At 60.7% G+C, this 54533-nt stretch carries 61 protein-coding genes and 2 tRNA genes (2 of these 63 only partly in view); 30 read left to right on the top strand and 33 right to left on the bottom strand.

Translation table 11 applies throughout. The features are described 5' to 3' along the window. The 3 genes from ASC97_RS00600 to ASC97_RS00590 all read left to right on the top strand — a co-directional run. Positions 1-160, top strand: the 3' portion of a protein-coding gene (locus tag ASC97_RS00600) for a hypothetical protein (protein ID WP_057466422.1). The gene continues 224 nt to the left of window position 1, outside the view; the window shows 160 of its 384 coding nt (coding positions 225-384); its start codon lies off the left edge, out of view; its stop codon occupies positions 158-160. Between the two features lie 94 nt (positions 161-254). Then, on the top strand, positions 255-2801 hold the full coding sequence (secD, locus tag ASC97_RS00595; RefSeq protein WP_057466421.1) for a protein translocase subunit SecD: 2547 nt from the start codon (positions 255-257) through the stop codon (positions 2799-2801). Between the two features lie 95 nt (positions 2802-2896). Next, on the top strand, positions 2897-3601 hold the full coding sequence (locus ASC97_RS00590) for a sensor histidine kinase (protein ID WP_057466420.1): 705 nt from the start codon (positions 2897-2899) through the stop codon (positions 3599-3601). 4 nt (positions 3602-3605) lie between these two features. On the opposite strand, the gene ASC97_RS00585 is transcribed toward ASC97_RS00590, so the two are convergent. The 3 genes from ASC97_RS00585 to ASC97_RS00575 all read right to left on the bottom strand — a co-directional run bounded on the left by ASC97_RS00585 (position 3606) and on the right by ASC97_RS00575 (position 5541). Beyond that, entirely contained in the window at positions 3606-4043 is a 438-nt protein-coding gene (locus ASC97_RS00585) for a response regulator (RefSeq protein WP_057466419.1), read from the bottom strand. A 14-nt stretch (positions 4044-4057) separates the two neighbouring features. Next, positions 4058-4762 (bottom strand): response regulator transcription factor, encoded by a 705-nt coding sequence (locus ASC97_RS00580; protein WP_057466418.1) that lies wholly within the window; start codon positions 4760-4762, stop codon positions 4058-4060. 404 nt (positions 4763-5166) lie between these two features. Further along, positions 5167-5541 carry a response regulator gene (locus ASC97_RS00575; protein WP_057466417.1) on the bottom strand — a complete coding sequence of 125 codons (375 nt, stop codon included), beginning with the start codon at positions 5539-5541 and terminating at the stop codon, positions 5167-5169. A gap of 242 nt (positions 5542-5783) precedes the next feature. Here ASC97_RS00575 and ASC97_RS00570 point away from each other — a divergent pair, with 242 nt between their 5' ends. The 7 genes from ASC97_RS00570 to ASC97_RS00535 all read left to right on the top strand — a co-directional run bounded on the left by ASC97_RS00570 (position 5784) and on the right by ASC97_RS00535 (position 15699). Further along, the gene (locus ASC97_RS00570; RefSeq protein WP_082529845.1) at positions 5784-7871 is read left to right on the top strand and encodes a sensor histidine kinase; all 2088 of its coding nucleotides are present in this window, start codon (positions 5784-5786) and stop codon (positions 7869-7871) included. After that, positions 7858-8283 (top strand): response regulator, encoded by a 426-nt coding sequence (locus tag ASC97_RS00565; protein WP_057466415.1) that lies wholly within the window; start codon positions 7858-7860, stop codon positions 8281-8283. The genes ASC97_RS00570 and ASC97_RS00565 overlap by 14 nt, the downstream gene beginning before the upstream one ends. Before the next feature lie 5 nt (positions 8284-8288). Further along, on the top strand, positions 8289-9896 hold the full coding sequence (locus ASC97_RS00560; RefSeq protein WP_057466955.1) for a response regulator: 1608 nt from the start codon (positions 8289-8291) through the stop codon (positions 9894-9896). A gap of 62 nt (positions 9897-9958) precedes the next feature. Then, positions 9959-11512 carry a VOC family protein gene (locus ASC97_RS00555; protein ID WP_113001232.1) on the top strand — a complete coding sequence of 518 codons (1554 nt, stop codon included), beginning with the start codon at positions 9959-9961 and terminating at the stop codon, positions 11510-11512. Between the two features lie 629 nt (positions 11513-12141). Next, the gene (locus ASC97_RS00545) at positions 12142-13059 is read left to right on the top strand and encodes a glycosyltransferase family 2 protein (RefSeq protein ID WP_057466412.1); all 918 of its coding nucleotides are present in this window, start codon (positions 12142-12144) and stop codon (positions 13057-13059) included. 75 nt (positions 13060-13134) lie between these two features. After that, positions 13135-14634: a lipopolysaccharide biosynthesis protein gene (locus tag ASC97_RS00540; RefSeq protein ID WP_057466411.1), complete on the top strand. Its 1500-nt coding sequence runs from the start codon at positions 13135-13137 to the stop codon at positions 14632-14634. Between the two features lie 42 nt (positions 14635-14676). Then, a complete protein-coding gene (locus ASC97_RS00535; protein ID WP_057466410.1) occupies positions 14677-15699 on the top strand; it encodes a polysaccharide pyruvyl transferase family protein in 1023 nt (340 codons plus the stop codon). A 6-nt stretch (positions 15700-15705) separates the two neighbouring features. Here ASC97_RS00535 and ASC97_RS00530 read toward each other — a convergent pair whose 3' ends face one another. Continuing rightward, a complete protein-coding gene (locus ASC97_RS00530; protein ID WP_057466409.1) occupies positions 15706-16602 on the bottom strand; it encodes a DMT family transporter in 897 nt (298 codons plus the stop codon). Between the two features lie 156 nt (positions 16603-16758). Further along, positions 16759-17187: an OsmC family protein gene (locus tag ASC97_RS00525; RefSeq protein ID WP_057466408.1), complete on the bottom strand. Its 429-nt coding sequence runs from the start codon at positions 17185-17187 to the stop codon at positions 16759-16761. A 271-nt stretch (positions 17188-17458) separates the two neighbouring features. Between ASC97_RS00525 and ASC97_RS00520 the strand changes: the two genes are divergently transcribed. Further along, positions 17459-17665 (top strand): hypothetical protein, encoded by a 207-nt coding sequence (locus tag ASC97_RS00520; protein ID WP_057466407.1) that lies wholly within the window; start codon positions 17459-17461, stop codon positions 17663-17665. A 71-nt stretch (positions 17666-17736) separates the two neighbouring features. On the opposite strand, the gene ASC97_RS00515 is transcribed toward ASC97_RS00520, so the two are convergent. Next, positions 17737-18141 carry a hypothetical protein gene (locus tag ASC97_RS00515; protein ID WP_057466406.1) on the bottom strand — a complete coding sequence of 135 codons (405 nt, stop codon included), beginning with the start codon at positions 18139-18141 and terminating at the stop codon, positions 17737-17739. A gap of 199 nt (positions 18142-18340) precedes the next feature. On the opposite strand from ASC97_RS00515, the gene ASC97_RS00510 reads away from it, so the two are divergent. Continuing rightward, positions 18341-18586 carry a hypothetical protein gene (locus tag ASC97_RS00510; protein WP_057466954.1) on the top strand — a complete coding sequence of 82 codons (246 nt, stop codon included), beginning with the start codon at positions 18341-18343 and terminating at the stop codon, positions 18584-18586. A 3-nt stretch (positions 18587-18589) separates the two neighbouring features. Here the strand turns inward: ASC97_RS00510 and ASC97_RS00505 are convergent, their stop codons facing one another. The 12 genes from ASC97_RS00505 to ASC97_RS00450 form a co-directional block, all read right to left on the bottom strand. Further along, on the bottom strand, positions 18590-18823 hold the full coding sequence (locus ASC97_RS00505) for a hypothetical protein (RefSeq protein WP_057466405.1): 234 nt from the start codon (positions 18821-18823) through the stop codon (positions 18590-18592). A 133-nt stretch (positions 18824-18956) separates the two neighbouring features. Continuing rightward, positions 18957-19217, bottom strand: a complete 261-nt coding sequence (locus ASC97_RS00500) for a hypothetical protein (protein WP_057466404.1) — start codon at positions 19215-19217, stop codon at positions 18957-18959. A gap of 118 nt (positions 19218-19335) precedes the next feature. Continuing rightward, positions 19336-19411, bottom strand: a tRNA-Phe gene (locus ASC97_RS00495). Between the two features lie 181 nt (positions 19412-19592). Beyond that, a complete protein-coding gene (gene yacG / locus ASC97_RS00490) occupies positions 19593-19802 on the bottom strand; it encodes a DNA gyrase inhibitor YacG (protein WP_057466403.1) in 210 nt (69 codons plus the stop codon). Between the two features lie 33 nt (positions 19803-19835). Further along, complete coding sequence (locus ASC97_RS00485) at positions 19836-20456, bottom strand: Maf-like protein (RefSeq protein WP_057466402.1); 621 nt, start codon at positions 20454-20456, stop codon at positions 19836-19838. Positions 20457-20510: 54 nt separating this feature from the next. After that, entirely contained in the window at positions 20511-20729 is a 219-nt protein-coding gene (infA, locus tag ASC97_RS00480) for a translation initiation factor IF-1 (protein ID WP_003545338.1), read from the bottom strand. A gap of 118 nt (positions 20730-20847) precedes the next feature. After that, positions 20848-21333: an arsenate-mycothiol transferase ArsC gene (locus ASC97_RS00475; RefSeq protein ID WP_443216721.1), complete on the bottom strand. Its 486-nt coding sequence runs from the start codon at positions 21331-21333 to the stop codon at positions 20848-20850. After that, positions 21330-21803, bottom strand: a complete 474-nt coding sequence (locus tag ASC97_RS00470) for a UPF0262 family protein (protein WP_057466400.1) — start codon at positions 21801-21803, stop codon at positions 21330-21332. The genes ASC97_RS00475 and ASC97_RS00470 overlap by 4 nt, the downstream gene beginning before the upstream one ends. A 3-nt stretch (positions 21804-21806) precedes the next feature. Then, complete coding sequence (hisD, locus tag ASC97_RS00465) at positions 21807-23105, bottom strand: histidinol dehydrogenase (protein ID WP_057466399.1); 1299 nt, start codon at positions 23103-23105, stop codon at positions 21807-21809. 36 nt (positions 23106-23141) lie between these two features. Next, on the bottom strand, positions 23142-23579 hold the full coding sequence (locus ASC97_RS00460; protein WP_057466398.1) for a DUF2948 family protein: 438 nt from the start codon (positions 23577-23579) through the stop codon (positions 23142-23144). Positions 23580-23706: 127 nt separating this feature from the next. Further along, on the bottom strand, positions 23707-24999 hold the full coding sequence (gene murA / locus ASC97_RS00455) for a UDP-N-acetylglucosamine 1-carboxyvinyltransferase (protein ID WP_057466397.1): 1293 nt from the start codon (positions 24997-24999) through the stop codon (positions 23707-23709). Between the two features lie 104 nt (positions 25000-25103). Continuing rightward, on the bottom strand, positions 25104-25298 hold the full coding sequence (locus tag ASC97_RS00450; RefSeq protein ID WP_057466396.1) for a hypothetical protein: 195 nt from the start codon (positions 25296-25298) through the stop codon (positions 25104-25106). A 152-nt stretch (positions 25299-25450) separates the two neighbouring features. Here ASC97_RS00450 and ASC97_RS00445 point away from each other — a divergent pair. The 7 genes from ASC97_RS00445 to ASC97_RS00415 all read left to right on the top strand — a co-directional run bounded on the left by ASC97_RS00445 (position 25451) and on the right by ASC97_RS00415 (position 28249). Beyond that, positions 25451-25525 (top strand) — tRNA-Thr (locus tag ASC97_RS00445). Positions 25526-25752: 227 nt separating this feature from the next. Continuing rightward, positions 25753-26130 (top strand): glyoxalase superfamily protein, encoded by a 378-nt coding sequence (locus ASC97_RS00440; protein ID WP_057466395.1) that lies wholly within the window; start codon positions 25753-25755, stop codon positions 26128-26130. 107 nt (positions 26131-26237) lie between these two features. Continuing rightward, complete coding sequence (locus ASC97_RS00435) at positions 26238-26735, top strand: GNAT family N-acetyltransferase (RefSeq protein ID WP_057466394.1); 498 nt, start codon at positions 26238-26240, stop codon at positions 26733-26735. An 89-nt stretch (positions 26736-26824) separates the two neighbouring features. Continuing rightward, complete coding sequence (locus ASC97_RS00430; RefSeq protein WP_057466953.1) at positions 26825-27064, top strand: hypothetical protein; 240 nt, start codon at positions 26825-26827, stop codon at positions 27062-27064. A gap of 33 nt (positions 27065-27097) precedes the next feature. Then, positions 27098-27394, top strand: coding sequence for a hypothetical protein (locus ASC97_RS00425; protein ID WP_113001227.1), 297 nt, complete (start codon positions 27098-27100; stop codon positions 27392-27394). Between the two features lie 119 nt (positions 27395-27513). Then, entirely contained in the window at positions 27514-27789 is a 276-nt protein-coding gene (locus tag ASC97_RS00420) for a hypothetical protein (RefSeq protein ID WP_057466393.1), read from the top strand. Between the two features lie 217 nt (positions 27790-28006). Next, positions 28007-28249: a DUF982 domain-containing protein gene (locus ASC97_RS00415; protein WP_057466392.1), complete on the top strand. Its 243-nt coding sequence runs from the start codon at positions 28007-28009 to the stop codon at positions 28247-28249. A 375-nt stretch (positions 28250-28624) separates the two neighbouring features. Here the strand turns inward: ASC97_RS00415 and ASC97_RS00410 are convergent, their stop codons facing one another. Both ASC97_RS00410 and ASC97_RS00405 read right to left on the bottom strand, forming a co-directional pair. Next, entirely contained in the window at positions 28625-28885 is a 261-nt protein-coding gene (locus tag ASC97_RS00410) for a hypothetical protein (RefSeq protein ID WP_057466391.1), read from the bottom strand. Positions 28886-29061: 176 nt separating this feature from the next. After that, positions 29062-29325, bottom strand: a complete 264-nt coding sequence (locus tag ASC97_RS00405) for a BON domain-containing protein (protein WP_057466390.1) — start codon at positions 29323-29325, stop codon at positions 29062-29064. 155 nt (positions 29326-29480) lie between these two features. Here ASC97_RS00405 and ASC97_RS00400 point away from each other — a divergent pair, with 155 nt between their 5' ends. Continuing rightward, positions 29481-29753, top strand: coding sequence for a hypothetical protein (locus tag ASC97_RS00400; protein WP_443216720.1), 273 nt, complete (start codon positions 29481-29483; stop codon positions 29751-29753). Between the two features lie 133 nt (positions 29754-29886). On the opposite strand, the gene ASC97_RS00395 is transcribed toward ASC97_RS00400, so the two are convergent. From ASC97_RS00395 to mscL, 5 genes are all read right to left on the bottom strand, one after another. After that, positions 29887-30945, bottom strand: a complete 1059-nt coding sequence (locus ASC97_RS00395) for an enoyl-CoA hydratase/isomerase family protein (protein WP_057466388.1) — start codon at positions 30943-30945, stop codon at positions 29887-29889. Between the two features lie 153 nt (positions 30946-31098). After that, complete coding sequence (gene galE, locus ASC97_RS00390) at positions 31099-32133, bottom strand: UDP-glucose 4-epimerase GalE (protein ID WP_057466387.1); 1035 nt, start codon at positions 32131-32133, stop codon at positions 31099-31101. Positions 32134-32380: 247 nt separating this feature from the next. Next, a complete protein-coding gene (locus ASC97_RS00385; protein WP_057466386.1) occupies positions 32381-33043 on the bottom strand; it encodes a ZinT family metal-binding protein in 663 nt (220 codons plus the stop codon). Positions 33044-33471: 428 nt separating this feature from the next. Beyond that, on the bottom strand, positions 33472-34638 hold the full coding sequence (locus ASC97_RS00380; protein ID WP_057466385.1) for a pyridoxal phosphate-dependent aminotransferase: 1167 nt from the start codon (positions 34636-34638) through the stop codon (positions 33472-33474). A 123-nt stretch (positions 34639-34761) separates the two neighbouring features. Continuing rightward, the gene (gene mscL / locus ASC97_RS00375) at positions 34762-35196 is read right to left on the bottom strand and encodes a large conductance mechanosensitive channel protein MscL (protein ID WP_057466384.1); all 435 of its coding nucleotides are present in this window, start codon (positions 35194-35196) and stop codon (positions 34762-34764) included. A 215-nt stretch (positions 35197-35411) separates the two neighbouring features. Here mscL and ASC97_RS00370 point away from each other — a divergent pair, with 215 nt between their 5' ends. Next, the gene (locus tag ASC97_RS00370) at positions 35412-38915 is read left to right on the top strand and encodes a PAS domain-containing hybrid sensor histidine kinase/response regulator (protein WP_057466383.1); all 3504 of its coding nucleotides are present in this window, start codon (positions 35412-35414) and stop codon (positions 38913-38915) included. Here the strand turns inward: ASC97_RS00370 and ASC97_RS00365 are convergent. Further along, on the bottom strand, positions 38875-39474 hold the full coding sequence (locus ASC97_RS00365) for a TetR/AcrR family transcriptional regulator (RefSeq protein WP_057466382.1): 600 nt from the start codon (positions 39472-39474) through the stop codon (positions 38875-38877). The two genes, ASC97_RS00370 and ASC97_RS00365, sit on opposite strands and share 41 nt — an antisense overlap. Before the next feature lie 138 nt (positions 39475-39612). Between ASC97_RS00365 and ASC97_RS00360 the strand changes: the two genes are divergently transcribed. Next, on the top strand, positions 39613-40812 hold the full coding sequence (locus ASC97_RS00360; protein ID WP_057466381.1) for an MFS transporter: 1200 nt from the start codon (positions 39613-39615) through the stop codon (positions 40810-40812). 3 nt (positions 40813-40815) lie between these two features. Here the strand turns inward: ASC97_RS00360 and ASC97_RS00355 are convergent, their stop codons facing one another. Beyond that, complete coding sequence (locus ASC97_RS00355; RefSeq protein WP_057466380.1) at positions 40816-41220, bottom strand: GFA family protein; 405 nt, start codon at positions 41218-41220, stop codon at positions 40816-40818. Between the two features lie 46 nt (positions 41221-41266). Between ASC97_RS00355 and ASC97_RS00350 the strand changes: the two genes are divergently transcribed. Then, positions 41267-41764, top strand: a complete 498-nt coding sequence (locus ASC97_RS00350) for a MarR family winged helix-turn-helix transcriptional regulator (protein WP_057466379.1) — start codon at positions 41267-41269, stop codon at positions 41762-41764. 158 nt (positions 41765-41922) lie between these two features. Here the strand turns inward: ASC97_RS00350 and ASC97_RS00345 are convergent, their stop codons facing one another. From ASC97_RS00345 to ASC97_RS00325, 5 genes are all read right to left on the bottom strand, one after another. Continuing rightward, entirely contained in the window at positions 41923-42132 is a 210-nt protein-coding gene (locus ASC97_RS00345; RefSeq protein WP_037060969.1) for a cold-shock protein, read from the bottom strand. A gap of 345 nt (positions 42133-42477) precedes the next feature. Continuing rightward, positions 42478-44694 carry a 3-hydroxyacyl-CoA dehydrogenase NAD-binding domain-containing protein gene (locus ASC97_RS00340; protein WP_057466378.1) on the bottom strand — a complete coding sequence of 739 codons (2217 nt, stop codon included), beginning with the start codon at positions 44692-44694 and terminating at the stop codon, positions 42478-42480. A gap of 34 nt (positions 44695-44728) precedes the next feature. After that, a complete protein-coding gene (locus tag ASC97_RS00335; RefSeq protein ID WP_057466377.1) occupies positions 44729-44920 on the bottom strand; it encodes a hypothetical protein in 192 nt (63 codons plus the stop codon). A gap of 25 nt (positions 44921-44945) precedes the next feature. After that, complete coding sequence (locus tag ASC97_RS00330) at positions 44946-46154, bottom strand: acetyl-CoA C-acetyltransferase (RefSeq protein ID WP_057466952.1); 1209 nt, start codon at positions 46152-46154, stop codon at positions 44946-44948. A gap of 200 nt (positions 46155-46354) precedes the next feature. Beyond that, positions 46355-48151, bottom strand: a complete 1797-nt coding sequence (locus ASC97_RS00325; RefSeq protein WP_057466376.1) for an acyl-CoA dehydrogenase C-terminal domain-containing protein — start codon at positions 48149-48151, stop codon at positions 46355-46357. Positions 48152-48353: 202 nt separating this feature from the next. Between ASC97_RS00325 and ASC97_RS00320 the strand changes: the two genes are divergently transcribed. The 5 genes from ASC97_RS00320 to ASC97_RS00300 all read left to right on the top strand — a co-directional run bounded on the left by ASC97_RS00320 (position 48354) and on the right by ASC97_RS00300 (position 52530). Next, positions 48354-48827 carry a VOC family protein gene (locus ASC97_RS00320; protein ID WP_057466375.1) on the top strand — a complete coding sequence of 158 codons (474 nt, stop codon included), beginning with the start codon at positions 48354-48356 and terminating at the stop codon, positions 48825-48827. Positions 48828-48937: 110 nt separating this feature from the next. Then, a complete protein-coding gene (locus ASC97_RS00315) occupies positions 48938-50431 on the top strand; it encodes a sensor histidine kinase (RefSeq protein ID WP_113001231.1) in 1494 nt (497 codons plus the stop codon). Beyond that, entirely contained in the window at positions 50428-50865 is a 438-nt protein-coding gene (locus tag ASC97_RS00310) for a response regulator (RefSeq protein ID WP_057466374.1), read from the top strand. Before ASC97_RS00315 ends, ASC97_RS00310 begins: the two co-directional genes overlap by 4 nt. Positions 50866-50881: 16 nt before the next feature. Beyond that, the gene (locus ASC97_RS00305; RefSeq protein WP_057466373.1) at positions 50882-51904 is read left to right on the top strand and encodes a sensor histidine kinase; all 1023 of its coding nucleotides are present in this window, start codon (positions 50882-50884) and stop codon (positions 51902-51904) included. A gap of 254 nt (positions 51905-52158) precedes the next feature. Next, on the top strand, positions 52159-52530 hold the full coding sequence (locus tag ASC97_RS00300) for a hypothetical protein (protein WP_057466372.1): 372 nt from the start codon (positions 52159-52161) through the stop codon (positions 52528-52530). A 16-nt stretch (positions 52531-52546) separates the two neighbouring features. Here the strand turns inward: ASC97_RS00300 and ASC97_RS00295 are convergent, their stop codons facing one another. Beyond that, positions 52547-53830 carry a cystathionine gamma-synthase family protein gene (locus ASC97_RS00295; RefSeq protein ID WP_057466371.1) on the bottom strand — a complete coding sequence of 428 codons (1284 nt, stop codon included), beginning with the start codon at positions 53828-53830 and terminating at the stop codon, positions 52547-52549. Positions 53831-53955: 125 nt separating this feature from the next. Here ASC97_RS00295 and ASC97_RS00290 point away from each other — a divergent pair, with 125 nt between their 5' ends. Both ASC97_RS00290 and ASC97_RS00285 read left to right on the top strand, forming a co-directional pair. Next, complete coding sequence (locus tag ASC97_RS00290) at positions 53956-54414, top strand: Lrp/AsnC family transcriptional regulator (RefSeq protein ID WP_057466370.1); 459 nt, start codon at positions 53956-53958, stop codon at positions 54412-54414. 89 nt (positions 54415-54503) lie between these two features. Then, positions 54504-54533, top strand: partial view of an SDR family NAD(P)-dependent oxidoreductase gene (locus ASC97_RS00285; RefSeq protein ID WP_057466950.1) — the beginning only. It continues 672 nt past the right edge of the window; 30 of the gene's 702 nt are visible here — the first part of the coding sequence; the start codon lies at positions 54504-54506; the stop codon falls past the right edge of the window.

Raw genomic sequence — 54533 nt, 5'->3', positions numbered from 1 at the left:
CGTCGCCTACGCTTCGGGCGCGGCGATCCCTGCGAACCCGCCTGCCATCGAATTTGCCTTTCGTCGCGACGCGACGCTTTCGTCGCCCGTCGACCTGCCCCTCCATGCGACCAGCGCGAAAGCCTACGATTCGCGCGGCCCGCCGACGGCAACGGCCTGATCTGCGCGCCTGACCGGCGCTTCCTATCTGCATTTACGACACGCTGCCCGCGCGACACGCGCAGGGTCAAGCGTTATCAAGGATAAACAACCATATGCGCACTTCACCATGGCTGGTGATCACCTATACGGTGGTCATTCTCCTCGGCATTCTGATCGCCCTGCCGAACGCCCTGCCGCAATCCGTCCTGCAGCGCATGCCTTCCTGGCTGCCGCATAGCCAGGTTTCCCTGGGCCTCGACCTTCGCGGCGGCTCGCACCTCGTTCTCGAAGTCGATGAAGCGGACCTGACCCGCGAGCGGCTGCAGTCGCTGCTGCAGGATGCCCGCCGCGTGCTTCGCGAAAAGAACATCGCCACGAAGTCGGTCGTTCGCAACCAGAACCAGATCGTCGTCGTGCTGACCGATCCTGCGCAAAGCGACGAGGCCGTCACTCAGCTGAAGACGCTCGGCAACACGATCGGCACCGGCATCAGCGCCGGCCAGTCGGATTTGTCGGTCAATGCAAGCGGTGGCAATATCACGGTCGGCTTCTCGCCTGCCGGCATCGCCAGCAACGTCGATTCGGCGGTCCAGCAGAGTCTCGAGGTCATCCGCCAGCGCGTCGACCAGGTGGGCGTCGCCGAACCGACGATCCAGCGCATCGGCGCAAACCGCGTCCTCGTTCAGCTCCCGGGCGCCCAGGATCCCACACGCCTTCGCCAGCTTCTCGGCTCGACCGCGAAGATGTCCTTCCACATGCTGTCCCCGACCAACGCACCGGGACCCGGTGTGACGATGCTGAAGGACGAGAAGGGCCAGGCCTATCCCGTTCTCGACCGCGTCGAGATTTCGGGTGACCGCCTGTCGGATGCTCGTGTCAGCTTCGATCCGAACACCCATGAGCCGGTCGTCAGCTTCCGCTTCGACAGTGCAGGCGCCACTCGCTTTGCCGACATCACCCGCCAGAACGTCGGCAATCCCTTCGCCATCGTTCTCGACGACAAGGTGCTGAGCGCGCCTGTCATCCGCGAACCGATCACCGGCGGCTCCGGGCAGATATCCGGCAGCTTCTCCGCCGACAGCGCAACGACGCTTGCCGCCATGCTGCGCGCCGGTGCCCTGCCCGCCAAGCTCACCGTCATCGAAGAACGCACCGTCGGTGCCGATCTCGGGGCCGACGCCATCAAGAAGGGCGTCTACTCCGGCCTGATCGGCTTCGCCTTCGTCGCCGCCTTCATCTTCTTCCTCTACGGCGCCTGGGGCCTTCTGGCCAACGCCGCCCTGGCACTCAACGTCATCCTGACCTTCGCCGGCCTGACGCTGATCGGCTCGACCCTGACGCTGCCCGGCATCGCGGGTGTCGTCCTCGGCATCGGCCTTGCGGTCGACGCGAACGTTCTCATCAACGAGCGCATCCGTGAAGAAACCCGCAAGGGAAAGAGCGCGTTTGCGGCCATCGATGCCGGCTTCAGCCGCGCCTACTCGACCATCGTCGACGGTAACATGACGGCGCTGATCGCCGCCGCAATCCTCTTCTGGTTCGGTTCCGGCCCGGTCCGCGGCTTCGCGGTGACCATGGGCCTCGGCATCATGATCTCGATGTTCACGGCTGTGGCGATCGTCCGTGTCGTGATGATCGCGATTGCCCGCCGCCGCAAGATGAAGGTCATTCACATCAAGCCGCTTCTGCCGCTGCACCTGATCCCGGATGGCACGAACATTCACTTCATGAAGGCACGATTTATCGGCGTGACGGTTTCGGCCATCCTGTCGGTTGCATCGATCGTGCTCTTCATCACGCCGGGACTGAATTACGGCGTCGACTTCAAGGGCGGCATCCAGATGTCGGTCAAGACGAGCGGCACGGTAGACCTTTCAGCTTTCCGCACGGGGCTTAACGAGCTCGGCCTCGGCGAGGTTTCGCTGCAATCCTTCGGCGACAACAATACCATGGCTGTGCGCGCGCAGCGCCAGGAAGGCGGCGAAGAGGCTCAGACGGCCGCAGTCACCAAGCTGAAGGATGAAATCGTCAAGCTCGATCCGCAGGCGACCGTCACCGGCACCGACGTCATCGGCCCGAAGGTCAGCGGCGAACTCGCATGGGCCGGCATCATGTCGGTGGTGCTCGCCAGCCTCGCGATGCTGTTCTACATCTGGTGGCGCTTCGAATGGCCGTTCGCGGTCGGCGCCATCGCAACGCTCATCCTCGACGTGACGAAGGTGGTCGGCTTCTTTGCGCTGACCGGCCTCGATTTCAACCTGACGGCCATCGCGGCCCTCCTGACGCTCGTCGGCTACTCGGTGAACGACAAGGTGGTCGTGTATGACCGCATGCGTGAAAACATGCGCCTCTACAAGTCGATGCCGCTTCGCGAAATCATCGACAAGTCGATCAACGAGACGCTGGCACGAAGCCTCTACACCGGCGCCACCGCCTTCCTCGCCATGCTTCCGATGGCGATCTGGGGCGGCAGCGCTGTGGAGAGCTTCGCGGTGCCGATGGTATTCGGCATCCTCGTGGCAGCCGCTTCGTCGGTCTTCATCGCGGCACCGATCCTGCTCTTCCTCGGCGACTGGCGCCGCCGCCATCGCGCGGCCGTGACGGCCAACGAGGCAAAGGCGGAGATCCTTCCACCGGAGCCGCGCAAGTCTGCCGGCTAAGAAGAGTTGCCGATGCGAAATTAATGCGGGCGCCGGTTGCAGAACCGGCGCCCGCTTTCTATTCTCCGGCCGCCTTGGGGTTGGAGATTTGCAGCATGTCATCGGAGCGGTCAGACGTGTCAGCCGGCGACGATGAACGCACGAAGCGTTTCCTCGCGATCGCATCCCATGACCTGCAGTCTCCGTTGCGGCATATCGCAATGTACGCGGAGATCCTGCTCGACGACCTCGGCGACGCTGCCATCGACAACGAGCACCTGCAATATCTCAGGACAATCCTCGACAAGGCGCAGACTGCCCAAAGGCTGACGAAGGTGCTGATGAGCTTTGCAGCCGGTACACCACAGGTGAAACTGGCCGATGTCGATACCGATGTGCTTGTCAGGCAGATCTGGGCGGAACTTCTGGCGGAGGTCGACGCGCCCGGCGCGACGCTCGATGTCAGGCCTCTGCCAACCGTGAAGACCGATGCCGCCATCCTTCGAATGGTCCTGAAGATCATCCTCGGAAACGCGCTGGTCCATCGCCGCGATGCCGCTCCTCACGTGATGATCGCGGCTGTAGCGGGCGCTTCTGAATTAACGATCTATGCAACCGACGACGGCCCCGGGATCGACCCGGCCTATCACGGCAGCATTTTCGACGCGTTCTGGTCGCTGCCTCAGGCTGGCGCCGAGAAACGGCCCGGACTGGGGCTCACATCCGCACGCGATCTGCTCGCAGCCCTTGGCGGCAGCATTCGGCTCGACAGCTCAAACGAAAACGGCAGCCGTTTTGCGATCAGCCTTCCCGCTGGGTAGCACCTCAGCGGTTATAGTCGTCCTTCCAGAACATCGGCAGGTCATAGTCGACGTATTCGCGAATGATATGCTGTAGCGTCTCGACATCGATCTCCTCCTTGCCGATGCGAAAATCCACGCCGTAATCTGGAAACTGCTGGAAATAGCCGGCAGAGACATTCATCGACACCACGCCGATCGCCCCGGTGTAGCCGCTGCCACGAAGCTTCGGCACGGTCTCGCGGAAATCCGCGTTCGGCAGCAGCCTGTTGTCGAGCAGAATGAGATCGAACTTGCGGTCCCTGAGCTGCATCAGCGCATCGTCCACCGACTGGGCGTACTCCATTGCCACAGGCGGCTCGGTCAGCTCCGCAACTTTTTTCCTCAACGACCGGAACTCGATGAACTCGTCATCGACGAAGAGAACCCTGACGGCATCCCGTCGATCGGCTACGGCCGCCATACCGTCTTCTCCCATTACGAAACCAGCCCCATCCGCAGCGCAATCGCCACCATATGCACGCGATTGACCGCGTCCAGCTTTCTAGCGGCGGCGGTAATATGAGAGTTGACGGTATGCTCGGACAGTCCAAGAATGATCGCGATTTCGGCCGACGTCTTTCCCTCGCTCGTCCAGCGCACCACTTCGCTCTCCCGCTGGGTCAACCGGCCGGACATTTCCTGGGCAAGGATCTCTTCATAGAACTTGTCGAAAATACGCATCGTGTCGAGAAGGATCTCCGCGATCTCGCCTTGTGCCGGCTCCGGACGTTTGCCGCTGAGCGTAACGCAATAGCGACGCCCCTCGGGCGTAAACAAGGGAATCAGGAGAAAGGCGTTGGTGTCGTATTCGTTCAAGACGAGGTCGGCAGGATAGCCTTCCATCGACCCACCCCTCCCGCTCAGAGGGGTTGCAAGGAACTGCGAGGCCCCCGCCTTGATCTGCCCGAGCGCCCGACCCAGGGCATAGATGAACAAGGCCGCGCGGCGTTCCGGAACGTTGGTGATGACGATGCCGCGGGCATCGAACGGCGGCGAGGATTCTGAAATGCGGGCAAGCGCGAAAGACTCAAACTCATAGTGATGTGCGGCAGCCTTCAGCAAGCGGAAGAAATCCGTCCGATTGATCGCTCGACCCAGCTCGGGGCCGGCGTGAAAAGGAACTGCCGCTGCGCTGCTCATCCCGCATTCCTTGGCTCTTGGCTGGGGCATCCTATCCCGAAATCTTGGGATACACGTTCTAAATCGGTACGGTTAATAACATCCGCGAGACTGACGAGGGAAGAGATCGAATGGGGATGGACGGCGCGCATGCCGAAGTCCTAGGTCTTTCCGCATGCAATACCCCTTGCGTGCGGAGAGTGGTGCCAAAGCAGGCATCGGGGAGAGCCGACGCGCCTTTCAGTCAAGGGGTTGACTGAGTTTGTGGTGGCAAACATGGGTGTGTCGGCGCTCCCAGCACTCGATCCGTTTTCGGCATCGTTTTTCGGTTTGGCGACCATCTTCGGATAGAGGCAGAGGTGAGTCAATCGATGCCGCGACCCCTGCGACATGCCACCCAAAAAAGGTCTCTCGTCCTGGGTGAACTAACCCCAGTGCAGAAAGAGCTCGTCCAGGTCGATCGGCTTCTCGATGTAGAAATCGGCCCCGGCGGCGAGCGCGCGACTGCGGTCTTCTTCCGCATCGGATCCGGAACACACGCCGAGCCGCATATGCGAGAAGCGACTGTCCCCGCGAAGCTTCCTGATCAGGCTCAGGCCTCCATGGAGGGGCATATAGAGATCGACGATCAGGAGTTGCGGCAATTCCTGCCCGGCCGCCTCCCGTTCCTCGAGGGCTTCGAGCGCGGCCTGCGTCGTCAAAAAGCAATCCATCTCGAGTGCCAACTTCCGTCTCCTGCGGATATAATCCACGTAAAACAGATCGTCCCGGCTGTCGTCGATGTAGAAAAGCGCCGGCATAGGACCCCACTGCAAGCCATCTTCGCCCGTCGCTTGTACCGACGTCGGCAGCGAAATATCAACCAGATCGCGCCCGATTATTTTCAGGGCAACGCGCGAACAATGGCCTATCTCCTGCGACGTATATTGAATAATTTCCGATTCCGGAAATAGATGTGACCGCGGGACGGGAGAATTGCGAATTGGCAGAGGCGGTCAGTGGTCGAGGTACAGGTGCCTCCTGGCACCGGGAGCGGCACCGTTTGACCGTCGTGCTCATCGGGCTCCTTATTCTTCTCGCTGGACTGGCGGTCGTCGCAGGCTGGATTCGGCAGATCGAACCGGTGGTTGCGATCATCCCCGGCTCACCTGTGATGGCGTTTAACACGGCCCTCTGCTTTGTCTTGTCCGGATTGGGCCTTGTCTGCTCGGTGCAGACGAACGAGCGAGGTCGCACCGCCTCGTTCCTTCTGTTTTCGCTGGCGACGGCCATGAGCGGCATGCGCCTGCTCGAACTCCTTTTCATCGGGCGCCATGCTCAAATCATCGAGCCCTTTCTGGCCGGCGCCTTCGTCGCGCCGGGCTTCGCCGCGAAGTTCAGCGCAGGCATGGCGCCAAATACCGCCGCCATTTTTTTCTTTTCGAACCTGTCGCTGGCATTGACCCCAGCCGAGCACAGGGGAAAGGCACGGGTCGTCGAGGAGCTGGTCGGATACGTCGTCATCGGTCTCGGCATGGCCGCCCTTGCCGGTTATGCGATGCATGCCGAGCACATCTATCGATGGGGTTCGAATATCGGCATGGCCGTCCATACGGCCGTCGGCATCGTGCTTCTGGGATCGGCGATGCTGGTGCGGTCTTGGTGGCTGCAGCCGGAAAGCCATGGCGGGATGCCTGTATGGCTGCCGGGTGCGATCTGTCTCGTGGGCCTGCTGGTCGATCTCTACACCCCGCTTGGCGTTGCAAACGGCATGCTCTACGTGCCGCTTGTTCTCACCTCGCTGTGGTTCGGCAGCCGGACGGCCCCGTTGTCCCTCGCCCTCGTTTGCTCGATCCTCATCCTTCTCGGTTTTTTTGCCCTCGATCGCCAGGGCGCCGGCTATCTCTATGAGGCGGCAAACCGTGCCATTACGGTCGTCACGCTCTGGCTGGTCGCCGTCTTCGTCTTCTACTTCCAACGCAAGAGCGCCAGCCTCGATGCCGAACGCATCCGCTTCGACAGCGTGACGCGGAACACCCCGAACGCCATCATCGCAATCGATACGAAGGGGATCGTCTCGATGTTCAATCCCGCAGCCGAGGCGATGTTCGGCTACAGGGCCAGGGAGGCAATCGGCCGGAACGTCAAAATGCTGATGCCGGAACCCTACCACTCCGCCCATGACGGATACCTGGAGCGCTATAGCCAGACGGGTAACGCGCGCATCATCGGGACAACGCGAACGGTATCCGGCCGGCGCAAGAACGGCGAGGCGTTTCCTCTCGACCTTTCCGTCAGTACGTTCACGACCGGGACAGCCGTTACCGTCGTCGCCATTCTCCGCGACATCAGCCTGCGCGTGGCGCAGGAGGAGCAGCTAAGGACGATGTACGGACAGCTGCAGGCCTACACCGCGGATCTGGAGCGCAGCAACACCGACCTCGACGAGTTCGCCTACATCGCGTCGCACGATCTGAAGGAACCCTTGCGCGGCATGCACAATCATGCGCGGTTTCTTCTGGAAGATTACGAAAAAATGCTCGATGACGATGGCGTAAGGCGCCTCAACCGCATCGTTCGCCTCAGCCAGCGAATGGAAAAGCTGGTCAACGACCTGCTTTACTTCTCGCGCATCGGGCGTCAACAGCTGGCAATCGGTGCCGCCGACGTCCATGCCATCGTCAAGGACGTCGTCTCGACGATGGATCTCTACCTGGAGGAACGGTGTGCAACTGTCGTCGTAGAGGAACCGCTGCCGGATGTCGTTTGCGACGCCCTGAGGCTGACCGAGGTCTATCGGAACCTGATCACCAATGCGGTCAAATACAACGACAAGCCGCAGCCCGTCGTAACGATCGGACACCGTGACCATCTCGTCGGCGCCGACGGGACGTCAGTGCGGGATGTCTATTTCGTCCGGGACAACGGCAAGGGCATTCCAAAAGAGTTTCACGAGGATGTTTTCCGTATTTTCAAGCGCCTCGAAAAGCCTCAAGACTCGGACGACGGAACGGGCGCGGGACTGACCTTCGTGCGAAAGATCATCGCACGTCACGAAGGCGACGTCTGGCTCGAGTCCGAGGTCGGTCATGGAACGACCTTCTATTTTACATTGGGCCATAAACGCGAGGACCAGCATGCCGCAGCGTGAAGCACAGCCGATCCTCATCGTCGAAGACAGCGAGGACGATTTCGAAGCGACGATCCGCGCCTTCAAGCGTGCAAATCTCAAGAACCCCGTGCAATGGGCATCCTCCGGCCACGAGGCGCTGGACATGCTCGGCAAGATGCCGACGCGGCCGGGTCTTATCCTGCTCGATCTCAACATGCCCGGCCTCGACGGGCGCAAGACGCTGGAGGCGATAAAGTCCAATCCCCACTGGCGCAAGATTCCAGTCGTGATCCTGACCACCTCCGGTGACGAGCGCGATATAGAAGGCTGCTACGCGCTCGGCGCCAATACGTATGTGCAAAAGCCGGTCGATCTCGACGGCCTGTTTGCCGCGATCCAGCGCCTGAAGGAATACTGGTTCGAGATAGCCATCCTTCCTTTGGAAGGTTGACCTTGGTGAGCGACGGCACCTCTGTCCTGATCATTGACGACAACATCGACGACCGGGAAGTTTATCGGCGAATGCTCGCGCGCGTGGCCGGCGCGAACTACACCGTCTTCGAGGCGGAGAACGGCGAGGAAGGCCTTGCACTGAATGCGCAGACGCGGCCGGACTGCATTCTTCTCGACTATTCCCTGCCCGGCCGCGATGGTGTCGGCGTTCTCGAGGAAATCGTCAAGCTCGATGCCGCCGCCAATGTGATCATGCTGACCGGCCAGGGCAGCGAGACGATCGCCGTCGAGGTGATGAAGGGCGGCGCCCGCGACTATCTGACGAAGGACACCCTCTCACCGGAGACGCTGCATCGGTGCATCCAGAATGCGATCATGCACGGCAGCCTGGAGACAAAGCTCGAGTTCAAGCGGCAATCGCTGGAGATCTTCACGCGCGCCATGGCGCACGATCTCAAAGAGCCGCTGAGGACCATCAAGTCCTTCGGAAAACTGCTGCATGGCTCGCCGGCCCTTGCCTCCGACGACCGCGAACTCCTGGATTACGTCCTCAGCGCTGCCGACCATATGGAGGATCTCATCGTCAAAGTTTCCGGCTTCACCAAGCTGGAAGCATCTGACGAGCTCGAGTTGAAATCCATGGCGCTGTCACCGGTCCTCGATCAGGTGGAACGCAATCTTCGCGAACAGGTCGGCAGCCGCCGGGCTACCGTCCTTCGAGCCGCGCTGCCCGAAGTGATGGGCGATGCCACGTTGTTGGTCCAACTTTTGCAGAACCTCGTCTCCAATGCTATCCGCTATTGCGATGCCGACAGTCCCGAGGTGCGGATTTCCGCTGAGAATGATGGATCGCACTGCCGGATTGTTGTCAGCGACAACGGCCCCGGTATCGACCCTGCGTATCGCGAGCTCGTCTTCCAGCCATTCAAGCGTCTTGTCGGACGCAGCGTCGAAGGGACCGGGCTGGGGCTCGCCATCTGCCGACGCATCGCTCAATTGCATGGCGGCGCAATCTGGTGCGAGGAAGGGCGCTCGCGCGGTGCGACGTTCATCGTGGAACTGCCGCTTGCGCGGCCTGCGGCGCCGAGCAGGCCATACGACGGCCTGCGTCAAGAGAGAGCCGACGCGGAGCGACCGCTGCGCCTGGCAGAGGTCCTTCTCGTCGAGGATAGCCCCGCCGACGTGCAGATCCTCAAGATCAAGCTGATGAAGCGCGAGAGGGTCAGCTTCAATCTTCATGTCGCAAGCAACGGGCGCGAAGCCATGCGGCTGCTGGAGGAGCGCGCAGCCGGCGGCCGCGATCCGTCGATCGACCTGATGCTGGTCGACATCAACATGCCGATCATGGACGGGTTCGAGGTGCTCAGCGCGCTTTCTGCCGACGGGCGGTTGAACAAGATCCCCGTCTGCATTCTCAGCACGTCGAGCGACGAGGACGACATGCAACGCGCCGAGGCGCTCGGCGCGCGCGCCTACATGATCAAGCCGCCAACCCTGCAGCAGCTGGAGCTTGCGCTCAAGACCGTCGACACTTTGGATTTGCAGCCCCGCGGAGATGCCCTAATTCTGTATGCAGATCCCTCACGACACACTCCATCTGCGACCGCATGACACTCATACTCGCTTTCATCTCCACGCTGCTTCTGTCTCCCATTCAATCCGGGCTGCTCTCCATGGTATCAGGCATTCATCACATCACGCTTATAGCCCGAAAGGTGCAGGCGAACGTCGATTTCTACGCGGGCTTCCTCGGCCTGCGGCTCGTCAAGCAGACGGCCGGCTTCGAGGATGCGACGCAGCTCCACCTCCTCTATGGCGACGCCGACGGCACACCCGGATCGCTCGTGACATTTCTCGTCTGGGAAGACGGCGCACCCGGGCGCGCGGGCTTCGGCCAGTTGAGCGAGCTTGCGTTGGCGATCGATCCGGCGAGCATCGGCTACTGGCTGACGCGCGCCATGAGTTTCGGACTTCGATCGGAGGGTCCTACGGACGAATTCGGCGAGCCGGTTCTGCGGCTGAAGGATCCCGACAATGTCATCGTCAAGCTCGTTGGCGCACCGAAGCTCACGTCACCGGCAGCCTGGGACGGTGCCGGCATTCCGCTGGAGCATACCGTCCAGCGCATACGCGGCGCCACCCTGCTCACGGAGAAGCCGGCGGAAAGCCGCAACTTCGTGGAAAGCCATTTCGGTTACCGTTTCCAGGACAACCGCGGCAACATCGACAGGCTCGTGTCCGAATCCGGCGATGTCATCGATATCCGCGATGCAAAGGGGTTCTGGTCGGGGGCGCCGGGAACGGGGACGTTCGATCACGTCGCCTTCCGGGCTGCCGACGACGAAGCGCTGCTCGCCGTCCACAACGTCCTCGAAGAGGAAGGTGCATCGGCCACCAACATGCACGATCGCAAATATTTCCGCTCGCTCTACGTTCGCGAGCCGGGAGGAACGCTGATCGAGCTGGCGACGGACAAGCCCGGCATGACGGTGGACGAACCGCAGGCGACGCTGGGTAGCAAACTTTTCGTCCCCAAGGATGCCATTACCGATCTCAAGGACCTTAAGGTCGTGCTGCCGCAATTTTCGATGCCTGGCGAACCGCGTATCAATTATCGCGAGCTGCCTTTCGTGCACCGGTTTTACACGCCGCCCGATCCGGACGGAAGCGTTCTGGTGTTGCTGCACGGTTCGGGCGGCAACGAAACGACGCTGATGCCGCTGCTGCATCAGGTCTCCCCCCGCGCTACGCTGCTCGGCGTGCGTGGACGCGCCACGGAAGAAGGTATCCCGCGCTGGTACAAGCGGATCACGCCCTTCTCCTTCGATCAGCAGGATATCAAGAGCGAGGCCGAAGCCTTCGCAGCCTTCATCGACGGCGCCGTCAAATCCTACGGGCTGGACCCGAAGAAGCTCGTCTACGTCGGCTATTCCAATGGCGCAAATCTCCTGAATTCACTGCTCTATCTCCATCCGAACCTCGTGCACAAGGCGGTGCTTCTGCGTTCCATGCCGGTTCTCAGCAACTTTCCACATGCCGACCTCAAGGGCACCGACCTTCTTGTCATCAGCGGCAAGACCGATGCCTACGGCAAATATGCAAGCGACCTCGAGGCCCGACTGAAGAGTTCGGGGGCCACTGTCGATTCGACTGTCATCCCCAGCGGCCACGACCTCGGGGACGCCGATGTCCCTGTTATTCGCAAATGGCTCAGTGGAGATCAGTAGTGATCCAGCGCGGCCGGCGGCGGGAAGCAACAACCACAGTCTTGGGTGGTCCTTGCCTCCGGCCGATCAAGCATTGCCGCCGATGAGGCGGTCAGGCGTGATGTTTTCGCACGCGGAAGGTCTGCGCGACGACAGCTTCTGCATGGCGTGTGACAGCGAGGGCCGCCCACCCGCGGGAGAAATGCAGGAGCCGGACCAGCAATTTTGCCGATAAGCCACGGACGGGTTGAAACACTATTCTTTTCCGCTCGGACTTTTCGCACGTGCGAAGAACGAGAAATGGAAAATCGGTCGCCTCGATACGAACCCGATGCAGCGTGAACATAGATATGCATATTTTTCAGGTATATCCAGAATTGAAGTCGTGAAAACAATTGGATTCACTAAACAATCTACCGATTTCAATATTTCGTGAACACGAATTATTACAATTACTATTCTTTAAATTCGTAATGTTTCAAATTTAAAACCCATATACCGCGATTTATAACAGGCAGGCAAGAAATCACCACATTCTTTTGGTTTTTCAACCTTCTGTACTGTTTTGCTGCAACGCAAAATGTTCCTTGTCGAGGCCGGATACGCGCCCTATCCTCGCCTTTAACATCGATCGCAGAAGGGGAAAACGAATGCCTCCTCAGCCCGTGGACATCAGCCTGATCATCTCGTCGAGGAATCGGGCATATGGACTGACGAACTGCCTGGATGCCGTTTCTGTCGCCGCCCGGCAGGCAAGCTATCTGAGACTGGAACTGGTGTTTGTCGACAACGGCTCCACCGACTCCACCTCCGACGTCGTGCGCGAATGGGCGAAAACCGCTCCGATCAGCACCAACCTCGTCTATGAGTCGACGGCGGGGCTCGCCGTTGCACGCAATGCCGGGATGGCAGCGGCGCGCGGTCGCCTCCTCGCCTTCACCGACGACGACTGCGAGATCTTTGCGGACTATTTCAGCCTGGTCGCGTCGCTCTTTGCAGGCGACAAGCAGCCGGTCATGCGGGGCGGCCGGATCGAGCTCGGAGACGCACGCGATCTGCCCGTAACGATCAAGACGGAACTCGAGCCCGCCGTCCTGACCAACGACCTGCATGCCGGTGGCTTCATTCACGGCGCCAACATGGCTTTTCCGCGGACGCTGATCGACACAGTGGGCCTGTTCGATACCCGGTTTGGGGCCGGCTCGCCGTTCCGCTCGGGCGAGGACACCGACTATGTACACCGAGCCTTCAACGCCGGCATCCGCGTGGAGTATCTGCCCGACTTTGCGGTGAAGCATTTTCACGGACGCCGCGAACTGGGCGACGTCAAGAAGCTCCAGAGCGGCTACGCCTTCGGCAACGGGGCACTCTACGCCAAGTACCTTTTTCACCGCCGTTCCAACATGCGCGGCATGCTGCGCTGGGACATCCGGCAGGCGGTTCTGGAAGCGATCGGGCGCCGCAAGCTGAGCGACGAGCTTGGTCTGACGTATCGCAGCCAGCTTCGCGACAATCTCACCGGCATGCTCGCCTATTGGCGGGGCCAGAGGTCGGGCCGTCCAGCTTAACCGGCCTCGGCGTGACCAGCCTCGGAATGAACACATAAATGCGCGAGTTCTCGCGCTTATTCGATTGGACAGTGAATGGCAGATACGGCAATTGCCCGCGCCGAGCTTAAGAAAAAGACCGCCCTCTCCGTCCTATGGTCGGTCATTCGCGTTGCCTGGAGCACTGTCGCGACTTTTGTGATCTTCGTCATCCTGGCGCGCATTCTCGGTCCCGGCGATTTCGGGACCTTTGCGCTGGCAAGCCTGTTCGTGGAAATCGGCCGCGTTCTCGCCTATGCGGGGCTGGGCGATGCCATCACCCGACAACTCGATCTTGACGAAGAACTCGCCGACACCGCCTTCTGGGCAACAATTGCGTTCAGCGGCATGGTGGGGGCCATTGTGTTCGTGTTTGCCCCGTATTACGGCGATCTGGTCAGGGATCCGTCCGTCGCGGGCATCTTGCGCTGGTTGGCGCCGTTGCTGCCGGTATCCTCACTCGCGGTCATTCACAACGCGCGCCTCGCCCGTGAATTCGGCCACAAGAATCTCGCGGCACAGGCGATCGCCGCCAGCCTTCTTTCCGGCATCACCGCCGTCGTCTGCGCCTACCTTGGGTGGGGCGTCTGGGCACTCGTCGCCCAGACCGCCGTCAACGCCGTGGTAACGGTGCTGCTCGGCTGGGTGGCCTATCCCTGGATGCCGAAATTCCGGTTCAACGTGCCCTTGTTTCGATCGGTATTCCTGTTCAGCATCAGCCTCGTCGTCACGCAGTTGATGTGGATGCTGCTTGCCCGCGTGCAGGACATCTTCATCTCGCGCTGGTACGGCCCTGTCGAGGTCGGGCGCTATCGCATCGCCTGGAGACTGATCGAACTGATTGGGCAAGCGGTGCTCGCGCCGATCGGCAGCGTGGCATTGGTGACGCTGTCGCGGCTGCAGAACGACCGGATTGCCTTCAAGAATGCCTATAACAAGATCGTCGGTGCGGCGGCGCTGGGGACCATCCCGTTGCTTCTAGGCTTCGGCGCACTCTCCAACGACATGATCGCACTACTCTTCGGCGACAAGTGGGGCAATGCGGGCGACATAGCTACCGTTCTGGTGTTGATGTCGGTGCCCTTCGTCATGAATTTCTTCGCGTCGTCGGCGCTCTCGGCCGTCAACCGGGCGGAATCGATCCTTTCGGTGGCTGCGCTTCAGCTTGCCGCGACGCTGGTGCTGACATGGCTGCTGGTTCCCTACGGCGTGGTCGCCGTTGCTGCGGGCTACACGCTGCGCGCCTGGCTGACCATGCCGTACCAGCAGTATGTGCTGAGCAAATACGCCGGTATCGACGCAAAGGGCACTTTTAAGGCCGTGGCAGTACCCTTCTGCGGCGCAGCACTCATGGCGGTCTGCGTATGGCTCGCCCATCCCGTCATCGTCGCACACGTCTCGAACCGGTGGCTTTCTCTCGGCCTCAGCGTCGGTCTCGGTGCCTTGATCTACGCTGCCTTCCTGCCCACCTTCGGCCGCTCGGCAATTCGCCCCTATATCGCGCTCGCTCTCTCCTTGCTGCCCTCGCGCAGACAGGCCGATACGCAGAGAACATGAGCTTCCATGCAGACCTCTTGTCAGTGACACAAGGAGCCTTCCATGCCTGAATCGAACAACATGACGATCAACCGCCTTCAGGGCCTGATCACCAATTGCCATGCGGATCTCTTCGATCCGTCCGAGCCTTTCGCGCTCCTGAACTTCCCCAACCACACCAACATCGGCGACAGCGCCATCTGGCTCGGCGCCCTTGCCTATTTCGAACGTCAACGCGCGCGGCCGTCCTATGTCAGCGAGATGTCGACATTCGACGGCGAGCGCATGGATGCGGCGATCGGCCATGGGCGCATCTTCATCAACGGCGGAGGGAACTTCGGGGACGTCTGGCCGCACTACAGCAATTTCCGTGAATACCTGCTTGGCCAGTATCCCGGCCGGCCCATCGTGCAGATGCCGCAGACGATCCAGTTCCGCGCACAGGAAAACATCGACAGCATGGCGCGCGCGATCGAAAAGCACGGCAACTTCACACTGCTCGTGCGCGACAAGAAGAGCTTCGAATTTGCCCGGCTGTGGTTCCAGTGCGAGGTGCGCATGTGCCCCGACATGGCCTTCTGCATCGGCCCCGTGAACCGCCCCGCGCCGCAGCACGAGCTTTTGCTCAACCTTCGCGACGATGTGGAGGTCGGCGCGGCACAGGATCTGACAGCGGCGACGATCCGTCCAGGTACGGTGAAGTCCGACTGGACGGACGACCCGGCAGACTTCCAGCGGCAGACGAAGCATGCCGCCATCCTCAAGGGTCTGATGACCGGCCGCATCGGCGGTCGTGCACGGATGACCGAGCTTGCCTATCGCGAACGGGCGCAGCAGCGCTTCGATCGCGGCGTGGCGCTCCTGAGTTCGGCACGCCAGGTCATCACCGACCGTATGCATGGACACATCATGTCCGTGCTCATCGGTGCCGATCATTGCGTGCTCGACAACAGCTACGGCAAGACCAGCAGCTTCATCGAGGCTTGGGGCACATGCAACAGCGACAGGGCGGCCCTTGCCCCGACTGTCGACGATGCGTTGGCTATTCTCGACGCACGCCGGGTCGGGCAGGCCGTGGTCGCCTGAACCCGATCAGCCTCGCCGGGCCACCAAAATTCCGGCGAGCACCACCATGCCGCCGACCGCCTGCATCGGCCCGATCGGCTCGCTCAGCAGAACCCAGGCGAGGATCGCAGCCACGACCGGCTGCAAAAGGAGCGTCAGTGACGAGAAGGCCGCCGGTAGATAGGCCAGCGCGTAGGTGATCGCCACCTGGCCACCTGCGTGGCTGACGAAAGCCAGCCCGAAAACCATGGCCCATCCGTGCGCCGTTGCCGGCAACATGTTGCCTTCGATGAAAAACGCCAGCGGCAACAGGCAGACGGCAGCCGATGCGGTGCTCCAGAGCATGATACGGATGGTATCGAATCGGCTGCGCAGTCTGCCGATTGCAAGAATATAGCCCGCGTAGAACAGCGCCGCGACGATGGCGATACCGTCGCCCCGCAGGTCGCCATTGCCGAGAGCGGCAGGCCCGCCCTTGAGGATGACCACACCCGCAAGCGCCAGCGCCAACCCGGCCAGGAAGACGCGCGTCACGGTGGCGTGGAAGAACAGAAGTCCGATCACCATGACGAAGACGGGTGCCAGATTTGCAAGCAGCGTCGCGTTGGCAACCGATGTCATCGTGATGGAGAGATGCCATGAAGCAAGGTCCATGGCGAGAATGACGCCCGGCAGGATCAGCATGCCGTAGTCAGACAGCTTCTGCGGCTTCGGGCCTGTGTCATTGCCCTTGACGAGAGAGAAGATGAAAATCGGGATCAGTGCCAATGCCACGCGCCAGAAGGCAGTGGCCATCGGCCCCACGTCCGAAAGGCGCACGAAGATCGGCGAACCGCCTATTGCCGCGCCGCCCAGAACGAGGGCAGCCAGGGCCAATCGATTGGCCGGAGCGGGCTGGGTAACGGCAGACGAGACCTGCGACATGTTCCGATGCTTCCTGCACCGCCTCTGTTGCATATGGCGGCTTCCGGCAGCCGATTAACAGATGCGACCTGCCGAGAATAGTCGCAGAACGACAGCAGCCGGCAAAATCCGCAAAGCACGGCTAAATTGCCGTGCCTTGCTGCAGGAAGGCACCAATCAGCCCGAAATGACGGTCGAAAATTCCGGATTTCCGCGGATGGTGTTGCTCACCGTGCAAATCTCGTCTTCTGCCGCATGCGCGATCTTCAGACGCGTTTCTTCATTGAGATCGCCCTTGATCGAAAAAACGATGCTGAACTTCTGCACCCGGGAAAGCCCTTCGGTTGCTTTCTCACCCGTCACGTCTGCAGTGATCTCGGTGATCCTGTCGAGTACGCCGAGCTGACTGGCGGCGATGCGGGCACTGAGGACGAGGCATGCGGACAGCGACGAATACAGCAGGTCCAGCGGGTTGAACCCAGGCTGCGACGGTCCCGTGACGATGTCGAGTTCGCCCTTGGTGGCTGACGTGACATGGGGGAAGCCGGTGCGGCCAAGAACGGCGGTTGCGCCAACGGGACGGGGACGAGCCTTCAAATCGGCCATGGGACAATCCTTCAACGATGAATTTCTGCCCTAGATAGGGACTTCGTCGGCTGCGCGCAACGCAGTCGATCACGCCTTCGCTGCGTCGTGGATTTCTGGCGATCCCCGCTGCCAACCACTGCCCCCCGCTTTCATCCAGCGATTCGCAAGCCGCAGGATCGCTGACCGTCAAGCTCAGTTTCCCCTCCCTATTTTTCGGGATAGCTCCGCGTCAGCTTCAGCAGGCAATATGCGCATGCACTAATACAGAAGTGACTCACCGGAGCTGTCCATGCGAGAACTTGAAACTGTTGCTGCTGCGCCCAACGTATGTTTCGAAGCCGAACCGTTCGGCTACGTCAGGAAAGTATACGTTGATGATGAACCCTGCTGGGGCCTCTTCGATTCCGACGGCGACGTGATATTCGTCGGCGACGCCGCCATCGACTGCCACTCCTATGCAGCGAAAGAGCAAATTCGCATTCAGGTCGTGCACTAGCAACGGCGGACGGTCCTCTGCCTCCGGGGAGAGCACCGCGCCATCGTTTGGATACGACTATTCGGAGGCGCTTATCGGTAGGACTGCGCCGACGGCGTCACGGCCACTTCCTCGCCCGAAAAGACGATGAAGGCAAACAGGAGCACGCCGATGAACGTGATGATCGACGAGATAGCAACGATCGGTTCCATCGCGGCATTGCCGAGCAGCATCAGGTACAGGCTCGGCACCATCAGCACGACACCGGCGGTGTAGACATAGTACTGGATCATGGCGAGGCGGCGCTCGGCCTTGCGCGGATTGAGCGCGTGATAGCCGCCGAAAATCGCCATCGTCACCCAGCCCAGGAGATTACAGTGCGCGTGAGCGCCGATGACGCTGTGGTCTTGCGAAATCGCCATGTTCAACCCCATTCCGATCCCGACGATCAGGAACAGGATTGCCGTCTTGAAGTATAGCTGCGCAATACGTGGCATTGGAATTCCCCTCCGTTTTTCTGATCGCCAGCATTATCATCGTCCCGCAATTTTGAGAACGGAAAACATGGTATTCTACCCTACCTATACTGGGGGCATCTCGCTCGCCATCCCCAGAATACCTGCACGAAACCTCATCAGCGTTTTCTTAAACTTTGACGGCCATTGTGGTTCCTATGCCGATATGCGGAGGAATGAGATGAGAGACATCTACAGACCGTTTGTCACCGGCGACGATCCGGACCGGGAGGTGCGCTGTCGGGACGCGATGCAGTTTGCGTTCCAGGACTTTGTCGCCGCCTCGACCACTGCGGGGTGGAGCGAGCAGGAAAGCATCCAGGCGATCCTTTGCCTCGCGGAAGACCGCTTGCAGATGCTGGCGGCCAACGACGACACAGGAAGCCTACGCGACATGCGGAAGATGGCGCAAACGGCTGCGGCCTAACCTTCAGGCGGACCTGGCGAAGCGCGTATCAACCCCGTCTGCAAGGATCTGGGCCTGGATGACCGACGTATTGTGCGAGGCCATCAGAAGCAGGCACAGCGCGACGGCGCGCGGCACATCCTGCTCACCAGAGGCCCATCGGCGGCTTGTCAACTGATCGACCCCAAACAGCTTCTCTACGGCAGACGCAGTCAGCCCTAGGACCGCAAGTGCGGCTCTGTATTCCGACGCCTTCATGTGTGCTGTTCCCGGCGCGATTTACGCGCACTATTCTTTCGGTGCGGCCCACTTTAGTTTCGGATTATTTTCGAGAGTTCTCATATACGACATATAGTTGCGCAATTGCGACATAGCCCGCCGACAGGCATGCTCAGTGGACGGATGGGTCCGCGTCATCGAGAAATGTCCTGATGCCGTCGCGCTCGACAGTCGCAAGAAATTCGTCGAAGGCTTCCCGGTCGGTCGCGAAGGGTTCTTCCCACTCGATCAGGTCCTCGTCCTGCGTGATGACCTGCATCGTCCAGTCGCCGTTGGTTCCCGAAGGTCGGAATATATCGACGAGAACAGTCACGTCGTCGTCGGTGAATTCACCGGCAAATTCGGAATGTTCGAGCTTTTCCTTCTTGGGCATGTCATCTCGCTCTTTGCTAGGCATCCGGAGGAGGAACGCTCGCGTGCGCTCCATTTCATCGACAACTCAATATTCGACAAAACAGCAAAACAACCGGACTGGATGAAGGCGTTAGGAGTGGTGCCCAGACGCGGATTTGAACCACGGACACGCGGATTTTCAATCCGCTGCTCTACCAACTGAGCTATCTGGGCTAACCGACTTCGTCACAGTTCTCGCTGGGAAGAACTGCAGGGGCTTGGTTCACCCCGGAAGCGAGCGGGGTTATAGCATCTTGTTCGGCCATGGCAAGCGTCAAATGAGAGTTTTTTGACAGCGCACGGAATTTTCCAGATTCACGAGCAAAATGAATGGCTTCCCTGTGGATAAGATTGCTCAGTCATCGTCCGGGTACTGTGCCTTCGTCTCATCGTCGGCGACGGGGATGGCGTAGGAGCCCGTCAACCAGCGCGAAAGATCGACCTCGCGGCAGCGATTGGAGCAGAAGGGATAATGCTCGCGGTGCGAGGGCTTGCTGCATTCCGGGCAAGGCCGCGTCTTGCGCAGCGGCTCGACTTTGGCGCCGGTCTTCTTTTCGTCAAACATCGTCCGTCCTTCGGGATTTCTCGCCCGTCGGCCTCAGCCCTCGGGCCACCGGCTGTGGACATCGAAGCCCTCGCCGGTCAGAAGCAAAATGGTCTCATAAAGTGGCAACCCCACGACATTGGTGTAGGAACCCACCATTTTCTGCACGAAAGTGCCGGCCAGCCCCTGGATACCGTAGGCGCCGGCCTTTCCCCGCCACTGGCCCGAGGCCAGATAGTTCTCGATCTCGAACCCCGAAAGGCGCTTGAAGCGCACCTTGGTTTCGACGATCTTCTGGCGAACCTTGCGGTCCGGCGTCACCAGGCAGACCCCGGTGTAGACCCAATGGCTGCGGCCGGAGAGCAGGTGGAGCGAGGCGGATGCCTCGTCGGCGAACTCCGCCTTGCCGAGGATGCGCCGGCCGACGGCGACGACGGTGTCGGCGGCAAGGATGTAGCTGCCCTTCCACGTCATATCGCCCTTGATGGCCGCCAGGGCCGCCTCCGCCTTCTCGGTGGAGAGCCGGCGTGCGAGCGAACGTGGATGCTCCGACTTCTTCGGGATCTCGTCGATATCCATCGGCATCAGGCGCGACGGTTCGATCCCTGCCTGGTTGAGCAGATCAACGCGGCGGGGCGAACCGGAAGCCAGAATGAGCTTGTATTTGAGCGCCATGGAACCTCGGCCGGGGCAGACGGAGCGAAAGCCTTGCGGGCCTTCGGGCCAAGCCTACTTGAAACGATAGGTGATGCGGCCCTTCGTCAGGTCGTAAGGCGTCATTTCCACGAGGACCTTGTCGCCCGCCAGAACGCGGATGCGGTTCTTGCGCATGCGACCGGCAGTGTGGGCGATGATCTCGTGTTCGTTTTCGAGCTTTACGCGAAACGTCGCATTCGGCAGAAGTTCGGTGACGATACCCGGAAATTCTAGGACTTCTTCTTTAGGCATATAAGGGTTTTCTTCCTGTCGGTTGAGATGACGGCAGCGGCCGCCTCAAAATTTGCGCGGAAACTACACAATCAGGGGAGGTTTGTGAACCTCATTGATCGCGTTTCCGTTATTTGTTTCACGCCGATTGTGCGGCGATACCGTTTCTCTTGAGGAGCCGGCTCTCTATGTGATCGCTGAGAGAGTTTCGAACCTCGCGATAGCTGTGCAGAATCTGATCCCGCGTGCCTTGCGCGACCGTCGGATCCATGGTCGGCCAGTAGACCACTTCAACGGCGCTCGAGCGTGTGAGTTCGAGTGCGGCGTGGTGGGCCTGCGGAGACAGGGTGATGATGAGATCGAAATAGTCGTCTTCTAGCTCTTCCAGCGTGTGCGGATGATGGCGCCCCAGCGAAAGACCTATTTCCTCCAGCACCACATCGACAAACGGATCCCGCTCGCCGGCGCGGACGCCTGCCGAACGTATATAGGTATTCCCGGGCAAAAGGCTACGGGCAATCGCCTCGGCCATCGGGGAGCGAATGGCATTCATGCCGCACATGAAGAGGATAGCGCCCGGCCTTGCCTCCCCGCTTTTGCTTCCCGCGTCTTCCATCGTTCTCATCCACGCCAGTAGAGCACGCAGACCAGCGTGAAGAGCCTGCGGGCGGTATCGAAATCGACATCGATCTTGCCGTTCAGGCGATCCTTCAGTGTCTGCGAACCCTCGTTGTGAATACCGCGCCGGCCCATGTCGATCGCCTCGATGCGGCTCGGCGAAGCTGACCGGATCGCCTCGTAGTAGCTTTCGCAGATCATGAAGTAATCCTTCACGATGCGTCGGAATGGGGTCAGCGACAGAATGTGCGTGGCAACGGCATCGCCGACCTCCGTCGCGATGGAAAAGACCAGCTTGGCGTCGACCAGCGAAATGTTCAGCCGGTAGGGGCCGCCGGCGTGGCCGATCGGCGTGAAACTGTTTTCCTCGACGAGATCGAAGATGGCGACGGCGCGCTCATGCTCGACATCGGGCGTCGATCGGCCGATGGTGTCGTCCAGGACGACGTCGCAAAGCCGGAAGTCGCCCGTCGCCATGCCTTACCTCTCCAGATTGAGGCGGATCGCAACCGATCGCGCATGTGCGTCGAGACCTTCGGAAACGGCAAGCGCAATAGCCGCCGGACCCAGCGTGCGAAGCTGCTCCGGTCCAAGGCGCAGGATCGACGTGCGCTTGACGAAGTCGAGCACCGAGAGGCCCGACGAGAACCGCGCCGAACGCGCCGTCGGCAATATGTGGTTCGACCCGCCGACATAGTCCCCGATGACCTCGGGCGTATGTGCGCCGATGAAGATCGCACCGGCGTTGCGGATGCCGTCAAGCAGCGCATCCGGATCGGCGACGGCAAGTTCCAGATGCTCGGGCGCAATGCGGTTGGCGAGCGGAATAGCGTCCTTCAGGTTTTTCACGAGGATGATCGCGCCGAAATCGCGCCAGCTCGCCGCTGCCGTCTCGGCGCGGTTCAGCGTCTTCATCTGGCGTTCGACCGCCGCTTCTACCGACTTGGCGAACTCCGCATCGTCGGTGGCGAGGATCGCCTGCGCGCTTGCGTCATGTTCAGCCTGGGCCAGGAGATCGGCCGCGATCCAGTCCGGATTGTTGTCCTTGTCGGCGATCACAAGCACCTCCGAGGGGCCTGCGATCATGTCGATGCCGACAGTTCCGAAGACGTGGCGCTTGGCGGCGGCCACGTAGGCATTTCCGGGGCCGGTGATCTTGGCGACCGGCGCGATCGTCTCCGTGCCATAAGCAAGTGCCGCCACGGCCTGGGCACCGCCGACGCGATAGATTTCCGTCACGCCGGCAAGCTTTGCAGCAGCAAGCACCGCAGGGTTGACCTGGCCGCCTGCCGCCGGAACCACGATGACGATGCGATCGACGCCTGCGACCTTGGCCGGAACGGCATTCATCAGCACCGAGCTTGGATAGCTCGCGGTGCCGCCCGGCACGTAGAGGCCGACCGCCTCGATCGCGGTCCAGCGCGAGCCGAGGCCGACACCCAGGTCGTCTTCGTAGATATCGTCCTTCGGCAGCTGGCGGCGGTGATGCGATTCAATGCGGACGGCGGCCACCTTGAGCGCGCCGAGGACTTCGGCTGGGACGGCTTCGACGGCCGCGTCGATCTCGGCCTCGGTAACGCGCATCGGCGTCACGGCGAAATCGATCCCCTCGAACTTCTTCGAATACTCGGCCAGGGCTACATCGCCGCGGGCGCGCACGTCATCGATGATGGTGCGAACGACGGCGTTCACGTCTTCGGACACTTCGCGCTTGGTGGTCAGGAAAGCCGCGAAACGCTGTTCGAAACCTTCCGATGCCTGATCCAGCCAGATTGCCAACGCCGATACTCCTCTTGCGTACTCGATTAACCGGGACTAGGCGCCGGGATGGCGCGGCTTGGAGGCGGTTTCCCACGCGCCACCGATATCCGCAAGCTGAACTTCGATGCACTCGACATCCAGCACGATGGTCGCAGCGCCCGCAAGCGCGAGTTCGACGGTGCCTTCCGGTCCCTCGCCCTTCGGCTCGAAGCTGACGGCGAGCAGGGACAGGACGTCGTCGCGGTTCTTGCGGTCGATGCCGGAGGAACGCACGGCCAGCACGCGCTTGAAGGCGAGCGCGGTCCGGCGGCGCTCGAAGCCCTTGCGCTTCTTGCCGGCCTCTTCCCAAACGAAACGATTGGCCGCGATGGAAAACTGCGCATCGCGCGGCGACCACGCGATATCCGCGACCTTGAAGACACTATCCTGCATGTGTGCTGAAACGACGGCAAGATCTTCGCTATCAAGCGCAACAAGCTTCAGGTCGGTCATACAGGCAGCACCCCATTTGCCAAGGCATCGCCGGGGTGGCGATGCCGTCAGACAACGGACATAAGGCGCGCCGGCGCAATGCGCAACCGGGATATGCCGTGCATACCCGGGGATGCGCGGCCTTTGCTTATTCGCTGACGCGTTCGACGATCGCGCCGCAACGGGTAAGCTTCTCTTCCAGGCGTTCGAATCCACGATCGAGGTGGTAGACGCGAGACACCATCGTCTCGCCCTCGGCCGCAAGGCCGGCAATGACGAGCGATACCGAAGCACGCAAATCCGTCGCCATCACAGGCGCGCCTTTCAGGCGCGATACGCCTTCGATCTTGGCCGTCTGACCGGAGAGCGAGATCTTCGCGCCCAGCCGGGCGAGTTCCTGCACGTGCATGAAACGGTTTTCAAAGATCGTTTCGGTGACGTGCGAAATGCCTGACGACCGTGTCATCAGTGCCATGAACTGCGCCTGCAGATCGGTCGGAAAACCCGGGAAGGGGTCGGTGACGATATCGACCGGGCGGATGCCGGCGCCGTTGCGGCGAACGCGCATGCCGTTGTTGGTCGGCGAAATCTCGGCACCGGCGCGGCGAAGCGTCTCCAGCGCCGTGTCGAGCAGCGCCACATCGGTGTTCTCCAGCGTGACGTCGCCGCCGGCCATGGCGACGGCCATGGCGTAGGTGCCGGTCTCGATGCGGTCCGGCAGAACGCGGTGGCGGGCGCCGGACAGCGACGTGACGCCTTCGATGGTGATCGTGCTCGTGCCGGCACCAGAAATCTTGGCGCCCATGGCGATCAGGCAGTTGGCGAGATCGACGACCTCAGGCTCGCGGGCGGCATTGCCGATCACCGTGGTGCCGCGGGCAAGCGTTGCCGCCATCAACATGACGTGCGTGGCGCCAACGGAAATCTTCGGGAAGGTATAGCGCGCGCCGATCAGACCGCCCTTCGGCGCGGTGGCGTTGATATAACCGCTGTCGATTTCGAGGGTGGCGCCGAGTGCCGCAAGGCCGTCGAGGAACAGATCGACGGGGCGCGTTCCGATGGCGCAGCCGCCCGGCAGCGAGACCCGGCACTGGCCTTCCCGCGCGAGCAGCGGGCCGATGACCCAGAAGGAGGCGCGCATCTTCGACACCAGCTCGTAGGGAGCGGTGGTATCGACGATGGTGCGGCAGGTGAAGTGGATGGTGCGCGAGTACGCATCGTCCTGGCGTTCGCGGCGGCCGTTGACCGCCACGTCGACGCCATGATTGCCGAGAATGCGCATCAACAGCTCGACGTCGGCCAGGTGCGGCACGTTCTCGAGCGTCAGCGTATCGCTGGTGAGCAGCGAGGCGATCATCAGCGGCAGGGCGGCATTCTTGGCACCGGAAATCGGAATGATGCCATTCAGCTCATTACCGCCGACAATTCTAATACGATCCATGTGCTCTTACGGGCGAGGCCCGCCTTTCTGAAAGGCTGTCTTTTAAAAGGATGCGGGTGTTTAGACGAATTTAGAGAATGCTTCAATTCGTCGGGGACCGAACATTACGATTCGTCCATTTTTGCGGCAGGCAGCCCATTTGTCTCGTCCGCCTGGCCGGATCGGCGTGCACGCGTCTGTTGTTTGCGGCGCGAGAGATTTTCCCGAAGTTTTTCGGCAGCCCGGTCGCGGCGCAGTTTCGCCTGGCGCTCGATCTCGGCTTTGCGCGTTGTCTGCGCTTTTTCAGTGTCTTCGTTCATGCCGCAGGCTTACCCGAATTTGCGTGGATTCAAAAGCGCCATCGTCTTATTCTATGCGAAGATGGAAATTGCGGCTTGCGCTTGCCATGAAGCTGTGGCAATAGCCCCCCCGTTCACGCAATGCAGCCGGTTCGGTTGCGCGTCTGGTCCTCGCTGCCGTAGCTCAGTGGTAGAGCACACCCTTGGTAAGGGTGAGGTCGGTGGTTCAATCCCACTCGGCAGCACCAGTTTTCCTCAACGTCACGACAGCCGAACGTAAGAGCACCCCGTGGTGCTGGCGGTATTTTGAACCGCCGCATGACCGTCAGCTCTACGCCGCAGGCAATTGCGGTGTCCCCGATTTCCGGATAGAGCAATCGTCGTTGGCACCGTCCTTCTTGTTGAACACTGAAGCGCTTCGCATCGACAGCACCGTCTGAGATGCGCCTGCGTCTTCTCAGATGGAGATTGTGCGATGAATGAGATCGCTGATCACGGTGTCCGTTTCGGACGAATTGCCGCCATGCTTCCCGTCAAGGACATGAGCAAGGCCTATGATTTCTACGTGAACGTTCTCGGATTCCAGAAAACGTTCGAAAACGGGAACCCCGTCGGCTTTATGATCTTGAAGCGTGACGCCGGCGAATTGCATCTGACTCTGCAAAAAAATCACAAGGCGGCAGATTTCAACGTTGCTCACCTGCTGGTGGACGACGTCGATGCTCTTCATGCGCGTTGCAAACAAAGCGGGATGCGGATCATCAAGAGCCTTCAGGACAAGGACTATGGCCTGCGCGCATTCGTCTTCGAAGACCCGGATGGGAACCGCATCGATGTTGGGCAAGTGATCTAAGTACTGCCTGCGGGCCCGGCAGGATACCAATCAGGCCGGGTTCGCCGATTGCCTCGGAAGCACGTCGTTCTCGACCGCATATCGTCCCGGCGAGGAGAAAACAGGCGATGAATGGCGGTGACCTCAGCGTTTCGATTTGCCCGATTGTCGTCCGGCCATACGTCCCGGCGGATTGCGAGGCGACGATAGACATCTTTCTCCGGGCGATCCGCGAGGTTGCCTCGAAGGACTATAGTCAGGCCGAGGTCGATGCCTGGGCTCAGGTGGACGACAGGGAGGAATGGGCACAGCGCAGATCGAGCAGGCCGACCTGGATCGCCGAGCGCAATGGGGTGGCCGTCGGTTTTTCCGACCTGGAGCCCGACGGTCATTTGGACATGATGTTTGTGCATCCGGATTATCAGGGCATCGGTGCGGCCAGCCTCCTGCTGGCAACGGTCGAAGCGGCAGCGACGGCACGGGGCCTGAGCCGCGTCTTTACCGAAGCGAGCCTGACGGCCAGGCCTTTCTTCGAACGCAGGGGGTTCGCTGTTCTCGTCCGGCAAACGGTGGAAAAACGCGGCCGGACGTTGACGAACTTCCGAATGGAAAAAATCATCCCATAAGCGGCCCGCGCTGAAAGCAAGGATGCCGTCGCGGGCATTGACTTCGTCCGATAAGGGGAACATAGTGTGAACAAATTAGGATGAATACCATGTCGATGTCTGAAAAGTTCATCATCTTGCCCTACAAGAAGAACCGCGGGAATATCGTTCCCGGCGAGATGCGGCAGGCGTCGAATGCGGTCAGTGCGGAGAAGATCGCGCTGTCGATGGCGGCTCGCTTCGTCGGTGTTGCTGCCTATGCGGTCATGGTCGACGAGGAAAGCGGCGACATGACTTCCCCGCGCCTGCTTGCCCAACACGGTGAAATCGCCGATCTCAACCCGGCCTGACATCCGATCCCATTGCTTCCGGAAGGTGCTGCCATGCCTGCAGAGGAAAATTCCGTGCGCTCGCAGCAGGGCGAACCGGACGACGTGCTCAGCCGGCAAATCGAAGCAGCGCTCGCCTGGCACGACGACGACCCGCGGGCCACGATTGCCACCCTGCTTGAAGACATCCGGTATCTGCGACAGCAACTCGCACTTGCAGAAGGCACGATGAGCCGCGGCATGACCCGCGGATGGGTGCCCAGTTTCGAGAGATTCATCCAGCAGGCCTCAGGGCTGCCGCGCAACGGTCAACAGACAGAAAACGTTCAATATCAATGCGTCCGTTCATAGCCCTCGAAATGACTGCGGCATGAACGGCGCCAACAGGCCCCGTTCATTCGGCGCGGTGTAGCTTTGAAACAATCGCCTCTCGGGGGCGTTGTATCGGGGCTAACGAACGGAGACTTTGCATGAGAAAGCTGATTACCGCCGCCATCGTCGCCATTTCATCGCTGACAGCGACGGCGATGCCATCCTTTGCCGAAAGCTTCACCGTTACCGTGGGGAACCCCGGCTACGACAGATATCGTCATGATAACCGCCGCCCGATTTACGGCTATCCCGACAGAGCCCATCCGCGTGCCTGGGACCGCCGCCATCCTGTGCGGTACGATTGCCGCACCAAGACCATCAGATACCAGAGTCACGGCCGCGTCGTAACGAAAACGACCCGCGTATGCGATTGACGACCCCATCGCTTGCGCACCTGATCCGGCCCGGACGCGATCCGGGGCCGGGTCAGGCGCAAGGAGCCCGATTCCCCCCCACTCCCACCTTCGGATGCTCGGCGCTTTTCCCGTTTGCGGGTTTCTAAATTATAGCTAAAATACACTTGCACTGTTCGCGGGGGAGCGATCGGAGCGCTATGCAAGTTTTTGGCGTAAACAATGGAGGAGTGCGCCGATGGCCAGCGAAAAATGGAATGATCCGATCCATGTGGGCTTTGAAACCGCCGAGGCTCGCACGGTTCTAGGTCCGTTCGATGCGCTGACGTGCCTGACCGAACTTTGGCCCAGCGTGCGGGGCCTGCAGTATCTAAAGGCGAGAAGCACCTGCCGCGCAGCTCTTGACGGCCGCAAAAGCCTTGAAGAAGCGCGCGCCGAGTTCGTGGCCGCCGCCGAGGAAGCAAAACTCCGCGTCCATTGAGCGCAATCGGATCGGCCGTCCCGCAGCTTTCCTGGTTGGCAGCTTGTGCTGACCCGCCGTTTTCGTCTGAACTGTATCAAAACAACGCGATAGTTTATTTTTGCTTAACCCTCGCCGGAGCTTGTCGTGGGGCCTGGAAAAAAGACATTGTCATGCAAGCCTGCACCTCAATAGAACATCGTCAGCCATCATGATGATGGTCAGAGGCTCGTCACCCTCTGCTTCGAAACAAGCAGACGAGCCTCGTCGGATTCCTTAGAGAACCAAATACTTACCGGTGCCAAGGCGTTGTGGGACCCTGGCCTCCCCGGCCAGCCGCGGACAAATCCGGCGCATGTCGGAGCGACCACATGGTGAACGATATCTGAACAGACCTCAACAGCCCGATGCCGCACTTTCCACTTCCACGTAACCGACGCCGATAATTGTGCCGTCGAGTGTGCGGATAAACGAGGGAACGTAGTGCGCACCCGGCGGTACACAGGAGACGGCACCAGCATATTCCGCCAACGCGACATCGTCATGCGAGAGTGCGGAATAATTGCTGGTGAACTCCAGCGAAGCCGAAGCAGGCAGGGCAAACGCTCCAGTGGCCAGGGCGAAAGCTGGCATTCCAATTCGAAGAAAGCGGTTCATTCCCTTCTCCCGTTCTTATTTTAAGTGATAACTAATATATACCAAGTTTAGTTCCGCCTGCCCGTTACCTCTTTCGCATAGTTTGGGTAGCTCAAGGTCTGGGTAGGGAGTAGGCGCGTCACCGGACTGACGTAGGGGACCTTATGTCCGCACCCGGCCAGCCTCTGCGAACGGGCTCATCGACGCAGCATCCTGGCCTGAACATGGCCCTTTCCCACCACGTCCTCCGCGATATCGGTGGCGCGCGCTATATCGTCCCGGGCGCGGACGAAGCCTTCCAGCACGACATAGGAACCAAGGATGGTGACGGTAATCTCGGTGGAATCGAGATCCGGCGCCGCGCTCAACGCGCTTTCCACCGAAGCCCGTGTCGACGCCAGACTATGACCGATGCCGCAGCAATCACCATGATCGTCCGACGTCTGGAATCGCAGCACCATTTTCGCCTCCGAGCGTATTTCTATACTTCCTAACGCTTCGGGCTTCGATTTCGTTGCAGTGGACTGCTTTATAGTTGCGATATTTTTCTTCGGTCAGTCGCGCCCTATTGGCCCATGACTCGCATCGCGCCATATAAACAACCGATGTGGTTTGGATGGTCACGATGAAAGCCTTGATATCGGCGGTTCTGGGAGCCGTATTTCTTGCGGGCTGCACGACTGTCGATTCCGAGGTCCACCCCATTCCCGGCAGCATCACCTACGGCGGGCAGCCGCGCACCAAGCTGACCAAGTCTCCGCCGGGCAGCGTCATCAAAAACTCATTCTACAATTCGAGCGGAACCAAGGTGCTGGAGACCTACGTTCTGCAGCCGGACCGGACCCTGAAGCTCACCCGACGCGAGGTCATTCCAGACTTCCCGCTGTAGGTCCGCCAGACGGGCTGCGGAAATCGCCGGCTAGATCAATTCCGCGTTTCTTCGAATCGCGAGAACGCTCTATCTTTTTGTTTTTGCCCAATTTCCGGACGCAAAACCGCTACGAACCTTTGCTGGAATTGCTCTAAAGGGCGAGCGGTGGTTCGGGCTGCTGGAAATAGGCATCGATCGAGGACTGATCGACCGCCTCGAGCGTCGCAGGCATCCATTTCGGATTGCGGTCCTTGTCGATGACGGCCGCCCTGATGCCCTCGTAAAAATCGGCACTCTTCAGGATCTGCAGGCAGGCGCCGAACTCCCGGCGCAGGCACTCGCCCAAACTTCTGCTCTGCTTGCCCTCGCGCAACAGCCGCAATGCCAGCGTCAGGCTGGTTGGTGAGCGCGTTTGCAGGGCACGCAGCGTCTCGAGGGCAAACTCCGAGCCTTCGCCATGAAGAGCCGCGAGTATCTCGCCGACATTGCTGGACCGAAACGTACGCTGAATCATGTCGCGGTTCTTCCCGAGCGGCCCTTTCCCCGGATCGCTGGAGAGATTGATCAGGACGGCGTCGACGTCGCGGTGACTTGCTCCGCGCGAAAGCCCGGCAAGCGTATCCACCAGTTCCGGCAGCTGAAAAGCAGACATATAGGCATCGGCGAGGCCGGCGTAGATGACATCGGCTGCTCCTACTTCCAGGCCCGTCAATCCTATCCAGGCACCTATTTCGCCGGGAGCGCGTGGCAACAGCCAGGTTGCGCCAACATCGGGGAAATAGCCGATGCCCGTTTCAGGCATGGCAAATCTGGTGCGTTCCGTCACAACGCGATGGCGGCCATGGGACGACAACCCGACGCCACCGCCCATCGTGATCCCGTCCATAAGCACGACATAGGGCTTCGGATAAGTCGCAATGCGGTGGTTGAGACGGAATTCCTCGCGCCAGAAATTCTCCGCGGCCGGGGTGCCGTCACGGCCGCTTTCATGCAGCGCGCGAATATCGCCGCCGGCACAGAAAGCCCGCTCACCCTCGCCTGCCATAACGACCGTCGCAACGTCTGCATCCGTGGAGAATCGATCCAGTGCTTCCGCGATCGACTGGACCATGCCCAGCGTCAAACTGTTCAACGCCCGCGGCCGGTTCAGGCGAACAATGCCGGCAGAGCCGCGACGCTCCAATATCACGTCGTCGACTTTGTCGTGCATTTCCGTCTCCTTGTTGCGTTTGTCGTCGGTCGTGACGATTCCTTGCCCAAGAACTTATCGCGTTCGTCCGTATAGTCGATGGCCGCCGCTGGAGGAAGCCACCGCATCCCGGTGAAGGGCGGCTTTTCGCGCGATTGATGATTGGCGGCAGGGTCAGAAAGACGCTGCTGCCAACACGCGATGAATACTCTGCAGGTCCTCGACATTCCGGTTCATCAGGAACAGCTCCCAATCAAGCGCACTGCGAACGATCGTCTCAAGGGAATCGTGCTTCGGTGCCCAATCGAGCAGGCGGTGCGCCAGTGTCGCATCGGCGACGACGCTCGCGGTATCGCCGGGACGCCTCGGCGCCATGTGTATCTTGAACGAATGCCCATGCAGTCGGGTCACCATGTTGAGCACATCGAGCACGGAGTAGCCGGTGCCGTATCCGCAGTTTGCAACCAGCGACCCGCGCCCCTGGCGCAGATGCTGCAAGGCTCTCAGGTGCGCCGCGGCAAGATCGGTGACATGGATGTAATCGCGCACGCCGGTACCGTCTGGCGTCGGATAGTCTATTCCGTAGACGTTGACGCTGTCACGCTTGCCCAGCGCTGCCTCGCAGGCAACCTTGATCAGATGCGTGGCACCCGAGGTCGATTGCCCGGTACGGCCTTCGGGGTCGGCGCCGGCCACATTGAAGTATCGCAACGCCACATAATTGAAGTCATAGGCGGCAGCGGCGTCGCGGAGCATGAACTCGGTCATCAGCTTCGACTGGCCGTAGGGGTTTTCCGGATTGAGCGACGCATCTTCCCTGACCGGATCGGAGGTCTTCTGCGGCCCGTAAACGGCGGCCGTCGACGAAAAGACGAAGTGACGGATGCCGGCATCGATGGCCGCGCTCATCAGCGCGCGCGTCTTTCCGGAATTGTTGTCGTAGTAGGAAAGCGGATCGGAAACCGAGGCCGGCACGACGGCCGAACCGGCAAAGTGGATGATGGCCTCGATGTCGTTTTCGATGAAAACGGTCTTCAGCACGTCCGCGTCGGCGACGTCGCCAAGGTAGAAGCGCGCGCGAGGCGCGACGGACCATCGAAAGCCGGTGGAAAGACGATCCAGAACGACGACATCCTCGCCGGCATCGAGCAGCGTCCACACCATGTGGCTACCGACATAGCCGGCTCCGCCAGTGACCAAAATTGCCATATGCCCGCATTCCCCCGTCATCTCACGGGGACATGTGACGGTGTTTTCCTTTCTGAATTTCTTATCGGGGGCCGGTCCGAAGGACTCCGGCCCGGTATGTTTGGAAACGTGGTTAGATGCCGGTTTCGCACTTCGGTACAATTTTACCGACGCGTCATTCCGGGCGGAAAATTCCGCCCGGTACTTGACGTTCCGAACCTGCAGGGAGGGCACCACGCCAAACATCTCGGGCCGTCGTTTGGTTCGATCAATGGGCCAGCATCTCTTCGACGATCTGCATTCCGTTCAGGTCCGAAGGGTAGTAGGTCGGCCAATTGCTAACCTCGTTCAGGAGCGCGGCGCGGTCATTACCCCAGTAGAGGTGGTAGTGGTCCGCCTTTTCGGGGGCGACGATGTGGTCGCTGAACTGGATGAACTGCGGGGCCGCTTCATCGCCGGCAGCCTTCCTGAAGATGAAACGGACACCCCGATTGCCCTTCTTGTAGGTCAGGATTTCGTAGCCATCAGCTTCGTAGTTGCCGTTCACCGCCTCTTTGCCGCGGAAAAACGTGACCTTCATTCCCTTGATGAGGATGCGGTCTACGTCGGTCTTATATCCCGTGTCATAATAGGCGCGATATTCTGCGGCGCCCTTGTCACCGTGCTTTGCCTTGTCCGCCATGACCGGGTTCAGCGTTCCGTCGACAAGATAAGGATAGACGGATTGCCAACTACCTTCCCAGTCCGACAGAAGGCGCGCCTTTACCTGCTCATCGTCGAAATACCCGTCAGTTACGGATCCCTTTTTATCATGGGAATGGCTGTGGGCTCGATTGTGCCCGGATGACGTCTGCGCGCCTGCCGCTTCCGCAAATACCAGCGCGGAGCACACGGACAGTGCATAGCCAAGTGTTCTGATCACCTTGTTCATTCCCTGAATTCCTTTCGATTTTCCGACCCGAATCGTGCTGGATTTTTGTTATGTAATAACGTTACACACGCCAAATAACCTGCTTTCGCAACTGGCGCAAGAGTTAGGTGATGTGATGTTTCGCACCGCGCGATCAGGTGACCTTTGACTGCTTCCAAAGGCGCCTCGATCCGAGCGGAGACCGTCATAAAGCCAGACGGCGCGAGCAATCATGTCGGTTGGAAAACGGTGGCGCCGGTCGATCGGCTCGGAGAGCAGGTCATGTCCTACCCGATCTTCGGCGAGACACCCAACGCACGGGGCATTCCCTCTCGGCGCAAGGCGTCAGTCGGGCATGCCTATGGATGTTCCTTCGGCGCGACCCTGGAAAACTGTAGCTCCAGTCTTCCATATTCGCTCCAGAGGGGCAGACCCCTGAAAGCTCGCGTCTAAAGCTTGAGGACGTAGTCGCAAAGCCGATCTGCGGCGATCTTGATCTGCGCCGGATCGCGCAGGAAACAAGCGCGCAGAAACAGGTCGCCACCGGGGCCGAATGCCGCCCCGGGGGCAAGACCGACACCTGTCTTGTCGACGATGTCGATTGCTGCCTTGCGGCTGTCGGTCACGCCGTCGATCTTCAGGAACGCATAGAGCGCACCATCCGGCTTGAGGGTCTCGACGCGGTTCGTTGCGATCAGAGCATCGCAGAGAATGTCGCGAGAGCGCCGTGCCTTGTCGATGTTGGCCTGAACGAAGGCGTCGCCGTCGTTCAGCGCCGCAACCGCGCCCTTCTGCATGAATTGGGCAACGCCCGACGTCGAATACTGGATGAGGTTTTCAAGCACCTGGCCGGTCTGCGGCGGCGCCACGATCCAGCCGACGCGCCAACCGGTCATCGACCAGTTCTTCGAGAATGAATTGACGAACATCACCTTGTCCTCGGCATCCGTCACATCGAGGAACGAGGGCGCACGGCCGCCGGGATAATAGTAGCGGGCATAGATCTCGTCCGCCATGATCCAGACATCGTGCTTGCGGGCCAGCGCGAGAATGGCGGCAAGATCCTGTTTCGTCGCGGTCCAGCCCGTCGGGTTGGATGGCGTGTTGATGAACAGAGCCCTGGTCTTCGGCGTGATCGCCGCTTCGACACGTTCGAGATCGATCGCCCACTTGCCGCCCTCGAACTCCAGCTGCACGCCGACCGAGCGTGCGCCTGCGATCTCGAGTGCAGCGGCGATGTTGGGCCATGCCGGCGTCAGATACACGAGTTCGTCGCCGGGCGAGGTCATCGCCTGCACGGCAATCTGAATCGCCTGCATGCCCGATCCCGTGACGAAGAAGTGATCGACCGGCAGGCTGACTCCGAAATGTCGCGTGTAGTAGTGCGACAGTGCCTGGCGAAGTTCGGGAATGCCCCGCTGGTAGGTATAGAACGTTTCGCCGGCAGCCAGCGCGTCCATCGCCGCCCTGTTGACGAAATCGGGGCTAGGCAGATCGCCCTCACCTACCCAAAGAGGCAGGAGACCTTCGCGGCCGCGGGCATAATTGACGACTTCGACGATCCCGCTTTCAGGCGCAGACACGGCGCGCGGGCTGAGGCTATTCACGATCGACATGCATCACTCCGGTTTTCGCCTTCATAAATCAAATATGAGGCCAAATCCCATGACAATCGGTGATGCAACAGCGATTTCCGTGATGGATGAGCCCGGCCACGCCAGCCGGGCTCATCATATCGATCAGACTGCAGGGCGCTTGGCCAGCAGATCGCGAATTTCCGTGAGAAGAGCGACGTCCGCCGGCGTTGCAACCTCTTCCGGAGCAGCCTTCTTTTGCTTTTCCACCTGCTTCTGAAGGGTGTTTACGCCCTTGACCATCAGGAAGATGATCCAGGCAAGGATCATGAAGTTGATCAGGACTGTGATGAAGCTGCCGTAGGCGAGGACCGCACCCTGCTGGCGGGCAGCCGCCAGGGTCGGCGCATTGACGTTGGACGACAGACCGATGAAATAGTTCGAAAAGTCAAAGCCGCCGAAGATGGCACCGACGATCGGCATGATGATGTCGTCGACCAGGGACCTGACGATTCCGCCGAAGGCACCGCCGATGATCACACCGACGGCAAGGTCCATGACATTGCCGCGGGCAATAAACGCTTTGAACTCGTTGAGCATCCGATCTGTCTCCCTCTGATGCAATCCTGCTGACAGGCCATTGTTTTTATTAGCTACATCTTCGATGCAATTATTCAATTGCAAATTACAGATTTTCGCCTATCTCGCGTCTCTTTGACTTAAGGCCTAGATGCCGGCCAATTTCCAAAGTGCTGCAATTGCCGTAGTCTTCAAACCGTCCGGAGAGCTGCCGCGCAGGTGCCGGAGGAGGGTCAATGCTGCCAGGCTGGGTCATAGTCACATCCGCGTTCGGCTACTTGCTGCTGCTTTTTGCCGTGGCAAGCCATGGTGATAGCCGGCGCAGGCGCTTCGGCGTGCCGAAAAACGGCCGGCCGGCAGTCTATGCGCTGAGCCTTGCCATCTACTGCACGTCATGGACCTATTTTGGCGGCGTCGGGCTCGCCTCACAGCGCGGTCTCGAGTTCACCGGCATCTATATCGGCCCGATCCTCGTCTTCACGCTCGGGATGCCTGTCCTTCGGCGGATCATCGAGCTTGCCAAGGCCGAGAAGCTCACCTCGGTTGCCGATTTCATCTCGGCGCGCTACGGCAAGAACTCGGCGGTCGGCACGATCGTCGCCCTGATTTCGCTTGTCGGCGCCATTCCCTACATCGCGTTGCAGCTTAAATCGGTGTCGAGCACCGTGACTGCGATGCTCAATCCATCCGACTACGGCATCGGGAGCGGCAATCTCCACTTCCTCGACCTTCCGCTGCTCGTCACGCTTGTGCTTGCCTGTTTCGCGATCATGTTCGGCACCCGGCACACCGATGCGACCGAGCATCAGGACGGCCTGATCCTGGCCGTGGCCATGGAATCCGTGGTCAAGCTGTTCGCCTTTCTGACGGCGGGCGTCTGCGTCGTCTGGCTGTTGTTCGACGGACCGGCCGATCTCTGGCAGAAGGCGTCGAACAACGCACTGGTGCATTCGGCCCTGAACTACCAGACGCCGATCAGCCGGTGGATCACGCTCACGCTGCTTTCCGCCTTCGCGATCATCATGCTGCCGCGGCAATTCCATGTGACCGTGGTGGAAAACAGGACCTCGAAGGAACTTCGCCTGGCGGGCCTGCTGTTCCCGCTCTATCTCGTCGCGATCAATATCTTCGTGCTGCCGATGGCGATCGCCGGACTGCTCACGTTCGGCGGCAACGGCAATGCCGACCTCTACATGCTGTCCCTTCCGATCGCCGGCCAGATGCCTGTCGTCTCGCTGATCACGTTCATCGGCGGCTTTTCCGCCGCGACGGCAATGGTGATCGTCGCTTCCGTGGCACTCTCCATCATGGTGTCCAACGATATCGTCATGCCGATCTTTCTGCACCGCAAGCTCGCGGGGCGGACGGGACAACGGGAGGACTTTGCCAAGACACTTCTCAATATCCGGCGTAGCGCGATCTTCGCAGTGTTGCTGCTCGGCTATGCCTACTATCGCTCGACCGACAGCACCACCGGCCTTGCCTCGATCGGGCTGCTCTCCTTCGCCGCCATCGCCCAGATGGCGCCGTCGCTCTTCGGCGGCCTGATCTGGCGGCGGGCAAATGCGCGCGGCGCAATCCTCGGCCTTACCTCGGGTTTCGTGATCTGGATCTACCTGCTGTTCCTGCCCTCGCTCGGCGGCCCCGACTACTCCTCGGTTGCGAGCGGCGTGCTCGGCTTCATCTTTCCCGGCACGACCGTCTTCACAGCACCCGGTGCCGACCCGCTGGTCAATGCAACGCTGATGAGCCTGCTCGTCAACACCGCTTTCTTCATCATTGGCTCGGTGACCCGCAATGCACGGCCGCTCGAGCGCATCCAGGCAGGCATCTTCGTCAAGCGGCAATCCAGATCGCAATTTGCAACCAAGGGCTGGAAGACCAGGATCAGCGTCGGGGATCTGAAGGCGACCATCTCGCGCTACCTTGGCGACGAGCGGATGGAGCGGTCGTTCCAGACCTACCAGCAGAACTCCGGGCGAAAACTGGAGGACGAGCAGCCGGCGGACATGGCGCTCATCCATTTCACCGAGCAGCTGCTCGGCAGCGCCATCGGCTCGTCATCGGCACGTCTCGTCCTGTCGTTGATCCTGCAGAAAGTCGAGGATGCCTCGGCCGACACCGCATGGCTGCTCGACCAGGCGAGCGAAGCCCTGCAGTATAATCAGGACATGCTGCAGACCGCCCTTTCGCAGATGGATCAGGGGATCGCCGTCTTCGACAGCTCGAACCACCTGACGATCTGGAATCGCCGCTTCCGGCAACTGCTCGATCTGCCCGAAACCGCGGGCCAGGTGGGCTTCCCGCTGTCGGAGATCGTTGCCATTCTAAGCCAGCGAGGCGATGTTGCCGTCAGCGACGTCAGTCAGACCGTCCGGCATTTTCTCACCCTCGACAAGCCTTTCGCACTGGTTCTCGGCGGTGGGGAGCGCATCATCGAAGTTCGCTCCAACGCCATGCCGGACAAGGGCATTGTCGCGACTTTCACCGATATCACCCAGCGCGTCGCTGCCGACCGTGCACTGAAGCAAGCCAACGAAACACTGGAACAGCGTGTGGCCGAGCGAACGGCCGAGCTTACCCGCGTCAACCACGAACTCGTCGAGGCGCGCGCCGTCGCCGACGAGGCCAACGTCGGCAAGACCCGCTTCTTCGCGGCCGCGGGACACGATATCCTGCAGCCGCTCAATGCCGCACGGCTGTATTCCTCCGCGCTGGTGGAACGGATGGGACAGTCGGAAAGCAGTGCCATCGTCCGCAACATCGATTCGGCGCTGGAATCCGTCGAGAGCATTCTCGGCGCGGTGCTCGACCTCTCGCGGCTGGATACGGGCGCCATGCGCCCTCGCCTCGCTTCCGTCGCGCTTGCCGATCTGCTCGAGCGGATCCAGACGGATTTTGCGCCGATCGCTCGGGAAAAGAACCTGAAGCTCGTGGTCATGCCGACCTCTCTCAGGGTTCGCTCCGACCCCAACCTTCTGCGCCGTCTCGTCCAGAACCTCGTGTCCAACGCCATCAAGTATACGATCACCGGCAAGGTTCTGATCGGCGCGCGGCGGCGCGGCAATCAGGTTGTGATCCAGGTCATGGATTCCGGCATCGGCATCCCGCCCTCGAAATTCAAGACCGTATTCAAGGAGTTCGCGCGGCTCGACGAAGGCGCCAGGACAGCATCCGGGCTTGGCCTCGGGCTCTCCATCGTCGACCGCATAGCGCGCGTGCTCAGTCACTCCGTCGAGCTGCACTCTACCCACGGAAAGGGCACGGATTTCCGGATCGTGATGCCGCGCGACGCTTCGCGGCAGGCCGGTGTCGCAACGCCCGCCACCCCGGCGGACCGGCCGGGGCAAAATCTCAAGGGGCTGAAGATCCTCTGTGTCGACAATGAACCGCATATTCTCGACGGGATGCAATTGCTGATCGGCGGCTGGGGCTGCGATGTTCAATCCGCGGATTCGCTTGCCGCAATAGCCGGTCTCGACAGCCGCCAGCGAGCGCCCGACCTGATCATTGCCGACTACCATCTCGGCGACGGGACAGGTGTCGCGGCAATCCTTGCCGCGCGCGAGCAGTTTGCGTCGTATATACCCGGGCTGATCGTCACTGCAGACCGCACGCCGGAGGTTCGCGCCGAGGCGGAGCGTCACGCGATCGGCATCCAGCACAAACCCGTGCGGCCTGCCGCACTTCGGGCCCACATCATCCAGGTTTCCGCGCAGAAGCGAGCGGCGGCAGAGTAGCGACGCTTTCTCCGCTCATGACGCCGGCCACAAGATCGCGCACGTAGTCTCCAGTCGGTTCGTCGCCGAAGAGGATACGGTATATGATCGGCGCCACGACGCGATCGACCACGGCGTCGACGGGCGGGAAGTTCTCGCCCCGGCTTTGCGCCCGCTTGCCGATCAGCTCGATCTGCTGCCGGGTAAATGCGTAACACATGCAGGCATTCGCGTTGTCCTGCGCGGCAAGCACGTCCCGGATCATCTCGCGACCGATGCCCGACGACATCTCCTCGGCGTACTGGTCGGCCCACGCTTCAAGGTCGTCCCTGCCGCTGCCGGTATCGACCGGCTGCATGTCGGGGCGCAGACGCTCCACGGCGACGTCGGCCAGCAGTTCCTGAAGATCGCCCCATCGGCGATAGATCGTGGAAGGGGTCACGCCGGCTTCGGCCGCGATCAGCGGGATCGTCACTTCCGCGCGTTCCATCGACTTCAGCAGCGCCTGAGCGGCCTTGTGCACCGATGCCTGGACCCTGGCGCTACGCCCGCCCGGGCGAAGATTCTCTTTTGCCGCCATTGCGGAAACCTGACCTTTTCTTCCGTGCGCGCCATGGATCAAAATCTTTGACCCATCTGTTAACGCAAATTATTTGCTTTTATTTTGCATGGCGCCTACATGGACTAACGCAATGACTTAGCTTTAAGAGGCTTATATATGTTCGGCGGCCACGAATCCATAGAGACGAAGCCAAATCCCATCCGCTTCCACGCCGTGACGCTCGCGACCTTCTTCGGGGCGTCGGCAGCACCGACGCCCCTCTATCGGATCTATCAGGAATATTTCGCCGTTTCCCCGGTCCTGATCACGGTCATCTTCGCGGTCTATGCGTTCGCGCTGCTCTGCGCACTGCTGGTTGCCGGCTCGATCTCCGACCATCTTGGGCGCAGGCCGGTGATCTTCGCTGCGCTGATCCTGGAGATCGTCGCCATGGGACTGTTCGTGGTTGCAAGCGGACCAAGCTGGCTGATCGCCGCGCGGATCGTGCAAGGTCTGGCGACCGGCATTGCCGGCGCCTCCATCGGGGCGGCACTTGTCGATGTCGACCGCGCGAAGGGACAGCTCGTCAACTCCATCGCGCCGCTTTCAGGCATGGCGGTCGGCGCGATCGGCACCAGCGCACTGATCCAGTACGGCCCGTTTCCACTGCATCTCGTCTATGCGATCCTGCTGGTTGCCTTCATCGTCCAGGCTGCTGCAATCTGGGCCACAGGCGAAACAGGCGGAACTCGGCCGGGCGTGTGGGGGTCGCTGAAGCCGCGCGTTGCAATACCGCCGCAGGTGAGGCGCTCACTCTCCCTGGTGACGCCGATCAACATTGCAAACTGGACGCTGGGCGGTTTCTATCTCTCGCTGGTGCCCTCCCTTGTGGTGAGCACCACGGGGAACCACGCACCCCTCACGGGCGGCTCGGTGGTCACCGCGCTTATGGTGGCAGGCGCCACCGCCGTCTATCTCAGGCGCAGCAAGTCCGCGATGGCAAACCTCGGCTTTGGAACGCTCGCGACGACGCTCGGCATCCTGACGGTCGTCGCCGGCGTCCATCTCGGCAGCGTGCCGCTGCTCCTGGCGGGCACCGTTCTGACCGGCGCCGGATTCGGCACCAACTTCCTCGGATCCATCGGGACGATCATGCCGCTGGCCAAGGCCGACGAGAGGGCTGAGCTTCTCTCCGCCTTCTACATCCAGAGCTATCTCGCGTTCAGCCTGCCGGCGATCGTTGCAGGTTTCCTGGCGAAATCGCTCGGCTACCAGCTGACCACCGATATCTACGCAACGGCGATCATTCTTGTCACCGTCGCCGGCTTGTTCGGCCTTCGCGCCGAGAGGGCGAAGGCGGTGCGACTGGCGGCCTGAGGGCTACAGGTAGCTCGTTACCGCCGGTTCGTTCCACCAGTTGTCGTGGCGTCCGTCCATGTAGCGGACGGGCAGCGCGGCCAGCTCCTCCGGGGAAATGTCGTCGAGGCAGGCTATGTTGATCGAGACGTAATCGCCACCGATCGCTTCAATATGCCCGTGGCCGTAGGCGTGCAGACCGCACGTCCTGCAGAAGCGATGGTGTCCGCTCATCGACGCAAACTGATAATCGCCGGCTGCGGCTTCCTCGCAGAGCAGCCGGAAGTCGCCCGGCTTGACGTTGGCGCCCCAATATCGGGTCTTGGCGCAGACCGAGCAATTGCAGCGGCCGGTCCCGGCCTGGAGGTCGACTTCGACCTCGTATCGAACATTCCCGCAATGGCAGCTGCCCCTGTAGGTCTTTTTCATCACGTTCTCCTCTTGCGCACGCCTTCGGATTTGACAATATGTTGTCATGGCCGAATACGTACAAAATGGACAACATGTTGTCAAACAGAATCGCCCGAACCGAACCTCGGAGGGCGATGCCCTCTCTCTGTTCGCAATTACCGCACTTCGGCTTGCCGGCCACCTGACTGCGGCCGGCGATCACCTCGCACGGCCGGCGGGTCAAACCAGCGCGCGCTGGCAGATCCTTGCGGCGGCTCGCACCGGCGAACTCTCCGTTGCTCAGATCGCGCGCGCACTGGGCGTCGCCCGGCAGGGCATCCAGCGACTTGCCGATACGCTGCAACGCGAAGGGTTCATTGCCTATGCCGACAATCCGCAGCACCAGCGCGCCAAGCTCGTACGGCTCAGCGAAGAAGGTGCCTTGCGCTTATCGGCGATCGAGGCCGCGCAGGCGACATGGGCGAATCGGCTTGGAGCCGCGTTCAGCAAAGCCGAACTCGACGACGCGCGGGAGACCATGATGAAAGTGATGATGGCGCTCGAGTCCGACCCGTCCGCCTGATGACGCTGGCCCCACTGCGGCCGCGACGGCTCGAAAAGGCAGACACACCGCAAAAACGAAAAAAGGCCGGGCAAACCCGACCTTCCCTTCCATCTCGACGAACCGTGCCAGTACATCCGTGGTCACGGTTCGGAGATGATATTTCTAACCTGTAGGGCTTAGATAGCCTGCAGGCGATCTGCCGACATCTTGCCGGAACGCTTGTCAGCTACGAGCTCGTAGGACAGCTTCTGGCCGTCCGTGAGGTCGCGCATGCCAGCGCGTTCAACTGCAGAGATGTGAACAAAAACGTCGGCAGCGCCGTCGTCAGGCTGAATGAAGCCGAAGCCCTTGGTTGCGTTGAACCACTTAACTGTACCTGTGCTCATGACGATATCCTTTTCAAATCGTACATAGAATATACACGCCGGCCAAAACCGAAGTGCGATGAAGACCGATTTTGGAGGAAGTTCGCCAGGAACGGCACGAGTGGCCGAAACAAAGTCCATCTAGCAAGATCGATGGCGAGCTTTTAATCGGAAATTGTGTCCAACGCAAGGCGCTTTTGGCAAGTCGTGCCGCAGGCGCCCCTTCGCCCCAAAAAGAATGTATGGAGGCAACGGCCCTAGATCATCGCGGCAACCTCAGGCCAGTTCGCAGACTGGCTCGGAATTGCCGCCGGCGCTGGGCCAGGCGGCAATCGGTCGATCGCGACAGAGAGGACCAATGGCAGCCTATGCCGCCTCCTTCGTGCCCGCATACGGATCAAACCGCCCGTAGAAGGTTTCGGCCTTGGCCGCCATGTCCCTCAACAGCGCCGTCGGTTCGAAGTGCTTCCCGTAGGAGGAAGCAAGCTTGTCGCAAAGCGCGACGAAGGTCTTCGCGCCCATGCCGTCGATGTAGGACAGGACGCCGCCGGTATAGGGCGCAAATCCGAAACCGAGGATAGAGCCGACGTCGGCTTCGCGGGGGTCGGTGACGATGCCTTCCTCAATGGTACGCGCGGCTTCCAGCGCGATCGTGACCAGGAAGCGCTGCTTCAGGACGGCGACGTCGATGTCGTCGGCCTTCTTCTGCGGATAGAAAGTCTTGAGTTCCGGCCAAAGCGACTTCTTGGCCGGTTTCGCCGGGTAATCGTAGAATCCCCTGCCGTTCTTGCGGCCGCGGCGGTCGAGGTCGTCGACCATCCTGTTGATGAGGGCAAGGTGCTTCGGATCGACGGCGGCTTCGCCGAGATCGGCGACGGTGGCCTTCAAGATCTTCTGGCTGAGATCGATCGCGACCTCGTCGTTCAGCGACAGCGGGCCGACCGGCATGCCGGCCATCTTGGCCGCATTCTCGATCATCGCGGCGGGAACGCCTTCGATCAGCATGTCGTAGGCTTCGTGGATATAGCGGAATACGCATCGGTTGACGAAGAAACCGCGCGTGTCATTGACGACAATCGGCGTTTTCCTGATGGCTGCGACATAATCGAGCGCGACCGCGAGTGCCGTGTCGCCCGTCTCCTTGCCGAGGATGACCTCCGTCAGCATCATCTTTTCAACCGGGGAGAAGAAGTGCACTCCAATGAAATCGGCCGGACGCCTCGAATTCTTCGCAAGACCCGAGATCGGCAGCGTGGAGGTGTTGGAGGCGAAGATCGCACCCTCCGGAAGCACCGCTTCGACAGCCTCGATGACGGCTTTCTTCACATCGCGATCTTCGAACACGGCTTCGATGACCAGGCTGACGTCCTTCAGATCCGTGTATTCGGCTGAAGGAGTGATGCGGGAAAGCAGTGCCGCGCCCTCATCCTGAGTAAGTCTTCCCTTACTGATTGAGTCCTTCACCAGGCCTTCGGACACGGATTTACCCTTGGTGGCCGCTTCGATGTCGCGGTCGACGAGCGTGACGGGAATGCCGGCGGCGGCAGTGACATAGGCGATCGATGCGCCCATGAAACCGGCGCCGACGACGCCGACCTTCCTGAACTCCGTCTTGGGAATGCCGGCGGGACGGCGAGCACCCTTGCCGAGCTCCTGCATGGAGATGAACAGCGAACGGATCATCGAGAAGGCTTCGGTGGTCTGCAGCACTTCGGTGAAATAGCGCTGTTCGATCTTCAAGGCCGTATCGAAGGGAACCTGCAGACCTTCGTAGACGCATTTCAGGATCGCCAGGGCGCCTGGATAATTGCCCGCAGTCTCGCGGCGCAGAATGGCCGGCGCTGCTGGCCACAGCTGGGCCGACGCCGGCGTCCAGATACCGCCGCCGGGCGCCTTGAACCCTCTTTCGTCCCAGGGGGCGACGGCCTTCAGACCGTCCTTGATCATCTGCTTGGCGGCCGGGATCAACTGATCAGGCTCGACCACCTGATGCACGAGGTTCATCGCCTTGGCGCGCGCGGCCGTCAAAGACTGGCCGGTCGTCATCATCTGCAAGGCAGACTGGGCGTCGGCCAGACGCGAGACGCGCTGCGTTCCGCCGGCACCCGGGAAGATGCCGACCTTGACCTCGGGAAGCGCGATCTTGACGCTCTTCGCATTCGAGGCGACGCGGCCATGGCAGGCGAGCGACATTTCGAGCGCGCCGCCCATGCAGGTTCCGTTGATCGCGGAAACCCACGGCTTGCCCGATGTTTCCAGCTTGCGAAACAGGCCAGTCATACGGCCGACGAGATCGAAAAGCTTCCGGGCGGCATTGTCCGGGTCCCTGACCTTCTCTTCGTTGAAGAAGGTGAACATCGATTTGATCATCGACAGATCGGCTCCACCGGAGAAGGTGGACTTGCCCGAGGTGACGACGACGCCCTTGACGGCGCTATCGGCAACCGTCTGGTCGATGATGGCGTCGAGCTCTTCCATCACGTCGGACGTGAAGACGTTCATGGACTTGCCGGGCATGTCCCAGGTGACGAGGGCGATGCCGTCTGCGTCGGTTTCGACGGTGAAATTGATGTAGGTGGTCATAGGGGGATTCCTCTTCCCTGAATTTCCCAAACAGTCAGAAGGCGCCGAGCAGGCAACAAACCAGACCAACGAGCAGAATAAGGAAAACCAGCATGCCGCGGTTTTCGATCCTCATCGCTTTGGCTCTCTCCTTCGTCACGACGTAGGCTGCATCTTCGGCGGCCTTCCTCATGTCCTTGTCGAGGTTGCGGAGTTCGAAGTGGCGCTTTGCCTCGTTTTGTCCCATTGGCTGATCTCGCTCGACGATCTCTTTAGACCCGTTCAATCACCGTTGCCGTGCCCATCCCCGCACCGATGCAGAGAGTGACCAGCGCGGTGTTGAGGTCGCGGCGTTCCAATTCGTCCAGCACCGTGCCGAGGATCATCGCGCCGGTAGCGCCGAGCGGATGACCCATGGCGATCGCGCCCCCATTGACGTTGATCTGGTCGTGCGGGATCGCGAAGGCCTGCATGTAGCGAAGCACCACGGCGGCAAAGGCTTCGTTGAGCTCGAAGAGATCGATGTCGTCGAGCGTCATGCCCGTACGCTTCAAAAGTTTCTCGGTGACGTCGACCGGCCCGGTCAGCATCAGCGCAGGATCGGAGCCGATGTTGGCGAAAGCCTTGATGCGGCCGCGTGGCTTCAGGCCCATGCTTTCGCCGCCGGCCTTCGAGCCGAGCAGGACAGCCGCCGCGCCATCGACGATGCCGGAGGAGTTGCCGGCATGATGCACATAGTTGATGCGCTCGATTTCCGGATGGGCCTGGATGCCAACGGCTTCGAAGCCGCCCATCTCGCCGGGCATCTGGAAGGAAGGGTTGAGCGATGCCAGCGCCTGCATGTCGGTGCCGGGGCGCATGTGCTCGTCGTGTGCAAGGATCGTCAGGCCATTCTGGTCCTTTACCGGGACGACCGAGTTCTTGAAGTAACCCTTCTCCCAGGCATTGGCGGCGCGCTTCTGGCTTTCGACGGCGTAGGCATCGACGTCGTCCCGGCTGAATCCGTATTTGGTGGCGATCAGGTCGGCCGAGACGCCCTGCGGCATGAAGTAGGCCGGAAAGTTGACCGAAGGATCCATGAACCAGGCGCCGCCGGACATGCCGAGGCCGACGCGGGACATGCTTTCGACTCCGCCGGCGATCACGATGTCATCTGCCCCCTGGGCGATCTTGCCGGCCGCGAAATTCACGGCATCGAGGCCGGACGCGCAGAAGCGGGAGATCTGCATGCCGGGCGCCCTGTGGGAATAACCTGCCTCGAACGCAGCGGCTTTCGGAATGACGGCGCCGGCATCCATGACTGGATCGACGCAGCCCATGATGATGTCATCGACTGTCGTTGTGTCGAGGCCATTGCGGTCGCGGATCGCCTCCAGGGTCCTGGCGGCGAGGCGCACCGACGGCACCTCGTGCAGCGAGCCGTCCTTCTTTCCCCGACCGCGCGGCGTACGGACGTGATCGTAAATGAAAACCTCGGTCATGTGTCTCGTCTCCCTATCGGCAGTGACGCCGGTGAATTCTGTGCGCATTTCCCTTCTCCCCTCGAGGAGAAGGTGGCCCCGAAGGGGTCGGATGAGAGGGCGACAGGTTCGGCCTTGCGGCCGCTCGCTCCTTCGTCGCACTCCCCCTCATCTGCCCTACCGGGCATCTTCTCCCCGCTGGGGAGAAGGGGACACTCACGTCAAAACGCGTCGGCGGCCAGCGTCATCATCGTTTCCGCGCCGGCCTCGATACGGACCTTGCGCAGCGCCGTCTCGGGCATGATGCGCTCCATGAAGAAGCGCGCGGTTATCAGCTTGTTTCGGAGAAAGCTCTCGCGCTCCGCGTCGCCGTTCGCAAGGCCATCCTCCGCAGCCTTCGCCATCTTCGCCCACATGTAGCCGAGGATGACCAGACCGAAGAGATGCATGTAGTCTGTCGAGCCGGCGCCGGCATTGTCGGGCTTCGCCATCGCATGCTGCATGAACCACATGGTTGCCGCCTGCACGTCGTTCAAGCCCTTCTTCAGGTTCTTGGTGAAGAAGCTCATTTGCTCGTCGTTGCGGTTTTCCTCGCAGAAATCGCCGATTTCCTTGAACAGCGCCATGACGGCGCGGCCGCCATTCTGGCCGAGCTTGCGGCCGACAAGGTCGAGCGCCTGGATGCCGTTGGCACCTTCGTAGATCATTGCGATGCGGGCATCGCGGACATACTGGCTCATGCCGTGTTCTTCGATGTAGCCGTGGCCGCCATAGACCTGCTGGGCCATGACCGCGTGGTCGAAGCCCTTGTCCGTCATCACGCCCTTGAGGATCGGCGTGACGAGACCGAGGATATCGTCGGCCGTCTGCCGCTCCTTCTCGTCGGCCGAGCGGTGGGCGACATCCGATTTCAGCGCGGTCCAGAGCAGGAAGGCGCGGCCGGCCTCGTTGAAGGCGCGGATGGTCATCAGCGTCCGACGAATATCGGGATGCACGATGATCGGATCGGCTTTCTTGTCTGGCGCCTTTGGGCCCGAAAGCGAGCGGCCCTGAATGCGCTCGCGCGCATAGTTGGCCGCATTCTGGTAGGCAATTTCGGAGATCGCCAGGCCCTGCAGGCCGACGCTGAGGCGCGCCTCGTTCATCATCACGAACATGGCATTGAGGCCGCGGTTCTCCGCGCCGATGAGAAAGCCGGTCGCCTCGTCGTAGTTCATGACGCAGGTGGCGTTGCCGTGGATGCCCATCTTGTGCTCGAGCGCGCCGCAGGAAACGGCATTGCGAGCGCCCGCAGCTCCATCATCCCCGACCATGAACTTCGGTACGATGAACAGCGAAATGCCCTTGGTTCCCTCGGGCGCACCCTCGATGCGGGCAAGAACCAGATGAACGATGTTGCCGGTCATGTCGTGCTCGCCGGCGGAGATGAAGATCTTCTGTCCGGAGATCTTGTAGCTGCCGTCCGCCTGCGGCACAGCCTTGGTGCGCAGGAGACCCAGGTCGGTGCCGCAATGAGGCTCCGTCAGGTTCATGGTGCCCGACCATTCGCCCGATACCATCTTCGGCAGGTAGGTCTTCTTCTGCTCGTCCGAGCCATGCACGACGATCGCGGCAATCGCGCCCTGCGTCAGGCCCGGATACATCATCAGGGACATATTGGCGGCCGAGGTATACTCGCCCACCGCGGCGTGCAGCGTATAAGGAAGGCCCTGGCCGCCGAATTCCTCGGGAACCGCGAGGCCGGTCCAGCCACCCTGGCAATAGCCGTCATAGGCTTCCTTGAAGCCCTTCGGTGCCGAAACCGAACCGTCGTCGTGACGAACGCAGCCTTCCTGGTCGCCGGAGTAGTTGAGCGGGAAAAGCACTTCCTCGGCAACCTTGCCTGCCTCGCCGAGAATGGCCTCGATCATGTCAGGCGTTGCGTCGGCAAAACCGGGCAGATTGTTGTAGCGTTCCAGACCCAACACGTCGTTCAGGACGAAAAGCGTGTCGTTAACCGGGGCCTTGTAGACTGGCATCGTTCGAATTCCTCCAATTCGGCACGCCGGACGACACCGGCATTTGCAAGTCTCTTACAAAATATTGACGTTTGCGTAAACGTCAAATTTTACGCCCTCGCGATTTTTGAGGGATTTTTCTCTCAGTTGTCGGAAGCGATCGGGTGGGAACGTCCTGTGACTGCCGCATATGTCGTTACGTCACCAAGGAGGAGGCAACCCAATGTCCAAGATCAGTTCAAATCTCTGGTTTGAGAAAGAAGTGCGCCAAGCCGTCGAATTTTATGTATCCGTCGTTCCAAACTCGTCGATGGGCCGATTGACTGTCCTGCCTGCCGAGACGCCGAGCGGACCTCCGGGCAGCGTCAAGATCATCGAATTCAAGCTTGGCGATCAGGATTTCACGGCCATGGAGGCCGGACCTCTCGACGCCTTCAACCATTCCTTCTCGATCTCGGTACAATGCGAAACCCAGGAAGAGATCGACCGGATTTGGAACGCCTTCCTGCAGAACGGTGGCGTGGAGGAACAGTGCGGCTGGCTCAGGGATCGCTGGGGCCTCTGCTGGCAGATCACGCCGCGCATGCTCGCCGACATGATCTCCGATCCGGATCGCGAGCGCGCCAAGCGGGCCACCGAAGCCATGCTCGGTATGGTCAAGCTCGACATCGCGAAGCTCCGCGAAGCCTATGGCTGAGGCGGCAACGGCGCAGGCAAGGAACAGTTGAAACGGCACATTATAAGGGTGCTATCTTTCCGCGAAAGCTGTGTATAGAAATCATCGAGACCTGATTTGACGGACACTCCATGACTTCGACCGCCGCTTTCTTTCGTTCCAGCTTGCTCATGCTTGCCATTGGCGTGCTGATATTGTTGGGCATTGTCGGCTCTTCTCTCTGGCTGGTGCAGACGAACCGGTCGGCGTCCGACGAGACCGCCTCGCTTCGGCGCGTGCGCAGTTCGATCGTCAATCTCCTGACGACTGTCCAGGATGCCGAAACGGGCCAGCGCGGCTTCCTTTTGGCGAACGACCCGGCTTATCTGGCCCCCTATACCAAAGCACTGGACAACCTCCCGGCGCGCAGGCAGGCGCTGATCGACAACGTATCGCAGCGTCCGAGCTACGCGTTGCAACTCGATGCGCTGAGCACAGCGATCGACGGCAAGATGCAGGAGCTGTCGACGACCGTTGCGCTGGCCAAGGACGGCAGGCTGCCGGAGGCGATTGCCGTGGTCCGCGACGACGCCGGCCGGGAATTCATGGACAAAGTCCGAACGATCCTCGGCGATTTCCTGCAGCAGACCGACGATCGCCTGCGTGTGCTTGTCGAAAAACAGCTTTCGGCGGCCAACAACCTGCAATGGGTGACGATCGGCGGTGCCGTGGCGATCCTGCTCGTGCTCGGCGGCGCGATCCTGATCATTGCCCAGCATGTCCGCGACCTTGCAAAGGCAACCGAGGAAGTCGAAATGCTCAATGTCGGGCTGGAGGCGCGCGTCAACGAGCGAACCCAGGACCTCATCCGCGCCAACCAGGAAATCCAGAAGTTCGCCTATATCGTGACCCACGACCTGCGCGCGCCGCTCGTCAACATCATGGGCTTTCTCAGCGAGCTGGACACGGCGATGAAAGCCGTTTCGACTTATATCCTTGCCGACGAAAAGGCTCCCAGCGCAGAGGAAATTCACGAAGCACGGCGAGCCGTCGAAGAGGATCTTCCGGAAGCGCTCGGCTTCATCCGCTCATCGACACGAAAGATGGATTCGCTGATCAACGCGATCCTGAAGATCTCCCGCGACGGACGACGCAAGCTGCAGCCGGATCGCATCGACCTCAAGGCCCTTATCGAAACGGCAGCGGCGAATGTTCACCACCAGATCCTGGAAGCCGGCGGCAGCGCCGAAGCGCGTGTCCGGGTGGGCAGCATCGTCACCGATCGCTTCTCCCTCGAACAGGCATTCGGGAACCTCTTCGACAACGCAGTAAAATACCAGATGCCGGGGCGTCCGCTGATGCTGAACATCGATGCGTATCCAGACGGCCCGGGGCGCATCCGAGTCGACGTCAAGGACAACGGCCGCGGTATTGCGCCGCAGGATCTCGAGCGCGTCTTCGAGCTGTTCCGCCGGGCCGGCGAGCAGGATCAGCGCGGCGAAGGCATCGGCCTTGCGCACGTCCGCTCGTTAATCCGAAATTTGGGCGGAGATATTACAGTCGAGTCCGAACTTGGTCGGGGCAGCACCTTCGTTCTGACTCTGCCGTCGGACCTCACCAAAATCGTACGGAGTGTGGAAGCATGAAAGCCACGGGCGAAGAAGTCACGATCATCATGATCGAGGATGACGAGGGGCATGCCCGCCTCATCGAAAAGAACGTGCGCCGCGCCGGCGTTCACAACGAGATCGTACCGTTCACCCTCGGCAAGAGCGCGCTCGACTACATTCTCGGTCCCAACCGCGACGGGACGCCCAGCAAGGATCGATACCTGCTCGTGCTTCTCGACCTCAATCTGCCTGACATGTCCGGCCTCGATATCCTCGCGCAGATCAAGGGCAACGAGCACACCCGGCGGCTGCCGGTCGTCGTGTTGACAACGACGGACGACGAGCGCGAGATCCAGAAGTGCTACGATCTCGGCGCGAACGTCTATATTACCAAGCCCGTGGACTATGATGGATTTGCAACGGCGATCCGCAACCTCGGTCTGTTCTTCTCCGTCATTCAAGTCCCCTAACGAGTAGCCAAAATCTGTGCGCATCCTTTACGTCGACGACGATCCGGCCCTCGCCCGCCTTGCTACGCGGGTTCTTGCGCGCAGCGATTTCGAAGTTGTTCATGCCCCGTCGATCGCGATCGGTCTGGAACTGTTTGCAGCAGAGCGGTTCGAGGCTGTCGTTCTTGACCACTATTTCGAGAACCAGACCGGCCTGAATTTTCTCGAGGCAATCGCCGAGATCGGAAGGCCGACGCCGGTGCTCTACGTCACCGGATCGAGCGATGCCGACGTGGCGATCAGGGCGCTCAAGGGCGGCGCTGCGGACTACGTCGTGAAAACGGCAACCGACGACTTCTTTCCCCTGCTCGTCAGCGCGCTGAACCAGGCGCTGGAGAATGCGCGCCTGCGCAGCGAGAAGGATGAGGCCGATCGGCAGCTCGTCGCCGCCAAGGAACGGGCGGAACTGCTGCTTTCGGAGATGAACCATCGCATCGCCAACAGTCTTTCCCTGGTTTCCGCGATGATCCGCATGCAGATGCAGATTGCGGGCAGCGAAGAGACCAGGATGGCGCTCGACGAAACCCAGAACCGCATCGCCGCAATCGCAGGCGTTCACCGCAGCCTCTACACCTCGGAGAATGTCGGCGAAGTGCAGTTGAACGTCTATCTTGGACCCTTGCTGGCCGAACTCGAGAGCACCAGTTCGGCTGCCCAAGGCATTTCGTTGAAGCCCGATCTTTGCGGGATTGCAACGTCTGCCGACCGGGCGGTAGCACTCGGTATCATATTGATCGAGCTTGTTACCAACGCGATGAAGTATGCCTATCCGGCGGGCACCGGCGAGGTGCGGATCGTCCTGCAATCGACAGCCGAGGGTGTCGCTTTCCTCTCTGTCGAAGACGACGGGATTGGATACGACCGCAATGGCGGACCAAAGGGAACCGGCCTCGGGACGCGCCTGATCAATGCAATGGCAACGACACTCGGGGCGGAGATCGCCTACGGCCGCGAAGGTAAGTCGTCAGGCACATACGTCACAATCCGCTGGCAGCAATAAGCCGCTGTTCCACATGACCGACGCGGTCCGGCGCGGCGGGGCGGCGTCTTCGACATGCCGTTGTTCGCCGGCCGTGGGGCTTTGACCGCCTTCTCCGAACCGACCGATACCGTCGCACAAGCGCGGATAAAGCCAACGATTTCAATGGAGTGCCCGTTTCTCACCGCAAAATTCCGCGACGGCGTTTGCATCTGCGCCAAGACACGCTAGATTTTGCTGGCTAACCGACGAAAAAGCTTGGGAGGAGCGATTTCATGAGACGGACGTGGCCTGAAGAGTTCAACTCCATCCTGAACGGCGCAGAAGAGGTCACATTCGACCTGCCGGCGATCGAGCATGAGGACGGATCACGCACCGAAGCGATCAGCCGCAAGGCCCTCAAGGTCAGCATGCCGATGGAGGACTACGAACGTATCTGGCCGCTGGCGGAGATGCGTTACAGGCTCGGCGGCAAGCTCGCGGGCAAAGCCATAACCCTCATCACCACAAACCCGCATTATCACCGCTGGCATCCGGCCGATGGCGGCAGCGTCGACAATGTCGCCGACAGCGGGCGTCGTTATACGACGAAGTACGTGACAGTGCATTTCCTGCTCGACGACGTCAGGGAGACGGCAGCGGCCTGAACCGCCGCCGCAATCTTCACGCCGCGTCCAATGCCTGTGTCAGATCGGCGATGAGGTCGTCCGGATGCTCGATGCCGATCGACAGGCGAAGGGTCGATTCCAGCACGCCGATACGCTGGCGGACGTCGGCCGGCACCCCGGAATGCGTCATCGTCGCGGGATGGCTCGCAAGCGATTCGGTGCCGCCGAGGCTGACTGCGAGCTTAAAAATCTGGAGCGCGTTCAGGAATTTGAACGATGCCGCCTGTCCGCCCTTGATGTCGAAGGAAAAGGTCGACCCGGCACCCGTGCACTGCGTCGCGAACGTTCGCCCGAGCGGCGAAGCCGCATCATGGTATGGCAGATAGTGGATCGCCTCGACTTTCGGATGAGCGTGCAGGAAATCCGCGACCGCGAGCGCATTGCTGTTTGCCCGCTCCATGCGGATCTGCAGTGTTTCCAACGAGCGGCCAAGCATCCAGCAGGAATGCGGATCGAGCTGCGTGCCGATCGCGCCGCGCAGAGCCTTTACCTGCTTCATCACAGCCTTGGGACCCATTGCCGCCCCGGCGATCAGATCGGAATGACCGCCCACGTACTTCGTCAGTGAATAGAGCGAAATATCGGCGCCATGCTCGATGGGCCGCTGGAAGACCGGGCCAAGCAGCGTGTTGTCGCAGGCGATGATGGGCGTATGTCCCTGCTTCCTGCCGATCGCATCGGCGACACGCCGGATCATCGCGACATCGACGAGGCTGTTTGTCGGGTTGGCCGGTGTTTCGATGAGGATCACCGATACGCGACCCTTTGCCATGGCCTCTTCCGCTGCCGCCTGAACCGACGTCTCGCTCACGCCGTCGGCAAAGCCGACAGCCTTGACACCGAGATTGAGGAACGTCTTCGCAAGCACCGTCTCGGTGCCGCCGTAGAGCGGCTGCGAGTGCAGCACGGCATCGCCGGGGCGGACAAACGCAAGCAGGGTCGTGGCAATTGCGGACATGCCGGAGGAGAAGAGCGCGCAACTCTCCGTCCGCTCGTAGACGGCCAGGCGGTCCTCGACGATTTCGCTGTTCGGATGATTGAAACGGGAATAGACGAGCCCTGCGCCCTTGCCTTCCGGTGGCTCCTTGCGCCCCGATACGTAGTCGAAGAAGTCCCGGCCGTCCTCGGCAGATTTGAATACGAAGGTCGAGGTCAGGAACACCGGCGGCTTGACGGCGCCTTCCGACAGTTCCGGATCGTAACCGTAGTTCAGCATCAGCGTTTCGGGATGCAATGCATGGTTGCCGATATGAGTTTTGGAGGGATGTGGCGCTGTCATTGTCGTCTCCTGCCTGGATGGATACGGATGAGGCTTGCAAATTATATCAGAATCCGGGGGCAGTTCTTGCTATTTGCCACGTGGCCGAGCCTTATGAAGCAACTTATTGCGGAGAATAGCGATTTATGACGCAGAAGATTGCAGACGATATGGATCGAAAGATCCTGAAGGTACTGATGAGCGACGCCCGCGTCGCCAACAATGAGCTCGCAGAGCGCGTCGGCTTGTCGGCCTCGGCCTGCCTCCGGCGACTGAGGCGACTGGAAGAGGCTGATATCATTCAAGGATATACCGCCGTCATTGATCCTGCGGTCGAAGGCTGGACGATGACGGCACTCGCCTCCGTCCGCCTCAGCCGCCAGCATGAAGATGAGATCAAAATGTTCGAAGATGCGGTGCGCGAATGGGACGAGGTGCTGGAATGTCACCTGGTCACCGGGTCGCGCGACTATGTGCTGAAGGTGATGAGTGCCGGTCTCGATCAATACGAGCGCTTCATCAAGGAGAAAATCGCCCGCCTCAAATGCGTCGATACGATCGAGACCAGCTTTGTGATGAACACGATCAAGGCGCGACGGATTTAACCGCGGTTCACAATTCTTTCGCGCCGCCAGTGGATCCGCATCCTGCCAGTCCCTAGTTCTCGGATGTAGCGAACCGGAGGAGCATGCTCATGACCGATTTTCCCTATCGCACGGCACTC

The organism is Rhizobium sp. Root1203 (assembly GCF_001424945.1).
In the GTDB taxonomy this organism is placed as follows: Bacteria; Pseudomonadota; Alphaproteobacteria; order Rhizobiales; family Rhizobiaceae; genus Rhizobium.
This window is presented reverse-complemented; position numbering and strand designations above follow the sequence as displayed.

Excerpts from the sequence above, each read along its gene's own strand:
- ASC97_RS00500 (WP_057466404.1), bottom strand. The coding sequence starts at position 19,217 with ATGCCCAAGAAGGAAAAGCTCGAACATTCCGAATTTGCCGGTGAATTC.
- ASC97_RS00380 (WP_057466385.1), bottom strand. The coding sequence starts at position 34,638 with ATGTCGATCGTGAATAGCCTCAGCCCGCGCGCCGTGTCTGCGCCTGAA.
- ASC97_RS00330 (WP_057466952.1), bottom strand. The coding sequence starts at position 46,154 with ATGACCGAGGTTTTCATTTACGATCACGTCCGTACGCCGCGCGGTCGG.
- ASC97_RS00430 (WP_057466953.1), top strand. The coding sequence starts at position 26,825 with ATGTCGATGTCTGAAAAGTTCATCATCTTGCCCTACAAGAAGAACCGC.
- infA (WP_003545338.1), bottom strand. The coding sequence starts at position 20,729 with ATGCCTAAAGAAGAAGTCCTAGAATTTCCGGGTATCGTCACCGAACTT.
- ASC97_RS00470 (WP_057466400.1), bottom strand. The coding sequence starts at position 21,803 with ATGGCGACGGGCGACTTCCGGCTTTGCGACGTCGTCCTGGACGACACC.
- murA (WP_057466397.1), bottom strand. The coding sequence starts at position 24,999 with ATGGATCGTATTAGAATTGTCGGCGGTAATGAGCTGAATGGCATCATT.
- secD (WP_057466421.1), top strand. The coding sequence starts at position 255 with ATGCGCACTTCACCATGGCTGGTGATCACCTATACGGTGGTCATTCTC.
- ASC97_RS00540 (WP_057466411.1), top strand. The coding sequence starts at position 13,135 with ATGGCAGATACGGCAATTGCCCGCGCCGAGCTTAAGAAAAAGACCGCC.
- ASC97_RS00590 (WP_057466420.1), top strand. The coding sequence starts at position 2,897 with ATGTCATCGGAGCGGTCAGACGTGTCAGCCGGCGACGATGAACGCACG.
- ASC97_RS00545 (WP_057466412.1), top strand. The coding sequence starts at position 12,142 with ATGCCTCCTCAGCCCGTGGACATCAGCCTGATCATCTCGTCGAGGAAT.
- ASC97_RS00520 (WP_057466407.1), top strand. The coding sequence starts at position 17,459 with ATGCGAGAACTTGAAACTGTTGCTGCTGCGCCCAACGTATGTTTCGAA.
- ASC97_RS00585 (WP_057466419.1), bottom strand. The coding sequence starts at position 4,043 with ATGGCGGCCGTAGCCGATCGACGGGATGCCGTCAGGGTTCTCTTCGTC.
- ASC97_RS00435 (WP_057466394.1), top strand. The coding sequence starts at position 26,238 with ATGAATGGCGGTGACCTCAGCGTTTCGATTTGCCCGATTGTCGTCCGG.
- ASC97_RS00350 (WP_057466379.1), top strand. The coding sequence starts at position 41,267 with ATGGCCGAATACGTACAAAATGGACAACATGTTGTCAAACAGAATCGC.
- mscL (WP_057466384.1), bottom strand. The coding sequence starts at position 35,196 with ATGCTCAACGAGTTCAAAGCGTTTATTGCCCGCGGCAATGTCATGGAC.
- ASC97_RS00395 (WP_057466388.1), bottom strand. The coding sequence starts at position 30,945 with ATGCACGACAAAGTCGACGACGTGATATTGGAGCGTCGCGGCTCTGCC.
- ASC97_RS00300 (WP_057466372.1), top strand. The coding sequence starts at position 52,159 with ATGAGACGGACGTGGCCTGAAGAGTTCAACTCCATCCTGAACGGCGCA.
- ASC97_RS00325 (WP_057466376.1), bottom strand. The coding sequence starts at position 48,151 with ATGCCAGTCTACAAGGCCCCGGTTAACGACACGCTTTTCGTCCTGAAC.
- ASC97_RS00575 (WP_057466417.1), bottom strand. The coding sequence starts at position 5,541 with ATGCCGGCGCTTTTCTACATCGACGACAGCCGGGACGATCTGTTTTAC.
- ASC97_RS00420 (WP_057466393.1), top strand. The coding sequence starts at position 27,514 with ATGAGAAAGCTGATTACCGCCGCCATCGTCGCCATTTCATCGCTGACA.
- ASC97_RS00400 (WP_443216720.1), top strand. The coding sequence starts at position 29,481 with ATGGTCACGATGAAAGCCTTGATATCGGCGGTTCTGGGAGCCGTATTT.
- ASC97_RS00525 (WP_057466408.1), bottom strand. The coding sequence starts at position 17,187 with ATGGCCGATTTGAAGGCTCGTCCCCGTCCCGTTGGCGCAACCGCCGTT.
- ASC97_RS00320 (WP_057466375.1), top strand. The coding sequence starts at position 48,354 with ATGTCCAAGATCAGTTCAAATCTCTGGTTTGAGAAAGAAGTGCGCCAA.
- ASC97_RS00565 (WP_057466415.1), top strand. The coding sequence starts at position 7,858 with ATGCCGCAGCGTGAAGCACAGCCGATCCTCATCGTCGAAGACAGCGAG.
- ASC97_RS00345 (WP_037060969.1), bottom strand. The coding sequence starts at position 42,132 with ATGAGCACAGGTACAGTTAAGTGGTTCAACGCAACCAAGGGCTTCGGC.
- ASC97_RS00475 (WP_443216721.1), bottom strand. The coding sequence starts at position 21,333 with ATGAGAACGATGGAAGACGCGGGAAGCAAAAGCGGGGAGGCAAGGCCG.
- ASC97_RS00415 (WP_057466392.1), top strand. The coding sequence starts at position 28,007 with ATGGCCAGCGAAAAATGGAATGATCCGATCCATGTGGGCTTTGAAACC.
- ASC97_RS00355 (WP_057466380.1), bottom strand. The coding sequence starts at position 41,220 with ATGAAAAAGACCTACAGGGGCAGCTGCCATTGCGGGAATGTTCGATAC.
- ASC97_RS00410 (WP_057466391.1), bottom strand. The coding sequence starts at position 28,885 with ATGAACCGCTTTCTTCGAATTGGAATGCCAGCTTTCGCCCTGGCCACT.
- ASC97_RS00290 (WP_057466370.1), top strand. The coding sequence starts at position 53,956 with ATGACGCAGAAGATTGCAGACGATATGGATCGAAAGATCCTGAAGGTA.
- ASC97_RS00580 (WP_057466418.1), bottom strand. The coding sequence starts at position 4,762 with ATGAGCAGCGCAGCGGCAGTTCCTTTTCACGCCGGCCCCGAGCTGGGT.
- ASC97_RS00340 (WP_057466378.1), bottom strand. The coding sequence starts at position 44,694 with ATGACCACCTACATCAATTTCACCGTCGAAACCGACGCAGACGGCATC.
- ASC97_RS00425 (WP_113001227.1), top strand. The coding sequence starts at position 27,098 with ATGCCTGCAGAGGAAAATTCCGTGCGCTCGCAGCAGGGCGAACCGGAC.
- ASC97_RS00315 (WP_113001231.1), top strand. The coding sequence starts at position 48,938 with ATGACTTCGACCGCCGCTTTCTTTCGTTCCAGCTTGCTCATGCTTGCC.
- ASC97_RS00405 (WP_057466390.1), bottom strand. The coding sequence starts at position 29,325 with ATGGTGCTGCGATTCCAGACGTCGGACGATCATGGTGATTGCTGCGGC.
- ASC97_RS00515 (WP_057466406.1), bottom strand. The coding sequence starts at position 18,141 with ATGCCACGTATTGCGCAGCTATACTTCAAGACGGCAATCCTGTTCCTG.
- ASC97_RS00460 (WP_057466398.1), bottom strand. The coding sequence starts at position 23,579 with ATGACCGACCTGAAGCTTGTTGCGCTTGATAGCGAAGATCTTGCCGTC.
- ASC97_RS00310 (WP_057466374.1), top strand. The coding sequence starts at position 50,428 with ATGAAAGCCACGGGCGAAGAAGTCACGATCATCATGATCGAGGATGAC.
- ASC97_RS00370 (WP_057466383.1), top strand. The coding sequence starts at position 35,412 with ATGCTGCCAGGCTGGGTCATAGTCACATCCGCGTTCGGCTACTTGCTG.
- ASC97_RS00485 (WP_057466402.1), bottom strand. The coding sequence starts at position 20,456 with ATGGCGCTCAAATACAAGCTCATTCTGGCTTCCGGTTCGCCCCGCCGC.
- galE (WP_057466387.1), bottom strand. The coding sequence starts at position 32,133 with ATGGCAATTTTGGTCACTGGCGGAGCCGGCTATGTCGGTAGCCACATG.
- ASC97_RS00335 (WP_057466377.1), bottom strand. The coding sequence starts at position 44,920 with ATGGGACAAAACGAGGCAAAGCGCCACTTCGAACTCCGCAACCTCGAC.
- yacG (WP_057466403.1), bottom strand. The coding sequence starts at position 19,802 with ATGTTTGACGAAAAGAAGACCGGCGCCAAAGTCGAGCCGCTGCGCAAG.
- ASC97_RS00360 (WP_057466381.1), top strand. The coding sequence starts at position 39,613 with ATGTTCGGCGGCCACGAATCCATAGAGACGAAGCCAAATCCCATCCGC.
- ASC97_RS00440 (WP_057466395.1), top strand. The coding sequence starts at position 25,753 with ATGAATGAGATCGCTGATCACGGTGTCCGTTTCGGACGAATTGCCGCC.
- ASC97_RS00555 (WP_113001232.1), top strand. The coding sequence starts at position 9,959 with ATGGTATCAGGCATTCATCACATCACGCTTATAGCCCGAAAGGTGCAG.
- ASC97_RS00505 (WP_057466405.1), bottom strand. The coding sequence starts at position 18,823 with ATGAAGGCGTCGGAATACAGAGCCGCACTTGCGGTCCTAGGGCTGACT.
- ASC97_RS00450 (WP_057466396.1), bottom strand. The coding sequence starts at position 25,298 with ATGAACGAAGACACTGAAAAAGCGCAGACAACGCGCAAAGCCGAGATC.
- ASC97_RS00530 (WP_057466409.1), bottom strand. The coding sequence starts at position 16,602 with ATGTCGCAGGTCTCGTCTGCCGTTACCCAGCCCGCTCCGGCCAATCGA.
- ASC97_RS00365 (WP_057466382.1), bottom strand. The coding sequence starts at position 39,474 with ATGGCGGCAAAAGAGAATCTTCGCCCGGGCGGGCGTAGCGCCAGGGTC.
- ASC97_RS00535 (WP_057466410.1), top strand. The coding sequence starts at position 14,677 with ATGCCTGAATCGAACAACATGACGATCAACCGCCTTCAGGGCCTGATC.
- ASC97_RS00385 (WP_057466386.1), bottom strand. The coding sequence starts at position 33,043 with ATGAACAAGGTGATCAGAACACTTGGCTATGCACTGTCCGTGTGCTCC.
- ASC97_RS00295 (WP_057466371.1), bottom strand. The coding sequence starts at position 53,830 with ATGACAGCGCCACATCCCTCCAAAACTCATATCGGCAACCATGCATTG.
- ASC97_RS00510 (WP_057466954.1), top strand. The coding sequence starts at position 18,341 with ATGAGAGACATCTACAGACCGTTTGTCACCGGCGACGATCCGGACCGG.